The organism is Fictibacillus fluitans (assembly GCF_030418125.1).
In the GTDB taxonomy this organism is placed as follows: Bacteria; Bacillota; Bacilli; order Bacillales; family Fictibacillaceae; genus Fictibacillus_C; species Fictibacillus_C fluitans.
The window spans coordinates 1-57,671 of record NZ_JAUHTR010000008.1 but is presented as its reverse complement, the minus strand read 5'-3'; the positions used below and the strand labels follow the sequence as shown (position 1 = coordinate 57,671).

The 57,671-nt window shown below is 44.7% G+C and carries 53 protein-coding genes (1 of these 53 running past the window's edge); 31 read left to right on the top strand and 22 right to left on the bottom strand.

What is annotated here, in order from left to right:
- Positions 1-336: the 3' portion of a MerR family transcriptional regulator gene (locus QYB97_RS15205; protein ID WP_301166860.1), read on the top strand. 78 nt of this gene lie to the left of the window's left edge; only the last 336 of its 414 coding nucleotides appear in the window; the start codon falls outside the window, past its left edge; it ends in the stop codon at positions 334-336.
- 80 nt (positions 337-416) lie between these two features.
- On the opposite strand, the gene QYB97_RS15200 is transcribed toward QYB97_RS15205, so the two are convergent.
- Complete coding sequence (locus tag QYB97_RS15200) at positions 417-1,187, bottom strand: SDR family NAD(P)-dependent oxidoreductase (protein ID WP_301166859.1); 771 nt, start codon at positions 1,185-1,187, stop codon at positions 417-419.
- A gap of 196 nt (positions 1,188-1,383) precedes the next feature.
- Between QYB97_RS15200 and QYB97_RS15195 the strand changes: the two genes are divergently transcribed.
- Positions 1,384-2,727 carry a glucoamylase family protein gene (locus QYB97_RS15195; protein ID WP_301166858.1) on the top strand — a complete coding sequence of 448 codons (1,344 nt, stop codon included), beginning with the start codon at positions 1,384-1,386 and terminating at the stop codon, positions 2,725-2,727.
- 40 nt (positions 2,728-2,767) lie between these two features.
- On the opposite strand, the gene QYB97_RS15190 is transcribed toward QYB97_RS15195, so the two are convergent.
- From QYB97_RS15190 to QYB97_RS15180, 3 genes are all read right to left on the bottom strand, one after another.
- The gene (locus QYB97_RS15190) at positions 2,768-3,571 is read right to left on the bottom strand and encodes a carbohydrate ABC transporter permease (RefSeq protein ID WP_301167060.1); all 804 of its coding nucleotides are present in this window, start codon (positions 3,569-3,571) and stop codon (positions 2,768-2,770) included.
- Between the two features lie 79 nt (positions 3,572-3,650).
- Positions 3,651-4,535, bottom strand: a complete 885-nt coding sequence (locus QYB97_RS15185) for a carbohydrate ABC transporter permease (protein WP_425589811.1) — start codon at positions 4,533-4,535, stop codon at positions 3,651-3,653.
- A gap of 83 nt (positions 4,536-4,618) precedes the next feature.
- Positions 4,619-5,878, bottom strand: a complete 1,260-nt coding sequence (locus QYB97_RS15180; RefSeq protein WP_301166857.1) for a sugar ABC transporter substrate-binding protein — start codon at positions 5,876-5,878, stop codon at positions 4,619-4,621.
- 396 nt (positions 5,879-6,274) lie between these two features.
- On the opposite strand from QYB97_RS15180, the gene QYB97_RS15175 reads away from it, so the two are divergent.
- From QYB97_RS15175 to QYB97_RS15165, 3 genes are all read left to right on the top strand, one after another.
- The gene (locus QYB97_RS15175) at positions 6,275-8,440 is read left to right on the top strand and encodes a glycoside hydrolase family 3 N-terminal domain-containing protein (protein WP_301166856.1); all 2,166 of its coding nucleotides are present in this window, start codon (positions 6,275-6,277) and stop codon (positions 8,438-8,440) included.
- Positions 8,441-8,464: 24 nt separating this feature from the next.
- On the top strand, positions 8,465-11,815 hold the full coding sequence (locus QYB97_RS15170; protein WP_301166855.1) for a GH36-type glycosyl hydrolase domain-containing protein: 3,351 nt from the start codon (positions 8,465-8,467) through the stop codon (positions 11,813-11,815).
- A gap of 96 nt (positions 11,816-11,911) precedes the next feature.
- Positions 11,912-12,874 carry a LacI family DNA-binding transcriptional regulator gene (locus QYB97_RS15165; protein ID WP_301166854.1) on the top strand — a complete coding sequence of 321 codons (963 nt, stop codon included), beginning with the start codon at positions 11,912-11,914 and terminating at the stop codon, positions 12,872-12,874.
- Between the two features lie 43 nt (positions 12,875-12,917).
- Here the strand turns inward: QYB97_RS15165 and QYB97_RS15160 are convergent, their stop codons facing one another.
- On the bottom strand, positions 12,918-13,565 hold the full coding sequence (locus tag QYB97_RS15160; RefSeq protein ID WP_301166853.1) for a glycosyltransferase: 648 nt from the start codon (positions 13,563-13,565) through the stop codon (positions 12,918-12,920).
- A gap of 319 nt (positions 13,566-13,884) precedes the next feature.
- Between QYB97_RS15160 and QYB97_RS15155 the strand changes: the two genes are divergently transcribed.
- The 5 genes from QYB97_RS15155 to QYB97_RS15135 are packed head-to-tail and all read left to right on the top strand — an operon-like array spanning position 13,885 to position 17,896.
- Positions 13,885-15,135 carry an MFS transporter gene (locus tag QYB97_RS15155; RefSeq protein ID WP_301166852.1) on the top strand — a complete coding sequence of 417 codons (1,251 nt, stop codon included), beginning with the start codon at positions 13,885-13,887 and terminating at the stop codon, positions 15,133-15,135.
- A gap of 59 nt (positions 15,136-15,194) precedes the next feature.
- Positions 15,195-15,428: a hypothetical protein gene (locus QYB97_RS15150; protein ID WP_301166851.1), complete on the top strand. Its 234-nt coding sequence runs from the start codon at positions 15,195-15,197 to the stop codon at positions 15,426-15,428.
- A complete protein-coding gene (locus tag QYB97_RS15145) occupies positions 15,424-16,305 on the top strand; it encodes an aminoglycoside 6-adenylyltransferase (protein ID WP_356948190.1) in 882 nt (293 codons plus the stop codon). Before QYB97_RS15150 ends, QYB97_RS15145 begins: the two co-directional genes overlap by 5 nt.
- Positions 16,306-16,354: 49 nt before the next feature.
- On the top strand, positions 16,355-17,317 hold the full coding sequence (locus QYB97_RS15140; protein ID WP_301166849.1) for an aldo/keto reductase: 963 nt from the start codon (positions 16,355-16,357) through the stop codon (positions 17,315-17,317).
- Positions 17,318-17,335: 18 nt separating this feature from the next.
- The gene (locus QYB97_RS15135; protein ID WP_301166848.1) at positions 17,336-17,896 is read left to right on the top strand and encodes a GNAT family N-acetyltransferase; all 561 of its coding nucleotides are present in this window, start codon (positions 17,336-17,338) and stop codon (positions 17,894-17,896) included.
- 39 nt (positions 17,897-17,935) lie between these two features.
- On the opposite strand, the gene QYB97_RS15130 is transcribed toward QYB97_RS15135, so the two are convergent.
- On the bottom strand, positions 17,936-18,118 hold the full coding sequence (locus QYB97_RS15130; protein WP_301166847.1) for a hypothetical protein: 183 nt from the start codon (positions 18,116-18,118) through the stop codon (positions 17,936-17,938).
- A 175-nt stretch (positions 18,119-18,293) separates the two neighbouring features.
- Between QYB97_RS15130 and QYB97_RS15125 the strand changes: the two genes are divergently transcribed.
- Positions 18,294-18,734: a universal stress protein gene (locus QYB97_RS15125; RefSeq protein ID WP_301166846.1), complete on the top strand. Its 441-nt coding sequence runs from the start codon at positions 18,294-18,296 to the stop codon at positions 18,732-18,734.
- A gap of 169 nt (positions 18,735-18,903) precedes the next feature.
- Here the strand turns inward: QYB97_RS15125 and QYB97_RS15120 are convergent, their stop codons facing one another.
- Positions 18,904-19,833 (bottom strand): hypothetical protein, encoded by a 930-nt coding sequence (locus QYB97_RS15120; RefSeq protein WP_301166845.1) that lies wholly within the window; start codon positions 19,831-19,833, stop codon positions 18,904-18,906.
- Positions 19,834-19,942: 109 nt separating this feature from the next.
- Between QYB97_RS15120 and QYB97_RS15115 the strand changes: the two genes are divergently transcribed.
- Positions 19,943-20,449, top strand: coding sequence for a GNAT family N-acetyltransferase (locus tag QYB97_RS15115; protein ID WP_356948186.1), 507 nt, complete (start codon positions 19,943-19,945; stop codon positions 20,447-20,449).
- Between the two features lie 19 nt (positions 20,450-20,468).
- Here QYB97_RS15115 and QYB97_RS15110 read toward each other — a convergent pair whose 3' ends face one another.
- Positions 20,469-21,380 carry a DMT family transporter gene (locus tag QYB97_RS15110; protein WP_301166844.1) on the bottom strand — a complete coding sequence of 304 codons (912 nt, stop codon included), beginning with the start codon at positions 21,378-21,380 and terminating at the stop codon, positions 20,469-20,471.
- Between the two features lie 141 nt (positions 21,381-21,521).
- On the opposite strand from QYB97_RS15110, the gene QYB97_RS15105 reads away from it, so the two are divergent.
- Both QYB97_RS15105 and QYB97_RS15100 read left to right on the top strand, forming a co-directional pair.
- Positions 21,522-22,079, top strand: coding sequence for a GNAT family N-acetyltransferase (locus QYB97_RS15105; RefSeq protein WP_301166843.1), 558 nt, complete (start codon positions 21,522-21,524; stop codon positions 22,077-22,079).
- Positions 22,080-22,253: 174 nt separating this feature from the next.
- Complete coding sequence (locus tag QYB97_RS15100) at positions 22,254-23,579, top strand: GntP family permease (protein ID WP_301166842.1); 1,326 nt, start codon at positions 22,254-22,256, stop codon at positions 23,577-23,579.
- A 42-nt stretch (positions 23,580-23,621) separates the two neighbouring features.
- Here QYB97_RS15100 and QYB97_RS15095 read toward each other — a convergent pair whose 3' ends face one another.
- From QYB97_RS15095 to QYB97_RS15085, 3 genes are all read right to left on the bottom strand, one after another.
- Positions 23,622-24,857, bottom strand: coding sequence for a helix-turn-helix domain-containing protein (locus QYB97_RS15095; RefSeq protein WP_301166841.1), 1,236 nt, complete (start codon positions 24,855-24,857; stop codon positions 23,622-23,624).
- A gap of 108 nt (positions 24,858-24,965) precedes the next feature.
- Positions 24,966-26,423, bottom strand: a complete 1,458-nt coding sequence (locus QYB97_RS15090) for a glycoside hydrolase family 30 protein (RefSeq protein WP_301166840.1) — start codon at positions 26,421-26,423, stop codon at positions 24,966-24,968.
- Between the two features lie 64 nt (positions 26,424-26,487).
- A complete protein-coding gene (locus QYB97_RS15085) occupies positions 26,488-29,139 on the bottom strand; it encodes a beta-glucosidase H (RefSeq protein WP_301166839.1) in 2,652 nt (883 codons plus the stop codon).
- A gap of 368 nt (positions 29,140-29,507) precedes the next feature.
- On the opposite strand from QYB97_RS15085, the gene QYB97_RS15080 reads away from it, so the two are divergent.
- Together QYB97_RS15080 and QYB97_RS15075 are read left to right on the top strand one after the other, a co-directional pair.
- Complete coding sequence (locus QYB97_RS15080; protein ID WP_301166838.1) at positions 29,508-30,002, top strand: Lrp/AsnC family transcriptional regulator; 495 nt, start codon at positions 29,508-29,510, stop codon at positions 30,000-30,002.
- Positions 29,999-31,180, top strand: coding sequence for an aminotransferase (locus QYB97_RS15075; protein WP_301166837.1), 1,182 nt, complete (start codon positions 29,999-30,001; stop codon positions 31,178-31,180). The genes QYB97_RS15080 and QYB97_RS15075 overlap by 4 nt, the downstream gene beginning before the upstream one ends.
- Positions 31,181-31,224: 44 nt before the next feature.
- Here QYB97_RS15075 and QYB97_RS15070 read toward each other — a convergent pair whose 3' ends face one another.
- The 4 genes from QYB97_RS15070 to QYB97_RS15055 form a co-directional block, all read right to left on the bottom strand.
- Positions 31,225-32,091, bottom strand: a complete 867-nt coding sequence (locus QYB97_RS15070) for an NAD(P)-dependent oxidoreductase (RefSeq protein ID WP_301166836.1) — start codon at positions 32,089-32,091, stop codon at positions 31,225-31,227.
- Between the two features lie 102 nt (positions 32,092-32,193).
- Positions 32,194-32,877: a DUF2642 domain-containing protein gene (locus tag QYB97_RS15065; protein WP_301166835.1), complete on the bottom strand. Its 684-nt coding sequence runs from the start codon at positions 32,875-32,877 to the stop codon at positions 32,194-32,196.
- Between the two features lie 16 nt (positions 32,878-32,893).
- The gene (locus QYB97_RS15060; RefSeq protein ID WP_425589810.1) at positions 32,894-34,234 is read right to left on the bottom strand and encodes an arsenic transporter; all 1,341 of its coding nucleotides are present in this window, start codon (positions 34,232-34,234) and stop codon (positions 32,894-32,896) included.
- A 293-nt stretch (positions 34,235-34,527) separates the two neighbouring features.
- On the bottom strand, positions 34,528-35,499 hold the full coding sequence (locus tag QYB97_RS15055; protein WP_301166834.1) for an NAD(P)H-dependent flavin oxidoreductase: 972 nt from the start codon (positions 35,497-35,499) through the stop codon (positions 34,528-34,530).
- A gap of 171 nt (positions 35,500-35,670) precedes the next feature.
- Here QYB97_RS15055 and QYB97_RS15050 point away from each other — a divergent pair, with 171 nt between their 5' ends.
- The 5 genes from QYB97_RS15050 to QYB97_RS15030 all read left to right on the top strand — a co-directional run bounded on the left by QYB97_RS15050 (position 35,671) and on the right by QYB97_RS15030 (position 40,078).
- Positions 35,671-36,594, top strand: coding sequence for a TIGR01777 family oxidoreductase (locus QYB97_RS15050; protein WP_301166833.1), 924 nt, complete (start codon positions 35,671-35,673; stop codon positions 36,592-36,594).
- 94 nt (positions 36,595-36,688) lie between these two features.
- Positions 36,689-37,594, top strand: coding sequence for an ABC transporter ATP-binding protein (locus tag QYB97_RS15045; protein WP_301166832.1), 906 nt, complete (start codon positions 36,689-36,691; stop codon positions 37,592-37,594).
- Positions 37,594-38,331 carry an ABC transporter permease gene (locus QYB97_RS15040; protein ID WP_301167056.1) on the top strand — a complete coding sequence of 246 codons (738 nt, stop codon included), beginning with the start codon at positions 37,594-37,596 and terminating at the stop codon, positions 38,329-38,331. Before QYB97_RS15045 ends, QYB97_RS15040 begins: the two co-directional genes overlap by 1 nt.
- A 14-nt stretch (positions 38,332-38,345) precedes the next feature.
- A complete protein-coding gene (locus QYB97_RS15035; RefSeq protein WP_301167055.1) occupies positions 38,346-39,476 on the top strand; it encodes a sensor histidine kinase in 1,131 nt (376 codons plus the stop codon).
- Complete coding sequence (locus QYB97_RS15030; RefSeq protein WP_301166831.1) at positions 39,473-40,078, top strand: response regulator transcription factor; 606 nt, start codon at positions 39,473-39,475, stop codon at positions 40,076-40,078. Before QYB97_RS15035 ends, QYB97_RS15030 begins: the two co-directional genes overlap by 4 nt.
- Before the next feature lie 39 nt (positions 40,079-40,117).
- Here the strand turns inward: QYB97_RS15030 and QYB97_RS15025 are convergent, their stop codons facing one another.
- Both QYB97_RS15025 and QYB97_RS15020 read right to left on the bottom strand, forming a co-directional pair.
- Positions 40,118-40,474, bottom strand: a complete 357-nt coding sequence (locus QYB97_RS15025) for a hypothetical protein (protein WP_301166830.1) — start codon at positions 40,472-40,474, stop codon at positions 40,118-40,120.
- Between the two features lie 95 nt (positions 40,475-40,569).
- Positions 40,570-43,020 carry a DUF6359 domain-containing protein gene (locus QYB97_RS15020; protein ID WP_301166829.1) on the bottom strand — a complete coding sequence of 817 codons (2,451 nt, stop codon included), beginning with the start codon at positions 43,018-43,020 and terminating at the stop codon, positions 40,570-40,572.
- A gap of 315 nt (positions 43,021-43,335) precedes the next feature.
- On the opposite strand from QYB97_RS15020, the gene desB reads away from it, so the two are divergent.
- Positions 43,336-44,385 carry a Delta(10) desaturase DesB gene (gene desB, locus QYB97_RS15015; RefSeq protein WP_301167054.1) on the top strand — a complete coding sequence of 350 codons (1,050 nt, stop codon included), beginning with the start codon at positions 43,336-43,338 and terminating at the stop codon, positions 44,383-44,385.
- Between the two features lie 133 nt (positions 44,386-44,518).
- Here desB and QYB97_RS15010 read toward each other — a convergent pair whose 3' ends face one another.
- On the bottom strand, positions 44,519-45,058 hold the full coding sequence (locus tag QYB97_RS15010; protein ID WP_301166828.1) for a CcdC protein domain-containing protein: 540 nt from the start codon (positions 45,056-45,058) through the stop codon (positions 44,519-44,521).
- A gap of 240 nt (positions 45,059-45,298) precedes the next feature.
- Here QYB97_RS15010 and QYB97_RS15005 point away from each other — a divergent pair, with 240 nt between their 5' ends.
- The 3 genes from QYB97_RS15005 (at position 45,299) to QYB97_RS14995 (ending at position 48,100) form a co-directional block, all read left to right on the top strand.
- The gene (locus tag QYB97_RS15005; RefSeq protein WP_301166827.1) at positions 45,299-45,925 is read left to right on the top strand and encodes a C40 family peptidase; all 627 of its coding nucleotides are present in this window, start codon (positions 45,299-45,301) and stop codon (positions 45,923-45,925) included.
- A gap of 249 nt (positions 45,926-46,174) precedes the next feature.
- Entirely contained in the window at positions 46,175-46,849 is a 675-nt protein-coding gene (locus QYB97_RS15000) for a response regulator transcription factor (RefSeq protein WP_301166826.1), read from the top strand.
- 12 nt (positions 46,850-46,861) lie between these two features.
- A complete protein-coding gene (locus QYB97_RS14995) occupies positions 46,862-48,100 on the top strand; it encodes a sensor histidine kinase (protein WP_301166825.1) in 1,239 nt (412 codons plus the stop codon).
- Between the two features lie 28 nt (positions 48,101-48,128).
- Here QYB97_RS14995 and QYB97_RS14990 read toward each other — a convergent pair whose 3' ends face one another.
- A complete protein-coding gene (locus tag QYB97_RS14990) occupies positions 48,129-49,364 on the bottom strand; it encodes an aminopeptidase (protein ID WP_301166824.1) in 1,236 nt (411 codons plus the stop codon).
- Between the two features lie 106 nt (positions 49,365-49,470).
- Between QYB97_RS14990 and QYB97_RS14985 the strand changes: the two genes are divergently transcribed.
- Positions 49,471-49,878 (top strand): VOC family protein, encoded by a 408-nt coding sequence (locus QYB97_RS14985; protein WP_301166823.1) that lies wholly within the window; start codon positions 49,471-49,473, stop codon positions 49,876-49,878.
- On the opposite strand, the gene QYB97_RS14980 is transcribed toward QYB97_RS14985, so the two are convergent.
- The 3 genes from QYB97_RS14980 to QYB97_RS14970 all read right to left on the bottom strand — a co-directional run bounded on the left by QYB97_RS14980 (position 49,863) and on the right by QYB97_RS14970 (position 53,193).
- On the bottom strand, positions 49,863-51,203 hold the full coding sequence (locus QYB97_RS14980; protein WP_301166822.1) for an FAD-binding oxidoreductase: 1,341 nt from the start codon (positions 51,201-51,203) through the stop codon (positions 49,863-49,865). The two genes, QYB97_RS14985 and QYB97_RS14980, sit on opposite strands and share 16 nt — an antisense overlap.
- 392 nt (positions 51,204-51,595) lie before the next feature.
- The gene (locus QYB97_RS14975; protein WP_301166821.1) at positions 51,596-52,705 is read right to left on the bottom strand and encodes an AI-2E family transporter; all 1,110 of its coding nucleotides are present in this window, start codon (positions 52,703-52,705) and stop codon (positions 51,596-51,598) included.
- A 41-nt stretch (positions 52,706-52,746) separates the two neighbouring features.
- A complete protein-coding gene (locus tag QYB97_RS14970; protein WP_301166820.1) occupies positions 52,747-53,193 on the bottom strand; it encodes a DUF4385 domain-containing protein in 447 nt (148 codons plus the stop codon).
- A gap of 187 nt (positions 53,194-53,380) precedes the next feature.
- Between QYB97_RS14970 and QYB97_RS14965 the strand changes: the two genes are divergently transcribed.
- From QYB97_RS14965 to QYB97_RS14945, 5 genes are all read left to right on the top strand, one after another.
- The gene (locus QYB97_RS14965) at positions 53,381-53,569 is read left to right on the top strand and encodes a hypothetical protein (protein WP_301166819.1); all 189 of its coding nucleotides are present in this window, start codon (positions 53,381-53,383) and stop codon (positions 53,567-53,569) included.
- Positions 53,570-53,596: 27 nt separating this feature from the next.
- Positions 53,597-54,535, top strand: coding sequence for a nucleoside hydrolase (locus tag QYB97_RS14960; protein ID WP_301166818.1), 939 nt, complete (start codon positions 53,597-53,599; stop codon positions 54,533-54,535).
- Positions 54,532-54,972, top strand: a complete 441-nt coding sequence (locus tag QYB97_RS14955; protein ID WP_301166817.1) for a GNAT family N-acetyltransferase — start codon at positions 54,532-54,534, stop codon at positions 54,970-54,972. Before QYB97_RS14960 ends, QYB97_RS14955 begins: the two co-directional genes overlap by 4 nt.
- A 188-nt stretch (positions 54,973-55,160) precedes the next feature.
- A complete protein-coding gene (locus QYB97_RS14950; RefSeq protein WP_301166816.1) occupies positions 55,161-56,549 on the top strand; it encodes an L-cystine transporter in 1,389 nt (462 codons plus the stop codon).
- A 138-nt stretch (positions 56,550-56,687) separates the two neighbouring features.
- Entirely contained in the window at positions 56,688-57,650 is a 963-nt protein-coding gene (locus tag QYB97_RS14945) for an aromatic ring-hydroxylating oxygenase subunit alpha (RefSeq protein WP_301166815.1), read from the top strand.
- The last annotated feature ends 21 nt before the right edge of the window (positions 57,651-57,671 follow it).

Genomic DNA, 57,671 nt, shown 5'->3' with positions numbered 1-57,671 from the left:
GGCTTATTCCGCACGCCTGAACGGAGCCATGGGAAAATACGGTTGTATACCGAGGATGATGTTGAATATATCAAGCGGGTAATGGACGCAAAAGAAATTCTCGGTTTTTCCCTTCAGGAACTTCAGCAGTTTTTATCCTTAAAGGAGCGCGTCGTCTCTCATAAAGCCCATTATCAGAAGGCGGAAGTGCAGGAGGATAAAGAAGAGGATTTGGCTGAAATGGCTGCAGGTCTTACAGAGCAAGCCTCCATGCTGGAAGAGAAAATGAAAAAAATGCTTGCTTTTCACCAGGAATTGACGGAGCTTATACAGAAGGTTGACCGTCTTTCCTCATAAGATGACAAAAGTTAATGCGAACAACCCGCATCATACATGAGCCGGGTTGTTCTTTTTATTTATCTGCTTCGCCAAAGGACTTATGTTGCTGACATCCCTCCGTCAATGGAATATTGGCTTCCGCTTATAAATTTGGAGCGGTCCGATCCCAGAAATAAAACGAGCTCGGCGATTTCCTCGGGTTCGCCGTACCGCTTCATGGGGATACCCTGTGCGAACCCTTCACGGGCGGCTTCTGCCTGACCAGGAGCTGCGTTGGCTTCGATGGAGCGCATCATGCGTGTATTGATCGGGGAAGGGTGAATGGAGTTAACCCTTATGCCGGCCTCGGCTACTTCAAGAGCTGCAGTTTTAGTCAGGCCGATGACCGCATGCTTTGAGGTTACATATGGCGACATACCGGGTGAACCGGAAAGCCCTGCAACCGATGAGGTATTGATGATACTTCCTGATTGTTGTGCTTCCATGACAGGAATCACATATTTTAATCCAAGGAATACCCCCCTTACATTGACCTGCTGCACCTTATCGAAATCTTCTGCAGAGGTATCTTTGATCATGCTGAATGGACCCTCAATACCGGCATTGTTAAAAAATACATCGATACGGCTATATCTTTCTTTGGCAGCGGTTACATAATTCTTCACATCATCTTCCTTGCTGACATCAGCTGTCACTGTCAGACAGGAATCTTCTTGAAGATGCAGATCAGACACCGTTTTCTTCAGCCCGTCAGCATCAAAGTCTACAAGTACAAGCTTTGCCCCTTCAGCTGCAAACCGGCTGGCTGCTGCACGGCCAATTCCCCCGGCTGCTCCCGTAATGAGAACTACTTTGTCTTTCATATCCATTTTAATAACCTCCTTTAAATGTAAACAATGTTTGCTTTCCCTTCCCTCAGTAACTGAAACCTTCTGCTTAAGTCAAAAGACCTGTTTTTAGCTTTAAAGCCATTAGATACCCAGAATGAATTTACGGTAAAAATTTTATTTGATAAAATAGAGGTGAAACGTTTCGATAAAATAAAAAAATGCAAAAGGAGACTTTATGAAGAAAATAGCCTTTACCGCTCTTGCCGTACTTTTTGCCCTGTTTTCTGCTCTGCCTGCTGGAGCAGTTCATGCCTCGGAACAAAAAAATCCATCTTTTCAAAAAGAATTGAAAACGGTTGCAAAAGATACCTACAGCTTTTTTGAAGAGTATACTGATGCCAAAACAGGACTGACAAGCGACATTGTCCGGTTGCCAGATGGAGAAGCAGAAGAAGCGAAGCATACGTCACCAACGAACATTTCAATGTATATGCTGAGTACCATCTCTGCTGAAAAAATGCACATGATCTCAAGGAAGGAAGCGGTTCTTCGACTCCAGACCACCCTCCTTACCCTGAAAGGGCTGAAAAAATGGAACGGCCTTTTCTATAATTGGTACAACACGGATGGAACATTAAAAACAGGCTGGGGCCAATTCATTTCACAAGTGGACAACAGCTGGCTGACCGCCGGGCTGATCACAACCGGGCAGGCGTATAAAGAGCTTTATCCGCAAACAAGCAAGCTTGTGAAAAACATGGATTACTCAACGCTCTACGATCCTGAGGTTGGTCAGTTCAGGGGTGGGTACGACGTAGTGAGCGGAAAGCTGACAGACCACCATTACGGAATGTTTTACACAGAACCGAGACTGGGTAGCTATATCGCGATCGGCAAGGGGGACGTGCCAAAAGACCATTGGTGGAAAATGTACCGCACGCTCCCAAAAGAATGGGACTGGCAATCACAGATTCCTGAAGGTCCGACTGTGAACTATGACGGGGTTCCAGTATTTGAAGGACATTATGAATACAAGGGAGTAAAGTATGTACCAAGCTGGGGCGGCAGCATGTTTGAAGGCTTGATGCCCGGATTGGTACTAAATGAAAAGAAATACAGCAAAAATGCACTGGGACTGAACAACGCACGCCATGTACAGCTGCAAATCGCATTTTCCAAAGAAAAGGGATATCCGGCTTGGGGCTTCTCGCCGTCGGCGACTCCGGATGGCTATAGTGAATTTGCGGCAACACCTCTGGGGACATCAGGATATAAGGATGATGGCACAGTGACGGCGCACGCGTCCTTCTTAGCACTGGATTATGCACCGGATGCAGTGGCTAAAAATATTCATGAGCTCCGGAAATTGAACGCTTATGGCAAGCATGGGTTTTATGATTCCGTGAATGTAAAAAGCGGGGAAGTGGCCAAAGCGTACCTGGCGCTTGACCAGGGGATGATCATGGTTTCGATTGCCAACCACGTCAAGCACGATGTGATCCGCAATTATTTCCATAGCGACCCAATCGCGAGGAAGCCGGTTGAACTGCTTAAGAAAGAAGTATTTTCCATAAAGTAATAAAAAAAGCGCAACCCCGCAGGGTTTGCGCTTTTATTAATTATTTCATTCCAGAGATGGTATAGCCTTCGATAATGTGCTTTTGGAACAACATGAAAATGATAACAATAGGAACGACCATAAACGTTGAACCTGCCATCTGAAGAGCGAAATTCCCTCCATACTGTCCTTTTAGCAAGGAGAGCCCCACAGACAGGGTATAGAGGCTTTCGTCATTAGCGATGATCAATGGCCATAAAAAACTGTTCCACCCTGCGATGAATGTAAGGATGCCCTGAACGGCCAAAATCGGTTTGGAAATCGGCAAGATGATCTGTAGAAACAGTCTGAACTCACTTGCCCCGTCCAGTCGGGCTGCTTCAAGCAGCTCATCAGGGATAGTAGACATGAATTGGCGGAACAAGAAGATGCTGAACGCTCCAACCAATCCGGGAAGGACAATCCCTGCCATGGTGTTGGTCAGGTGAAGCTGGTTTAAAATCAAATAAACAGGAATCATCGTTACTTGTCCGGGAATCATCATCGTGGCCAGAACAAGATAAAATAGTTTTTCTCTGCCTTTAAATTGATATTTCGCAAAGGCATAGCCGGCCATAGCATTTAAAAACAAACCGATAAAGGAGCAAAGCACCACAACAATGGTGTTTCGCAGATAAACGGTAAAATTCATGTTTTCAAACAGGTTAACGAAGTTTTCCAGCGTAAATTCCTTTGGCAGGAAGGTCGGAGGAATCTGCATGACTTCCATTTCCGGTTTAAATGCCGAAAGAATCATCCAGATAAAAGGGATCGAAATAATAAATCCGCCGAGGGCCAGAATAATACCGGTAACCCATTGCTGCATCCTATTGGCTCTGCGTGCTTTTGCCGATGAGTTCGTTTGCGCTTTTGCTTTTACAGAATTTAGCTTCATGGTTTCCATATTAATAGTCCACCTCTTTTTTCTGCAATCGGAACTGAAGCAGCGTTATGATAATAATGGCGATAAACAGGACGAACGATCCTGCAGCCGCATATCCGAAATTGCTGAGCTGAAAGCCGTTTCGATAGATGAATAAAGCGACTGATGTGGTGCTGTCCAGCGGTCCGCCCTTGGTCATAACAAGGGGTTCCTCGAAGAATTGAAGCCAGCCGATCATCGTTGTGATCGATACGAAAAAGATGGCATAGCGCAGGAGCGGAAGCGTAATTTTGGTCAGTTGCTTCCAGTTTGTTGCCCCATCAAGCTGTGCGGCTTCATAATAGGTTTTCGGAATCCCTTGCAGGGCTGCCAAAAAGATAATCATGTTCACTCCGATGCCTCTCCAGACGGCAAGTGCGATCAGCGAAACCTTGGACATGGTCGGATCGGTAAGCCATGGAACAGAAGGCAGGTGGAGAAAATTAAGCACATAATTAAACAGTCCAAGCTGCGGATTGTACAGATAGCTCCATACAACAGCAACGGCCACCACGTTTGTTATGGAAGGCATATAGAAGATCACACGAAACGCCCTGAAGATCCTTGCCTTTCCGAAATTAATCAATAGTGCTACCGCCAATGAACAAATGATGACCAGCGGTACACCGATGATAACGTAAAACAGGGTGTTAAACAGGGATTTCATAAAAATAGGGTCTTTAAAAACTTCAAGGTAATTTTCAAGGCCGACAAAGCGAATGGTTGACCAGTCTCCCAGGCTCTCCAGACTGATATCGGTAAAACTGATAACAAGAGCAACCACAATAGGGAACAATGAAAATAAACCTAAAAGAAGCAGGGCCGGTGCAATGAAAAAATAAGGTGTTTTGGTATTCAGAGCTTTCATTATGAGCTCCTTTCTTTACAAGGTTTCTGTGATAGTAAAGGGATAACTAGCAGAAGCTTCTGCTAGTTATCTGGTTTGAGGCTTTATTTATTTAATAGTTCCTCTGACTTCTTGTTAAAGACATCCATTTCCTTTTTAGCGGTTGTCTTGCCGCGGTAGATCTTTTCAAAAGAGCTCAGGTAAGCTTGTGCGATTGGCTCCCATTGCTTGATGACAGGCATTGGCTTGGAATCCTTCATCTGTTCGCCAAACGTCGTGTAAAATTTGTTTTCTTTCAATGACTTGTCTTCCCATGCTTTTTTCGCTGAAGGCAGGGAGTTGGTCATCTTCATCCACTTAAGCTGGGTTTCAGGCTTGCTCATGAATGAAAGGAATTTCAATGATGCATCTTTTTGCTTCGTATACTTAAAGACGGAGAGGTTTGATCCTCCAAGTGATGAAAGGTTATTTTCCTTTTTAGGAAGAACGGCAGTAGCCCATTTTCCTTTAAGGTCCGGTGCCTGGTCGTTAATCAGTTTAACCATCCATGGCCCGCTGATAAACATTGGCAGCATTCCTTCGCCACGGAAGCCCTGGACGATATCAATGCCAGAATCTTTTGGTGCGGAACCATTTTTGAAGAAGCTGTTTAAATAGTCCACGGCTTCAACAAATTTTGGATCGTTAAAATGCGGTTTACCCTGACTGTCTAATAATTCTGCTCCGTTTTGGCGGGCAAACATAAAGCCCAGGCTTTGTTCCTTTGTATCCAGGCTGATGCCATACTTGTTATCTCCGCGATCTGCCAGTTTTTTAGCAGCAGCGCTGAGTTCTTCCCACGTTTTTGGAGCCTCGCTGTAACCTGCTTTCTTTAACAAGTCAGTACGGTAAAAAAGAACACGTGTATCGATATACCAGGGAACACCGACCGTTTGATCTTTGTATTTGGTTGTTTCAACAGAACCTTCATAGTAATTTGAAGGGTCAAGTTCAGGATATTTTTTCATATACGGCTTCAAGTCCAAAAGTGCCTTGGCTGAGCCAAACTCTGGAATCCAAGTAGTTCCCATTTGAACGACATCCGGTCCTTTTTTGGCTGCAACTGCAGTCAAAAGTTTATCATGGGCAGTTTCCCACGGAATCGCCTGTACCTTTACATCGATTTTCGGATTTTCCTTTTCAAAAGCTTCGGCGATCTTTGGCAGGGACTTGGCTTCTTCACCCATTCCCCATACATTAATGACGGTCTTATCGCTGTTGGACGAACCTGACGAACAGCCTGTCAATGCTCCGGTCAGAAGCAGGGTGCCGGCCAACGAACCAACGATCATCTTTTTGTTCAGTTTTGGTAACCAGTTTTTCATTTCTTTACTCCCCCTATATAGTTGTTGTTTTACTTGAACTCTTAAAAGCCTTTTTGAAAAAGTTTACAATATAGTGAAACGTTTCTATACATGGTAAAAAAATATAGATCGTTTTTTAAGCTGAATTATTGAAACGTTTCGACAGGGCTATTATAATCCAATGTGTAATCGTTTACAACAGGAAATTTTATATTTTGTTTTGAAAAAATAAAAATTCAAATTATTTAGTTTAAGCTATTCCTTATGGAGCAAGGGATTGAGCGATATCAACAGGTGAAACGTTTCAATTGAGATATTGACGCACATTCGGTACTACCGCTATAATCCTCTATGAATGAACATCGAAACGTTTCTATGACAAATATTTTAATAGATAAGGGATAGGGAGGAACAAGGATGGCAGATCAGGCGTTGCATTCCATATTGGAACAAATGACATTAGATGAGAAGATCGCACAGTTTATGCAGCTGGCTACTCCTTTTTTTGAAGGAGCAGAAGAAGAGGGTGAAATTACCGGCCCTATGGCAGAAATGGGGATTACAGAAGAAATTGTAAGAAACAGCGGGTCGGTTCTTGGCGCATCTGGTGCAAAAGAGGTCAGGAACATACAGGAAGCACATCTGAGGAACAACCGGCTCGGAATACCTCTCCTGATCATGGCAGACATCGTACACGGGTTTAAGACCATCTTCCCTGTCCCGCTTGCCATTGGGTGTTCCTGGGACATGGAGCTGGCGGAAAAAAGTTCAGAAATCGCCGCCCGGGAGGCTTCAATTTCCGGTGTACATGTTACCTTTGCACCGATGGTTGATCTTGTCCGTGACCCAAGATGGGGCAGAGTGATGGAATCAACGGGAGAAGACCCTTTTTTAAACAGTGAATTTGCAAGGGCGTTTGTAAAAGGTTTTCAAGGAAAGAATCTTGCAGAAGACACAGACCGTGTCGCAGCGTGTGTGAAGCATTTCGCCGCTTATGGAGCTGCAGAAGGCGGTCGTGACTACAATACAGTGGATATGTCTGAACGGCAGCTTCGCGAAATGTACCTTCCTGCATATAAAGCGGCTCTGGATGAAGGCTGTGAGATGGTTATGACCGCGTTTAATACAGTGGACGGAATTCCGGCATCGGGGAATAAAAAGCTGGTGCGGGATCTTTTACGGGATGAATGGGGCTTTGACGGCATCCTCATCTCCGACTGGGGAGCGGTCAAAGAATTAATTCCTCATGGTGTCGCGGACGGCGAAAAGGAAGCTGCAGAGAAGGCGATGAAGGCCGGAGTTGACATTGAAATGATGACAACCTGTTATGTGCAGCATCTGAAGGAACTGGTGGAGGGCGGATCGGTTTCAGAAGAGCTTATCGATGAAGCTGTCCTTCGAATCTTAACATTGAAAAAGAAGCTCGGCCTTTTTGAACACCCGCATCGCGGAGCAGATGAAAAGCGGGAACAAGAAGTGATCATGAGTGAGGAGCACCGGGATGCGGCAAGAGAGCTTGCGGTCAAGTCATGCGTTTTATTAAAGAATGATAAGGTTCTTCCTCTTCAAGCGGGTAAAAAGATCGCTTTAATCGGTCCGTTTGCACAAAACGGAGACATTCTCGGTCCGTGGGCCTGGAAAGGATCAAGAGAAAAAGCGGTACAGCTTTATGAAGGAATCGCAAAGAGAGCTGGCTTAGAGTCCCTGTCTTCAGCCAAAGGGTGTGATGTGGCAGGAGGCACTGAGGAAGAGCTGAAGGAAGCTCTTGCACTGGCAGAGGAAGCGGAAGTTGTGATCCTCGCCCTCGGTGAGAGTTCGGAGATGAGCGGTGAGGCCGGAAGCAGAAGTGATATCAGATTACCAGAAGTCCAAAGAGAGCTTCTTGCGGCAATCAGCAAGCTGGGTAAGCCAACAGTAGTTGTACTGTTTAACGGACGCCCGCTGGATCTGACGGAAGTATCTCATCGGGCAGATGCGGTCCTGGAAGCCTGGTTCCCGGGAACTGAGGGGGGACATGCCATAGCCGATCTGCTATACGGATTTGAGAACCCGTCAGGAAGACTGACGATGTCTTTCCCGCACAATGTCGGACAGGTGCCGGTGTATTACAACTGTTTTAATACCGGCAGGCCGCAGGGGGCACCAGATGCACAGGAACGCTACGTTTCCCAGTACCTCGACATTCCGAATGAAGCACTCTATCCATTTGGATACGGGCTCAGTTACTCATCATTTACGTATGAAGAACCTGTTCTGTCGAATAAAACACTTAAAGCAGGAGAGACCATTGACGTAACAGTCCGGATCACCAATACAAGTGAGCGTGAAGGTGAGGAAACCGTACAGCTTTATGTAAGAGATCTGTCAGGTGAGGTGGTTCGGCCGCTGAAGGAACTGAAAGATTTCGTAAAGCTTACATTTAAACCTGGTGAAACGAAGGAAGTTAATTTTACGCTGAGAGAAGAGCAGCTTAGATATCATCACTCCGATTTGCAGTTTGCGAGCGATCCCGGCGAATTTATCGTATTTGTCGGTCCGAACAGTGCGGAAGTGAAAGAACAGTCTTTTACGCTAGTCAAATAACTATAGAAGATTTGAGGGGAATTCATGACCACCAAAACAAAGTCTACTTTTAACATTCAGGCAGGAAACACCACTTTTACCTTTTTGAACAGCGGAGACTTGTTCGAAGCAGTGAATGAAGGGATTATGATTAACCAATGGCAGTCAAACCCGATTGACGGAGGATTGAACAACCTTTATTTACGGATCTATAAACCGGAGGGGATAACCGCCTTTCCTCTGCTTGGCAGCCAGTCAAAAAGCAGGGTAAAACAATCGGGCTCCCAGGTGGTTTGGGACGGGACAGCTGACGGCATTGCCTATACCGTTACCTTTTCTCTGACGGAGAAGGGGATTTGGTTTTGGGAAGTTGAGACCGCAGGTGAGGCGGCAGAGATTGACGTCATTTATGCGCAGGATATCGGACTCGCCGATAGAGGAGCTGTGCGGACCAACGAAGCTTATGTTTCACAATATGTGGATCACAGTGTATATGAGGATCAGGAAAAAGGGTTTGTTGTATGCTCCCGGCAAAATCAGCCCGCTTCATCAGGATTTCCTTATCTGCAGCAGGGTTCTTTAACAAAAGCAGCCGGCTATTCAACAGACGGCTTTCAATTCTTCGGTCTTTCCTATAAGGAGACCAATAAGCCTGAGGCGTTGAAAAAAGAAAGGCTCGCAAATGAAAACTATCAATATGAATTTGCCTATACAGCACTCCAATCGGAACGAGTATCTCTTTCAGGAAAAGAAAGCTTTGTGTTTTACGGGCTGTTTAAAGAGAATCACGAAGAAGCGGTCACACAGCTGGAGTACCTGGAAGAAATTGAAGAAGCCTGGGGGGTTGTCCAATCAATTTCCTCACCGAGCTTCCAAGAGGTTGGAGACGCAAATTGGTCATCAGCGTTTGGCACGTCCTTGAAAACTCTGTCGATGAGTGCTGGGGAAATTGATGAGCTCTTCCCTGAGCGGCAGTTGGAAGAATACGAGGGGGATCAGCTGCTTTCCTTCTTTACGCCAACACATGAACATATCGTGCTTAAAGAAAAGGAAATGCTGGTAGAACGGCCTCATGGCCATATTCTGGTTTCGGGCAACAACGTGGGGATTACAGAAGAGGTAATCACCTCAACCTCCTATATGTTTGGGGTGTTTAATTCTCATATTGTAAAAGGCAACACGTCTTTCAATAAAATGATGACAAACACAAGAAATCCGTTGAATGTGATGAAAACGTCCGGACAGCGGATCTACGTGGAACAAAATGGCAAGTTTCAGCTGCTCGCAATGCCGTCCCTCTTTGAAATTGGGATCAACTATGTGCGATGGTATTACAAAACAGACAATGATACGCTGAAGATTACCAACTATACCACCGTTTCTTCCCCGGAAATTAACTTGGAAGTCGAGTCATTGAGCGGAGAGGCTTACCGCTATTTTGTTACCAATCAGATTTCCATGAACAATAATGAATATGATGTGGATTACAGCATGGAGGCAAATGGAAACATTCTTACGTTTAAGGCGGGAAGCGGAGCGGACAGCGCAAACGTCTATCCAGGCCTGAGATATGACTTGCAAGTTGCAGGTACTGATTTTTCAGTGGAAAATGAACAGGTGTTTGGAGATCACTTTGAGCCGGGATGCAGTTCAATGGTTGTATTGGATCTTCAGAAGTCAGCGAACTGGACCCTTTCTGTTCAGGCGCAGCTTCATGGGGGGGAGCCGGTGTTTAAAACCAGAGATCTAGATAAGGAAATTCAGGCGTTCCGGAAATATTATCAGTCTATCACCAATGGCTTCCACTTGAGCCTCCCGGGGAATGACAGTGAAGAGATCCAAAAGGTGAATTCCATTTCCTGGTGGTATACACACAATATGCTTGTCCATTATTCAGTTCCTCATGGTTTGGAACAATACGGCGGAGCGGCGTGGGGGACACGCGATGTCTGCCAGGGGCCGGCTGAATATTTCCTGGCCACTCAAAACCATGAAGCGGTTCGTGAAATTATTCAAACGGTTTATTCCCATCAGTTTGAGAGCACGGGCAACTGGCCGCAATGGTTTATGTTCGACCGTTATTCCCATATTCAGCAGCACGAAAGCCATGGAGATATAATCGTCTGGCCGCTGAAAGCGCTCAGTGATTATTTAAAGGCTACAAACGATTTTGGATTACTCGATGAGCTGGTTCCGTATACTACAGACAACGGAGAGTTTACTGAAACGCCGGTTCCGCTTTTTGATCATGTAAAGAAGCAAATTGATTATATCAAGGATCATTTTCTTCACGGAACGTTCCTGTCATCATACGGTGACGGCGACTGGGATGATACCCTGCAGCCTGCCAACGCACAGTTGAAACAATACATGGTGAGCAGCTGGACCGTTTCTCTTACCTATCAGGTCCTTAACCAATTCTCTTCCCAGCTTCGCTCGGTCCATGAGGAAGAAGCAGCCTTCTTGGAAAGCATGGCTGAAGGAATTAAACAGGACTTTACTGCACATATTCTTTCTGCCGGCACCATTCCTGGTTTCCTGTACATGGAGGAACCTGGGAAAGTGGAGTGGATGCTGCATCCGACGGATGAAAAGACAGGAATTCAGTATCGTCTTCTTCCAATGACGCGCAGTATGATCAGCGAATTGTTGAGCCCCGAGGAGGCTGCACATCATTATGAGCTGATTGAAGCGAACATGCTTTGCCCGGATGGTGTGAGGCTGATGAATCGTCCGGCCAACTATGCTGGCGGTGTGAGCACGAGGTTCAAACGTGCCGAACAGGCGGCGAATTTCGGCAGGGAAATCGGATTGCAGTACGTACATGCCCACATCCGCTTTGTTGAAGCTATGGCGAAGCTTGGCAAATCGGATCAGACATGGGATGGTCTGGCAACAATTAATCCCATAACCATTCAGCAAGTTGTACCTAATGCTGAAAGACGTCAAAGCAATGCTTACTTCAGCAGCTCGGATGGCAAGTTCAATACCCGTTATGAAGCGCAGGAGCGGTTTAATGAGCTGAAGGATGGATCAGTTCCTGTAAAAGGTGGATGGCGCATCTATTCCAGCGGTCCGGGAATCTTTATGAATCAGCTTATTTCCAATTGCCTCGGAATCAGACTGGAGGATCAGGCACTGATCATTGATCCGGTGCTGCCGGACAAGCTGGATGGTTTAGTCTTTGACTACCATGTGAATGGAATTCCTGTTTCCTTCCGTTATGATTTAAGCGGAAGCCAAAAAAGCGGTATCTTGATTAATGGAAAAGAAGCTGCTGTGGAAGTGCTGTCGAACCGATACCGTACCGGAGGGTTTAAACTCAGACTTGATGAATTGCAGGCGGCCTGTGAATCAGACAATAATGAAACCAACATTATTGATATTAGAAAATAAGGAGAGCCATGCTCTTCATTCATAAGAATGACCATAGGTGCGAGAACCATTGTATAATAGAGATAACGTTTTCATGACAGATTGGAGTGTGCCCGGGTGGTCAGTATTAAAGATATTGCGAAACAAGCTGGCGTGTCCATATCAACGGTCTCGTATGCGTTAAATGGAAGCCAGAAAGTAACACAAGAAACGACATCGAAAATATTAGCAATTGCCAAAGAATTGAATTATATCCCGAATGCAGCGGCACGGACACTGAAGAAACGGGAAACCAAGATTGCCGGAGTCTATTTAACCAATTACAGCGGCGCCTTTTATGGTGAGCTTCAGCAAGGCATGCTCGATCAGCTGGCCCATGACGGCTATGAGCTGATTGTTTGCAGCGGGAAGGAATCCCACCGTTTTCTCCCGGAAGGCATGATTGACGGAGCCATTATTCTGGATGCCCACTTTTCCAACAAAGAATTGCTCAGCTACGCAGACCGTGGACATAAACTAGTCGTTCTTGACCGTGAGCTGCAGCATGAAAATATTACTCAGGTACTGTTGGATAACAAGACAGGAGCGAAGCTTGCTGTTGAACATGCGGTTGAACTTGGCCACCGGAAGCTCTACATCGTCACCGGTCCCAAGGGTTCTTTTGATTCCAACCAGCGTCTTCAGCAGGCGCTGCTTTCGGCTGAGAGAAACGGCATCGAGTGCACAGTAATTCAGGGGGACTTCAACAAAGCTTCCGGAGAACAAGCAGGAAGAGAAATTATGGAAGAGTATTCAGGACCTGTCGCTGTATTTTGCCTGAATGATGAAATGGCGATCGGCATGTACAATGCCTTGTCAGGAACATCTTATAACGTTGGTGAGCATGTCCATATTATAGGGTTTGACAACATTGAGGTTGCGCAGTATACCCATCCGCGCCTTACCACAATTGATTATTCCAAACGTGAATGGGGAGCAGCCGGAGCTGAACAGCTGGTCAAATTGATTAAAAAGGAATCATCCTCACATAAAAAAATTGGCGTTACGCTGACGGATGGAGAATCCCTCAGGCAGGCGTAATGGCAAAAGGAAGGTACGAAAGAGTACCTTCCTTTTTTGATTTTTAGAATTGATTGGGGAACTGTTTGACGATTCCTTCTGTAAAGGTGTCAGCCATTCTGATAATATGATCTTCACCCATGTCATACGCTTTAATATCGCCTGCCCAGTCCTGCTGCTGCCTGGTGACTACCTGATCGGTTACAAATTTAAGGTGGGTATATAAAAGCTCCTTCAACCCGCTTTCTGTCCAGTTTGGATTGGCAGAACTCAAGAAGCGCGCAATGTCATCCGCGTTTTTATACCACTCTGTATTGTACTTTTTTGCGTCAGCCTGATTTCCTGTTTTTACGGCTTCAACCAATTTTCCTGCAATGAGAATGTGGTCCGTCAGAAGGTTGGCCAGTCTGTTTCCTGCCTTTTCACCGTAATAGGGCTTAATTGCATTTCCCAGGTCCTGTTGATTTTGCAGGAGGCGCTTCAACACAAGATCCTGATCTTTCAGTCCGGCAAGAGCGCTGACGATATAGCTTCTGGTCCAGATGGTATGGTCGGACCACAGCTTCCTGAGATCCCCCTGAAGTTTCACATGCTTTGGACTCAGGCATTCCTGTTGAATGCGCTCCGGGGCTTTGGCCTGGGCTGTGATGGGCGAGAGGACTAACAGTACAACAAACAAAGGAACCAACGTGTTTCTAAAAACTTTTTTCATGATTTATTCCTCCTTTAGTGGGTGTGCACATTATATTTTGGGGAATTCCTCCTGTTTTTATGAATGATTATTGAGTTTTTGACTATAATTGGATACTATGTAGATAATTCAATTCGGAAGGGTGAACAAAGGGCGATGAACAACTAATCTTATTCGCTAAAAAATTCGTATCAGTCTTTACGTTAATTTTTTTTCTGGATAGGATTCAGTATGCCCTTTTGTTGTTTGCCCAAAAGAAACACGCGATGAACCCGTGTGTTCTCTGCCTTTTTGCGGCAAAAAGAGCCTCCTGTCCAGAAACGGATCAGGAGGTTTTTTTATGAATGAAAATACAGTACAGTCAAAAGCGGGCATGGGTGCCCTGTTTCAAAACCAGGTGGTGCGAACCATTCTGCTGTCCGTATTTTTTCTTCAGATTGGTATCTGGGTCAGGAACTATTCCATCCTGCTGTATGTGATTGAAAAGACAAATGAAAATCCGGTAGCTGTTTCTTTGATATCCGTTGCGGAATTTGCGCCAATCTTTCTCTTTTCTTTTATAGGAGGAACGTTTGCTGACCGATGGAAGCCGAAGAGGACGATGGTATGGTGCGATTTATTAAGTGCCATCTCCGTTTTTGTCGTTTTATTGACACTGCTGTTCGCCAGCTGGAAGGTCATATTCTTTGCCACACTTGTTTCTTCTATTCTCTCGCAGTTTTCCCAGCCATCCGGCATGAAACTGTTTAAGATTCACGTACCTGCGGAGCTGGTCCAAATGGGCATGTCGATGTACCAGACGATTTTTGCGTTGTTTATGATTCTTGGGCCCATTGTGGGAACGTTTGTTTACCAGCATTTTGGCATTATGACTGCCATAGGGGTGATGGGAGTAGCCTTTTTATTATCCGCTGCCGTCCTTCTGATGCTTCCCGCCGACCGTGTTGAAAAAGAAAGTACGCTGAAAACAACATTAATACAGGAGATGAAAGACGGATTTCGTTATGTGTTGAAAAGCAGGCCGCTGACGTTGCTTGGCGGTTGTTTTGCGGCAGCTGGCCTTGCGATCGGCCTTACACAGCCGCTCGGTGTCTTTATCATTACTGAACGTCTTGGCCTTCCAAAAGAAGAGCTTCAATGGCTGATGGCAGCGTTTGGTATCGGTATGATCCTGGGCGGGGGAATTACAATGGCTTTGTCCAAGAAAATGCTGCCCCAGGTACTGCTGGCGATCGGAATGGCTGCAAGTGCCATTGGTTTCATAGGAATGGGTTTGTCCACTTTTTTCTGGCTTACGCTGTTTGCCCAATTTTTTTCCGGGCTCTTCATGCCGTGTATTCACATTGGAATCAACACGATGATCCTGCAGAACACGGAGGAAGCCTTTATCGGGCGCGTGAACGGAATACTGAATCCCCTTTTTATGGGGGCGATGGTCATTACCATGTCGGCCGCCGGCTGGATGAAAACACATTTATCCATTGTCCTGATCTACCAGTTGAGTGCACTTCTTCTGTTTGTGGGAGTGGGCACGTTGGTTCCGATTATGAAAAAACGTGTCATCCAGCAGGAAATCAAGGGAGAATTATAGAAAAGATGAACGCCTGGCAACTGTCCGGGCGTTTTTTTACGGAAGAAGGGGGTTGGACCATGAAGCAGGATCAGTTATATAAAGTTTGGATCGTGTTGTTTGTTGCGACTATTTTGATTGGCCTGGTTACAGTATGGATCGATACACCCTGGATAAAGAAAGGGCTGTGGGGACTTCTTATCATATTCAGTCTGGCAGCAAGTTTAATGATTATTTCAAAGCCTGAAAACCATGGAAAGAAGCAGGGTAATGTGACTGAGAGGAAAGAAACTCCAAAAAAGAAAAGTAATTAAGGAGCTAAAATTGATGATTGAGAAACTAGAATCCTTTGCGATACAAGAGGAAGCCATAAGGGCGATGATTCTGAACGGCTCCAGGGTGGATGAAAAGGTGGAAGGGGATATATTTCAGGATTACGACGTTGTCTGCTTAACGAGGGATGTTGCATTTTACCGTGAAAACCGGCAATGGATTAAGCGTTTTGGCGAGATCATGATTATGCAGACTCCTGACGGCATGGGGACAAATAGTACTGGCGAAAAAACAGAAAAGTTCACTTTTCTCCTTCAGTTTGCGGATGGCCAGCGGCTGGACATCACCTTTTTTCCTGTGGACAGCATACATAACATACAGCATGAAAGTTTAAGCAAGGTAATCCTTGATAAAGACGGTCTGCTTGGTGAATTACCACCCCCCAGCAATAAGGATTATCTCACCTTGCCTCCTTCAGAAAAAGAATTTAACGATTGCTGCAATGAATTTTGGTGGGTAAGCACCTATATTGCCAAAGGGTTATGGAGAAAAGAGCTGCCGTACGCCAAAGCCATGTTTGACGGTCCGGTGCGGGATATGCTGGTTCTCATGATTCGCTGGCATATTGGCCAAAAGCATAATTTCTCGGTGGATTCAGGGAAATGCGGAAAGTATTTTGAAAAATACCTCGAAGCAGAAGTGTGGAACCAGTTTGTCAAAACGTATCCAGACGGAGACTATGAAACGATATGGCAAGCGCTCTTTGAAATGGGAAGCCTGTTTCGAAAGCTTGCCTGCGAGCTTGCTGTCCAATTTGGCTTTGTCTATAACGAGGAAGAAGACACAAAAGTAACGGCTCATTTAGAGCACGTCCGGAGACTTCCTTCAAACGCCAAAATCATGTATCCAGACAAATAATTTAAACATTCTGAACAAATATGGTAGAACAGGAGTAAGAGGTGATAGCATGCAATATAAAAAACTCGGTAAAACAGGACTGGATGTGTCGTCCATTTGTTTAGGGACCATGGCGTTTGGGCGCTGGATTGATGAGGAAGCATCCCAAACCATTCTCTATCAGGCAATGGAAGAAGGAATTAATTTTATTGATACTGCCAACTATTATGGCAAGGGGCAGGACACTGAGGTACCCTATGGCACGGGCGAATCCGAAGAGATCATTGGACGTGCGCTGAAGGGAAGAAGAGATGAAGTCGTACTGGCTACAAAGGTAGGCATCCGCATGGGTCACGGCATGAATGAATCGGGCCTTTCCAGATCTCATATCATGAAGGAGATTGACAATTCTCTTCAACGGCTGCAAACCGATTATATCGATTTGTATCAGGTTCATTTATTCGATCAAAATGCACCGCTTGAAGAAACCTTAAGAGCACTTGATGATGTGGTCCGGAGCGGGAAGGTGCGATACATCGGCTGCTCCAACTATGCGGCCTGGCAGATTATGAAAGCCCACGGAATCAGTGAAAAAATGAATCTCGAAAAATATGTTTCCGTTCAGCCGCAATATAACCTGCTATCAAGAGAAATTGAACAGGAACTGCTGCCGTTTTGCGAATCTGAAGGTGTAGGAGTTATGGTATACAGCCCGATGGCCAGAGGCATGCTTTCAGGCAAATACAAAAGCAGGGATGATGCTCCTCCTGAAAGCCGCGCAGCCAAGGGAGAACGCCTTATCCAGAATTATTTCACGGAACGGAATTTTGAGCTGGTTGGCAAATATCGTGAGCTCGCGGAAAAGAATGAGGTCAGTCTTTCACAATTTGCTCTGTCCTGGGTTTTGAATCAACCCGCTGTATCATCCGCCATTGTCGGAGCAAGCAAGCCATACCACGTAACGGATGCAGTGAACATCAGTGATTGGAAGTGGTCACCTGAACTGATAAGGGAAGCAGAAAACATAAACTAGTTAAAGAGGAACATAGGAATGAAATTTGACGCATTTCCAGAAATGGAGACAAGACGGCTATATATGCGAAAAATGACGGCGGAAGATGCACCGGAATTTTTGAACATCTATTCCGATCCACTCGTTGTAAAGGATATGGGGGAAGAACCACTCACAAACATAGAGGAAGCAGAAGAAATGATCAGCTTCATGAATGATCTGTTTGATGAAAACGCCGCCTTCCGCTGGGGAATCATTCGCAAGGAAGATGATATGCTCATCGGTTCCTGCGGTTTTAATAGCTGGGAAACGATCCGGGGATCCAGAGGTGAAATTGCCTATGACCTTGGCAAGAAGTACTGGCGGCAGGGGTATATGACTGAGACATTGGAAAAAATGATAGAATTTGGATTTTACACAATGAAGCTGTATCGGTTGGAAGCTTTTACGAATGTCGATGCGCTTCCTTCCATGAAAATCCTTGAAAAGACAGGGTTCAGGCAGGATGGCATCCTTCGCGGCTATGCAACATTTCATGGGCAATTTTGTGATCAGCGGGTTTACTCGTTGCTAAAACCAGATTGGGAGAAAAGAAAATAGAAAGGCGAACGGCCCACTAGTTTAACAGTAGCGGGCCGTTTATATGCCAATATTGTTATTATTTTTGGCCTGATGCAGAGCCCCTTCACGAATCGCATTTCCTTCCTCGGTGATGTGCTGATGGTCATGCTCCATATTGATACTCTTTTTTCCTTTTCGTTCGATCATCACGGCGGCTACCAGGAGAATTGCTACTGGGGTAAAGACGATCAACCAAATCATACAGTGTTTTACTCCTCTACAATGAGTTATTATTCATCTTCTCAACCTATTCGGAGCAGGATTTCAGCATTCCTTCTTTTTTATCTTTTTATGTGAAAAATATCACATACAGGATCAGTAACAAGGTTTATGATCAAGGTGTAACATGAGGAAGATGCATAGAGGAGGATGTCTTATGAAGACTATGTATAAACACATTCTCGTTGGACTGGATGGCTCAAAAGCGTCAGAAAAGGCCTTTAACCATGCGGTCGATGTGACGCTTGAACAGAAAGATGCACAATTAATATTGGCGCATGTAGTGGATACCAGAAACTTTTCTGCTTATGATTGGTATGTCACCATGGCGGAACAGGCGCAGGAATATGGCGATAGTCTGCTGAATGAATTTGAAAACCGAGCGAGGGAGCTGGGAATTTCAAACGTGAAAAAGGTGCTCCAGCTCGGTTCTCCCAAAGTAACGCTGGCCAAGTCCATTGCACCGGAGGTCCATGCGGATTTGATCGTCTGCGGAGCAACCGGCATGAATGTCATTGACCGGGCATTTATAGGAAGCGTCTCCGAGCATACCGCCCGATATGCCAAATGCGATGTTCATATCGTAAGGAATGATTAAAGAAAAAACAAACGGTAACCCTGAATGGGGGTTGCCGTTTTTTATACTGATCCAGTGGAGGAAGCAGTAATTTAGCATTTTTGCATCTTTACAGTCTAAGAAGGATTTTTCTATTCTTTTGTTGTATACAATAAATTGGGAATCGGATCTCAATCGAGATTAACGATTATTATTCAGATTGAGAAATCTTTCTGATTACGGCTTGAAGGTAGATTTCTGCTTCTTCTTTTGTCGTAAATCCTTTTTTGGGCCGAATTTTCAGCAAAGTATCCAGTACTGAGAACTGAAGGAGTTCGGATAGAATCCAATATTTGGATAAATCTAGGTCGGAAGAAGGGTGTTCAATGGCTTCTTTTAGTTCTTCAGTTGAATGAGCATAGTTAATCATTTCTAAAAAGGATATGACGGGTAAAGCCGTTTGAACAACCGTCTCTGGTGGAGGCAGTTGTTCATCTATTGCAGCATCCAATGCAGACTGGACCGCTTCTGCGCTCTGATAAGGTCCTTGCTGCTCACGTTGAGCAAAAATCGACTGAGCCACAGCAGTTCTTTGTAAATCATTGAGGGAGTCACTGCTGTATCTGTTAAGATCAAGCTGAAGTGCGGCACGTTCAATGCTCGTGCGGACGGCTGCCGCATTTGGTGCCGCATTTACTTCATCAAGATTAACCGCCTGGGCTTGCCGATTCAATTCCGCTTGGGCACTTGCAGCATCCGGAAATCCGGCAGCTGGGCGCGCGGCACGAAGCCGGGTGGCAGTTTCTCTTTGCTGCACATCCGAGAGACTGTTATAATTTGTTAAATTCAATCCCAGGGCAGGATCAAGCAGTGCAGCCTGAATTTGTTCTATGGTTTGTGCGGAATTCAGTGCAGCAAGCCCGGGCAAGACCGGCAGTGAGCCAGAGGGCAAGAACTGCAAAAACTGAATAGCGGTAATATCCCTTTTATTGATGATCAGGATGCTTCCATCAGTCCCGGTTCCAACTAGGCAGGACTTTTTTAAGGCGATGAAGGTAAGAACAATTGGCAGGGGTGTTCCCTGCAAGGTGATGGACAGCGGAGTACCTTTTCTTATTGATGATAGACGACAGAATTTCATTTGCCTTTCCCCTTAAATTAATTTCTTATTCCTAGATTATGCCGCTTGGACAACTGATGCTTCCGCAAATGACCCAGTGTACGTAAATGTAATATCAGAAGGAGGAGAAATGATGGAAGTACGATCACTCACTGCCTCAGATGCAGAAGAATATTGGAAATTAAGGCTCGAGGCACTGATGTTTTCACCTGAGGCTTTTGCTTCAAGCTATGAAGATGCTGTGAAAAGGAAGTATCCTATTGAGCAGGTTCAAGAAAATTTCAAGGCGGAAGGCAGCTCCACCTTTGGGGCGTTCGCAGATGGGATTATGATAGGCATGGTTACACTCATTCAGGAGAGATACAAAAAAATGAGCCACAAAGCAAATATTTTTGCCATGTATGTCACTTCGCCCAGCCGGGGACAGGGCGTCGGAAAAGCGTTAATGGAAGCCGCGATTTCAAAGGCAAAGGAAATGGAAGGCATTGAGAAGCTGAATCTTACTGTGGTTTCAAGCAATCAACAGGCAAAAAAACTTTATGAGAGCTTAGGGTTTACCGTTTACGGAACAGAAACAAGAGCAATGAAGGTAGATGGTGTATTTTATGATGAAGATCATATGGAATTGTTTATCTAGAAAAAGGAAGAGGCACCCGTTAGCGGGATGCCTCTTTTCTTTGGATGGAGCTGATCTTTTCTTTGATTCTCTTTTTTTTGGAAGAAAGGTAAACCCCTGCGAAAATGATAAGTAAACCAATGATCAAGTTTGGTGTGACAGGCTCATTGTGAAGAATGTAGCCCCAAACCATGGCACTTGCCGGAATAAGATATGTGACGGTAGCAGCAAACTCGGGACTGCCGTTTTTGTTCAAATAAAAATAAATAAGCTGGCCAAAGCCGGAACCGAGACAGCCGAGACCGAGAATGGCGAAGATGGGCTTTGGTTCAAGCAGCTGGGCAACATTGATCGGTTCTGTCAGCAGAACGCCAACAAGGCCGGTAGCCGCTCCTGTAATCAGTGTAAAAAAAGTTATCGTAGCTACACCTACACCTGACAAATAGCGCTTTGTGAGCTGCCCGGATAAACCGTAGCAAATGGCTGCGAGGACCATGGTGCCGATCCCGACAAATTGGGTGCCGAACAAATGGCCGACCTGAAAGTCCATAAGGACCAATATGCCAAAGAAGCCAATAAGAATGCCGAGCCACTGCTGTTTGTTCAGTCGGTAGGAAAACAGAAAGAATCCAATCAATCCAGTCCAAATGGGAGTGGTTGCATTTAAAATCGATGCGGTATTGGACTGAATAACGGTTTCGCTCAGGGAAATCAGTCCCCATGCGAGGCCGCAGTTGAAGAATCCAGTGATCAAGAGCCATTTAATCGGAAGTTTTTTAGCAGAATGGGTTGTTTTTCTTAATACTACGGGTAATAGAATAATGGCGCCAGCCAAGGTGCGAATAAAGACGACTCCCCATATGCCAGCCGGTTCCAGCAGCCATTTCATAAAGACAAAGGAGAGTCCCCAGATCAGGCTCAAACCGACCAGAGCTCCATACAAACGAATCATGTTTTTCCTTCTCTCTTTTAGGTATTAACCTATATATCCTAATGGAAAAGCTAAAAAAAGGAAAGGACTCATGTCTTTTTTACAAGGTACCTATGACGGTGTACAATGGTAGAATTCGAGTATGTACAGGAGGGCTTCTTCGTGGTACGACCTTTAATCCTTGAAAAAACAACTGACCGTCTCCTTATCAGGCCATATTTTATCCATGATTATTCGAATTGGTTTGCTTCCTATGAAAGCTGCAGTGAAGCGAAGAATGAATTTGACGAAGGAAAGGTGGATATGTCTGATTTTACTCCTTCCTGGTTTGACAAGATGGTTAAAACACAGCAGCGCTCTATGGAACATGATGATGCTTACATATTGGGTGTATTCAAAGAAAGCGACGGCAGTCATATCGGTGTTGTTGACATATCAACACTGCTGCGGGACGGATTTCAATGGGGCAGAATCGGTTATAACGTCCTGAACCCATACTGGCGAAAAGGGTATGGAAAGGAAGCAGTAAAGGGAGCATTAGAATTGGCATTCTTACAGCTTGGTTTCCACCGTATTGAAGCCCATATTCATCCAAACAATGATTCCTCCATCCGATTGGCGGAAGCTGTAGGAATGAAATATGAGTGTGTGAGGAAAGGATTTACATTGCATGATGGAAAATGGACCGATCATCTTATTTATTATAAAAGTGATACATAGAGAAAACTAAGGTTAAGGTAAAAAAATCCATAAAACAAACGGGTAGGCAAACAGTGTCCTTTTTTGTTAAGATAAACAAAGTGAAATTTTAAAGTACTGCTTTTTTCATGGGAAGAAGGTAGTGGGAAGCCCTGTTTTCGAATGAAAGGGGTTTCTAAGAAAGGTGGAAAGAAGTTGGACGCTTATTTGCTTATTATTACCTTAGCAGCCATCGCCCTTGTTATTGTCGGGGTGTCTGTTTTTAAGTGGCATGCTTTTATTAGTTTAACGATCGCCAGTTTATTTCTGGCACTTACAGCAGGTCTGTCACTTGACAAGATTGTAAGCGCGTACGAAACAGGGGTTGGAGGAGTACTTGGCCACCTTGTTGGCATTCTGGCGCTCGGAACGATTCTTGGGAAGATGATGGCTGAATCAGGCGCCGGCATGCAGGTTGCCGATTTTTTTGTCCGTAAGTTCGGTGTGAAAAAATTGCCCTGGGCCATGCTGTTCGCCGGTTTTATTATCGGAATTCCCGTTTTCTTTGAAGTAGGGATTTTGATTGTATTGCCGCTCGTCATCTCCATTCAAAAGACAACAAAACAAAATATCCTTCTGATTGCACTGCCGGTAATCGCCGGGTTATCCATCGTACACGGCCTGGTGCCGCCGCATCCAGGTGCACTTACTGCAATCAGCATTTACAAAGCGAACCTTGGTCACGTTTTGATTTACTCTCTCATTATCGCAATTCCGGCAGCCATCATCGCTGGTCCGCTTTTTGCAAAATGGGTGCACAAACGAGTGGTTCCTCAAGGGGAGCCGGAATTAATTCGCTTCAATACAAACTACAAGCAGCTTCCTAGTACAGGCATTTCGTTTCTAATTATTCTTTTGCCTGTCATCCTTATGGTTCTTGCTGCAGCGGCACCATTCATGTCACTGCCTCAGGGAATTGAGAAATTTTTAGCTTTCATCGGAAGTCCAGTAATTGCCTTGTTGATTTCTGTATTTGCGGCATTCTACTTCCTTGGCATCCGTCAGGGAATGGATAAAAATATGCTGAGGAAGTTTTCGGAAGACAGCTTGCTTCCTGTAGGCTCCATTATTTTAATTATTGGGGCAGGCGGAGGATTTAAACAAGTTCTCATCGACAGCGGTGTAGGCGATACGATTGGGCAAATGTCGGAGAACTTATCATTATCTCCGCTGGTTCTTGCCTTCTTGATTGCGGGATTGATCCGAATTGCAACGGGGTCAGCAACAGTGGCGCTGACTACAGCAGCAGGAATCGTTTCACCAATTATCGAGCACATGTCCGGGGTTAACCTGGAACTGCTTGTTATTGCCACCGGTGCTGGCTCCTTGATGTTCTCCCATGTCAACGATGCCGGTTTCTGGATGGTTAAGGAATATCTTGGGTTAACCGTTAATGAAACATTCAAAACGTGGACTGTACTTGAGACACTGCTTTCTTTTGTCGCCTTTGCCGGCGCGCTGATTCTTAATGCGTTTATCTAAATTTAAAACCGCCTTCAATACTCATTGAAGGCGGTTTTTGTATTAAAAGGATGACTTTTTTTGATTGCGAAACTGGCTGGGTGTTTCGCCAGTTAGTTTCTTAAAGACTTTTGTGAAATAGCTTTGATCATGGAAGTTGAGTAGGGTATAAATTTCTGACACTGAATAATGAGAAAAAGTGAGCAGGTTTTTGGCTTCATCCACCTTTGCTTTCTGGATATAGCTGGTGATGGACATACCTGTTTCTTTTTTAAATAACAATGATAAATAGTTTGGATGCAGCTTGAGCATGTTAGCAAGCTCTGCCACTTTCAATTCGTCGTATATATGAGAAAAAATATAATTCTGGCAGGTGATAACTGGTTTAGAATACGTTTGCCGCTTAAGCTGATCTACACGGTCGGCAAAGCTATAATGAGCCTGATCAACCAGAGTCCAAACTTCATTCACATCCGTCAGCTCTTCTATATTTTGTATATACTTATCACTGAGAGTATAGGCGATTTCAGGATAAAGGCCTCCATCAACCGCATAGCGGGTGGCCAGGGTAATCCCTACAATCGCTAAGTTTTTCTGGCTTCTTATATGGCTGGTTCTGGAAAGAACACCCATTCCCTCTTTTTTGAAATATTTTTTCCTTACTTCAATAAGGTCTTCCTTGCGCCCTTCCTTAATATATTGAAAGACTTTCTTTTCAATAAGAGGACTTGTGTGAAAGGTGTTATTCTGGCGCCTCTTTGACACAGTCATGGCAATCTCGGCACGTGGCAGGGAATTATCCTTCATCAACCGGTTGTTATGAAGAATATCCTTAGTATCGAGTTTTACTTTATAGAGCATATGGTACAGGAGCTTGCTGATATGAATCTTATTCCACTCACTGATTACAGGAATGGACTGGTAATAATCAGACAGCAGCCTTTTATCACCAGCCAATGGCAGGTCATTTATCAAACCGATCAGAGTTTCTTCCTTCAAGGGATGATCGATCGTGGGGCCGGCAATCAGGGTTCCTGCCAGCTTTTTATTTTTACAAACAGGCAATGAGAAAAAGTTTTCATAATAAGGAGTAATTGTATATAAAGGGAGAATACTGGGATTTTCCAGTTCCATAAGTTGCTTTAGCATCGTTTGTTTAGAAGAATATAAAGGATTAATGCCAGTATGTGATGCTGTCTCGAATTGAAGTTCTCCCCCATGATTCACATAGTAAAAGGGAATGTTAAAGGTTTCTGTCAGCAGACTGCAATATTCTTCGATTTGTTTTAAATCATTCATAATAAAAACCTCCAAGGGTTCTTCGATAACCGAAGAGCCTTTGCATCGTAACACGATTTCTTTGTAAATAAAACCTTTTGAGAGGTTTGGGGGAAATTGGATGTTGTTTTACAGTCCGGGCTTCCATGTGAATGTGACTGCTGATTTGCCCATGAGCTTATATTGAAAAGTCTTCGAATCCTGTTTGACTGTAAAAAAACGAGGCTCATGTCCCGTGTTAGCAGCAACCAGCACGATTGAATGATCCGGATTTTTAAAGGCAACAGTTTCTATTTCCTTATCTTCAGTTGACCCGATTCTCACCGCTCCAGGCCTTACAAATTTACTTATATGACCCACCGCGTAGTACTCTGTGTTTTTGGTATATCTTCCGCTGTCCGGATCAATGGTCAGCATGCCACGGCAGTTATCACATCCTCCGTTAAATGGCGCGCTATTTGGATCCAAAGCCAAGTTCCAAAGCAGTACCGTTTTTGCCCAGTTTCGGGGTGCACCGATGATGACATTGGACATATACCAGCTTAAGTTTTCTCCAAAGTCCGTACTCCACTTTCCGCCGCTGCATTCCGTGAAGTAAATATTTTTTTCAGGAAAGGCTTGTTGAACATCTGACATCGCTTGAGGAGTACCGTTGTAGCAATGAAACGCTGTTCCATCTGTATAAGTGCTTGCTTCATGATCTTTCAAAATTTCAGAAGCATAAGAAAGACCGTTCTTCCAATTATGGTCATAAGCAATAATTTTGGTGGAAATTTCATGTTTAGCAAAAGCTGGTCCCAGGTAATCCCTGATAAACATCGCTTGTTCTTCTGCCCCCATGCTCATGCTGGGGTAGGAGGGAGAAGTGAAACCCGGTTCGTTTTGAACCGTTATTGCATTAACGGGTATGCCGGCTTTTTTATAGGCTTTAATATACTTCACAAAATAGTTGGCATAAGCCTGATACACTTTCTTGTCAGTGTAATCCAAATACCAGCCATTTGTTGTAGGAGTATCGTATTTCATCCACGCAGGGGCGGTCCAGGGCGTCCCCAGTATACCTACTTCTTTGTTTTTCTTTTTGATGGCTTTAAGGAGCTTCATGACGTCCTGATCTTTCGCCACAGAAAAGGCACGCAGGTTATAGTCTGTACCGCTATCGATGTCATCGTACGTATAGCTGCTTGGATTTCCATTTTGATCGACAGAGAAATCGGAGGCACCTATTGTATGGCGGACATAACTCATATGAATTCCCTGGCTGGTAAAGACGTCGGTAAGGAGGTTTTCCCGCTGGTCCGCTGTCATCTTCTGATTGATTAAATAGGCCGATGAGCCTGTGGCAGCTGCACCAAAACCATCCATCTCTTGGTATTCCTTTTTTTCATCAACAGCAATGACCGGGTTTGTGCCGTTTTGCCGATTGGAGAAAAACTTATGATGCTGCGGCGTTAGCAGGTGCTTCTGGTCTGGAGTGGTCAGCCAGATCCTGACTTCGGTATCTTCCGTAGAAGAACGGGTGGGGACCAGTAATAGAATAAGGATAAAGAAAAAGAGAGCCATCAGCTTTTTTGTATACAGACGCATAGTAACCACCTTTCCCTGTATTTATAAAGAAAAGCCGGAGCAGCTGCACCGGCTTTTCGCATGATTATTTAATGTTGACACTGCCTTTAAGCTTCATGTCTTGTGAGGAAGATCCTACATAAACAGGCACATTTCCAGAAGGCATGACCCATTTATTTGATTCTTCATCCCAGTAGGATAATGCTTTTGGATCCAAATCTACGGATACGCGTTGTTGTTTGCCTGGTTTGAGTTCAATCTTTGCAAATCCGGCAAGCTGCTTCGCTGGAGTATCCACTTTGTTGGTCGGAAGTTTTCCGGTATACACCTGGACAACTTCTTCTCCTTTTTTATGGCCAGTGTTTCGAAGGTTAAGCTGAACGGTAACCTTTTTGTTATGATGAGACGTATTGGTGTGAAGGTTGCTGTATTTAAAGCTCGTGTACGATAATCCATGTCCAAACGGATAAGCCACTTTGAGCCCGGATTTTTCGTATCCTTTGTAACCTACAAATACATCATCATTGTATTCGGAAGTACCGTTTTGACCAGGGAACTGTTTGCTGTCAGAAATCGGTGTGGATTTTTCATCTACAGGGAAAGTGACTGGCAGTTTACCTGACGGATTAACGTCCCCAAATAGTACATTGGCAACGGCGTTTCCTTGTTCCTGTCCACCGAACCACGCTTGAACAATTGCCGGTACACTGTCTTTCCATTGTGTCATTTTAACGGCACGGCCGCTCATGTTCACAACGATTGTATTTGGATTTACTTTTGAAACCTCACGGATCAGTTTTGATTGATCATTTGGAAGCTCCATATCGGAACGCTCCACGTAGCCTTCACTGTCGTATGTTCTTGTTACAACTACAGCTACTTTAGATTTCTTTGCCAGGTCGATCGCTTTTTGCATTTTGGCATCAATGGCATCAGACGGAGCTTCCCATCCAAAACGGAACATGGCACCGAAATCGCGGATGCTTGGATCAGGCTCACCTGTACTGTATTCCACTTTTACTTCATGCTTTTCACCTTTTGCCAGTTGAATGCTCGCTGTTTTTGTTCCAAGCTCTGTATCGTTATAATCGATCATAAGCTTGTTATCAACATATAATTTCCCTTCACCTTTTCCTGTGAGGGACAGTTTGTATTCACCGGTTTTTGGCGCGCTGATATGTCCTGTCCAGCGGGCAGACATCTTTTTATTCAGATCTCTTGGAACTTGCTCCACCTTAGGGGAAGAAGCATTAAATCCTTCATAGTTATAGAAACCTAAGTTCATGTTGACTTGTCCGTCTGTACGGGTGAGAACAGGCTTTCCTTCAAAATTTGTGTTATTGAAGTATTCTGCAGTTAATCCATTGCTGTTCTCTTCTTGTTGTGGTGTTAAAACAGATGAAGGAACAGCTGCAGGCCCAGGAAGAATACCGCCAGCAGTAATTGGGTCAGTTCCAGGTTCATAAGTTACTTTGGAATTTTTGCCTGCCCGGTTTTTAATACCTTCAAGCGGGCTTACGGTATACGTTGGGCTGACTAACGAACTTCCGCCACCCGCTGCTGATGCGTTATCTGCATCCGGCCCGATTACAGCAATTGATTGCTGTTTCTTATTGCTTAGCGGCAAGGTTTTTTTGTTGTTTTTGAGAAGCACCATGGACTCTTCGGCAATTTCACGTGCTGTTTTTCCGTGAGCTTGTGCTGGGATCTGGTTATTTTGTGCCAGACGGTCAAAGAGACCTTTATCAAACATTTGAGTCAGAATGCGCCGGGCCATATCATCAATTCGTTCTTGGCTGACTTCTCCGTTTTTAACTGCAGTCAGGAGTTTATCTCCCCATTTGGCGTTAGGTTCACCAGGTGTTTCAAGGTCAAGTCCAGCGTTTGCAGATTTAGCTGTACTTGGGTTAGCGCCATAGTCACTCATTACGAACCCTTTAAATCCAAGCTGTTTTTTAAGAATATCATTGAGCAGAGTATCATTTTCGCATGCATAGTCACCATTTACCTTATTGAATGAACACATCACAGATGCAAGATCTGCTTTATCCATCGTTTCTGCAAAAGGACGTGCATATACTTCCTGGATGGCACGTTCGCTTGCAATGGAATCAATCGTGAAACGTTTTGTTTCCTGATTATTTAATAGCCAGTGTTTTGCTGTGGCAAGCACCGGATAACTTTGAATGCCTTGAACGAATGGAACACCCATTTGGGATTGAAGTAGCGGGTCTTCACCCAATGATTCGAAGTTGCGCTCTCCCCATGGAACACGTGCAATATCCAGACCAGGCCCGAGAGATACGTTGTGAGTGGTATTAAACGCTTCGTTTCCAATGAGATCGCCATACGCTTTCGCCGTCGTTTTATCCCAAGTTGAAGCGAGGGCAATTGGTGCAGGAAGTGCGGTTGACTTCTTGTCCTGAACATCTGGATTGGCGATCCTGACGCCTGCTGGTCCATCTGCCATTGTCAGGGCTGGAATATTTAAACGGTCAAGTCCTGAATTATAGAATCCGTAATAATTGTTGAGGTTTCCTGTGATAAAGGATACCTTATCTTCCAACGTCATCGCATGAAGCAGTTCATCTGTCCGCTTTTCTGCCGGCTGGCTGGCATTCATCCATGGCTGAATGGAAGTTTCTTCCGCTGAAACAGATTTCAGCGGGGTCGCAATGATGGATAGACCCATCACGAGTGCTGCCAGACGGATAACTGGCTTTTTGTTTGTTCTCAAATCTAACACGTCCCTTTTCATATTTAGACTAATCGATATACTACGAAAGCGAAGTCGACTTAGTTAGTCTAAAGGACCTATATCAGAATTGATGGTGCTTATTTAATGTTTTTGGTATTTTTATGAGTCTATTTTCTTGATTTTTAACGGTTTTCCCGGTGAAAACGCAGTCAATTCCATAATAATTTTACTAGTGTTGATAATATTTAGGTGAAATAATTTATGGGGGTTAAACAAAGTTTTTTAATTTTGGACGGAAATAAAAAAACAATAGGTAAAAATACATGAAAGTTAAAGAATACCGATGGCGGGAAGCTCAGGATTTGTTATAATGTTCAACATATTATACTGCAAAGAGAGTGATAGAAATGGATTCGAAGGAACGGGAATTGCTGCAGCTCATCGAAAAAAACGGACGCCTTGAAAATTCAACCATTGCAAGATTAATGGGAATTTCAGAGGATGAAACGGAACAAATGATCGAAAAGCTTGAAAAGGAAAAAGTGATTCTTGGATATTCCGCCATTATCAACTGGACGAAGGGTACCGATGAAGGTGCGGTAACGGCCATGATTGATGTTAAAGTTACGCCGAAGCGGGGTGTAGGATTCGATAAGGTAGCGGAGAGGATCTACCGTTTTCCTGAAGTAAAAGCGGTCTATCTCATGTCTGGTGTATATGATCTTTCGGTTTCCATTGAAGGAAAGAACATGGCAGAGGTAGGAAGGTTTGTCTCTGAGAAATTGTCTACTATTGATTCTGTTATTTCGACGACGACTCATTTCATCTTGAAAAAGTACAAGCATGATGGTCTTGTCTTCAGTGAAAATGAAGAAGATAAACGAATTGTGGTGTCCCCATGATTACAGAACAGCGCTCCAAGTATTTGTCTGATTCAGTCCAATCCATACAGCCATCGGGAATTCGCCGCTTTTTCGATTTGGCATCTTCCATGGAAAATGTCATTTCGCTTGGTGTAGGTGAACCGGATTTCGTTACGCCCTGGAATGTAATTGAAGCAAGCTATCATTCGCTGGAGCAGGGGTATACCGCGTATACTGCCAACGCCGGGTTGCTTGAACTGCGAAAAGAAATTTCCCGCTACATGAGGCGGCGATTTGGCGTCACCTACAGTGCGGAAAATGAAATGGTTGTCACAGTAGGGGCTTCGCAGGCGATTGATATTGCACTGCGTGCAGTAGTCAATCCTGGTGAAGAGGTTATTGTTGTGGAACCGAGTTTTGTCTCCTATGCTCCGACCGTAACACTGGCTGGCGGAGTGCCTGTGCAGGTGCAAACATACAGCGAAAATGATTTTAAGCTTCAGCCTGAACACATTGAAGAAGCCGTAACGGAAAAAACCAAGGCTATTTTATTATGCAGCCCAAATAATCCAACCGGCACTGTGCTGTCAAAGACCGATTTGCAAAAGATTGCCGAAGTGGTGGAAAAGCATGATTTGCTCGTTATTTCTGATGAAATTTATGCGGAGCTGACGTATGACGAGCCGTATACGAGTTTTCCTTCTGTAGGGAAAATGAAGGAGCGCACCATCTTAATCTCCGGATTTTCAAAAGCGTTTGCGATGACCGGCTGGCGGCTTGGATTTGCATGCGGACCAAAGGATGTCCTGCAGGCGATGCTTAAGATTCATCAGTATACGATGATGTGCGCCCCAACGATGGCTCAGCATGCTGCACTGGATGCATTGGTCAACGGACAAAAAGATGTAATCAGGATGAAGGAGAGCTACCGTCAGCGCAGAAGCCTTGTAACTCACGCCCTTGAAGAGATGGGCCTCTCATGCCATACGCCGGGCGGCGCCTTTTATGTATTTCCTTCTATTAAAAACACAGGGCTTTCCTCGGAAGAATTTGCGGAGCAGCTGCTAATGAAAGAACAAGTGGCCGTTGTGCCCGGAAGTGTGTTTGGTGAAAGTGGAGAAGGGCATATCCGCTGTTCCTACGCCACTTCCATCGCCAAGCTTGAAGAAGCGATGAAACGGATCAAGCGGTTTATTGAAAACAGGGAAACAGCGTAAACGCCATAAAAAAGCACCGATCCAGAAGAATTCGGTGCTTTTTCCTATTTATGCGGTGTACGCAAAAACTCATAAATGGCTGAGAAGTCTTCTTTTCCCAGTCCGTATTGATTTGCCAAACTATACATCTCTTTCGTTACATTCGCAATGGGAAGGGAGCTTCCGTTCTGATAGGCTTCACCTGCAATGAGATTTAAGTCTTTTTGGATATGCTCCAGAGGAAATTCGGTATCATATTGGTTGGTTAGGAGCTTGTTCTTTTTACCGCCGATAAACGCTCCTGTAGTAGGTCCTCCGATTAGTGTGTTCAGGATAGCTTCTTTATCAAGACCGAGGGACTCTCCGAAATTGAGAGCTTCCGCAAAGACGGCCATGGACTGGGCGAGTGTCAGGTTCACCACAAGCTTCATGGATGTTCCGCTTCCATGCTCTCCCTGATGATGAATGGCTTTACCCATGACATTCAGGTACGGACGGACTTCTTCCAAGACTTCAGCTTGTCCGCCTGCATGGAATACCAATTCCCCATTTTCTGCGGGCTTCAGCGATCCGGCGACAGGAGCATCCAAAAAGCGGATATCCAATCGGCGGGCTTCCTCGGCCATTTGTCTGGAAAAACCGGGATTAACTGTGCTGCAGTCCACCCAGATGGAACCCTTTGGAAGGTGCTGCAAAAATCCCTCATCTCCTAAAGCTGCACTTTCTACAACATTCGGATTTGTAAGCATGGTAAAAAGTACGGTGGATTGCCTTGCCGTTTCAGCGGGGGTTTCTCCCCATACCGCACCATTGGCAAGCAGGTCCTGGGCTTTTTCTTTCGTACGGTTGTAGACGACCAGTTCGTTTCCTGCGGACAGCAGGTTGGCTGCCATCCGGCTTCCCATAATACCTATTCCAATGAATCCAATCATGAAATCCCTCCTTGTATGCTCCTATTTTAACGTGAGCGTCCATGAACCGCTAATAATCAGGCTTCAAAAAAAGAACCGATCCAAGCGAATCGGCTAATAAAGTCATAAGGCGTATATGATTTTGATGTGATGAATGTTCCAATAAACGGTTTCTCCTTCAGCGTTTACAAGGGCCAGTTTTTGTTCGAAAACTTTTTTCAGCAATCCTGTTTTTTGCAGATGGTCTCCTAAATCAAGCACGACCATATGATCTTCGAGTTTTTTGCATTGTTCTTCAAAGCTTCGTGACAAAGGCAGGGAGTGATGGCTTACAGGCAGCTTTGCTGTGCTTAAGGTGTACGGGGTAACAGAATCATTATAGGGAATCAGCCATTTCAGATGGCTGAGGGTGATAAACATGGTTTTATAAACCGGCGAGTAAAACACAAAGTAATCATTCATTACGCTTGTAATATAGCCATGAAGGGTTTTATCACCTGTTACATAAATTTTGATAAAGCGTCCTTTTGCGTTCATGAGGATTTTACGGAAAGATACTTTGTCGGTTTGATGGTCGATGGGAGCCTGGATATCCTCAGGATTTTCTTCTTGTATAAATAAATTTGTCTTTCGAAGATTGTGCACGTGGACAGAAGGAATATAAAGATAGTCCTGGCCGTTGAAGAGTACATAGATATCCGTGCCAATATCCACTAAAACACCAAGGTGAACCTTGCCTCCTGAAACTTCCATCTCAACAGCGGAGTTCAAAAGACTGATATATTCAGTTAAAAATTCGTTCTTCATTCATTTTCCTCCATAACTAAAATAACCAATGAACCCAGTAGTACAGGCAGATTAATGTAAATACGACAGTTGGCGGTATGACGACAATCGTGACTTTAAAGTAATGCTTCCAGCTTAGCTTCACGTTTCCCTTTTTGAGCAAATGCATCCACATCAGCGTGGCCAGCGTTCCGATGGGAAGGAGCAGTGAGCCAATATCGCTGCCGATTACGTTTGCCAGGTAGGCGAGTTTCAAGGTAAGAGGATCCAGATTCATGTTGGTTAGGGTCAGGGTTCCTACCATCAGGGCAGGGTGATTGTTAAACAGGTTGGAAAGAATACTGAGGGTACCACCCATCATGAGGCTCGCATACAGGTGGTGCTCGGAAACAAAAGGCTTTAAAACGCCAACAAGTGCCTCCGTCAACCCGATATTATGGAGTCCATAAATGATTACATACATACTAAAGGCAAAGATGAGAATGTGCCAGGGGGTTTTCTTGAGCATGTCCATTGGATTCACTTTTAAATAGATCCAGCGCCAGGCTAAAAGAATCACTGAACCGAGCACGGCCATGGTTTCAACCGGAAGACCAACATAAGAAGCTGCAAAAAGGCTGAGCCTGACACAAAGCACAAACAGCAATATTTTGTACATAAACGCGTTTTTGTTCTTTATCGGTGATTCCTGAACAGGCATCAGCGGGTGTGAAACGGGTTTTGAAAGATCAAACGTAATCTGCGGAAGGCGGCGGGGCAGCGTTTTTCTAAAATACAGAAACAGCAGAAGCACCAAAAAAACCAAACCAAGGGTTGCCGGGACAAACATCATAGCCGTATGCATATAAAGGTCCATGTGCACAATCTTTAATGCAATCAGGTTTACAATATTGCTGACACCGATGGGGGCACTTGAGGCTGTGGCGATCAAAGCGCCCGAAAGCAGGTAAGGGATCTTCTCGTGGTTTTTTAAGCGGAAACGTTTAAGAAGCAGAATTAAGATCGGAGTGGTAATGAGGATACTTCCATCGTTATTAAAGAAAAGGGTCATAAAAAAACAAAGCAGGTTCACATTCCAGAAAAGCCGGATACCGGAGCCTTTTGACTTTTCCGCAAGCAGTTGTGCCATCCAGGTGAAAAAACCAAAGCTTTCAAGTACGATTGCCATTACAATGGTAGCTATTATGGTAATGGCAGCTCCGCTGATCGTTTCTGCGATTTTCCCGAGATCCTGAAGGGAAACGGAACCACATACCAATACGATGACAGCCCCTACGGTCGCGGGGACAGCCTCGTTCATATCCAACGGCCGCCAAAAGATAAATAGTAGGGTCAGGAGAAAGGAAAGAACAGTGACAGACACCATTATTTCAGTCAAAACTTCACTTCCTTTAAAGCAATCTTAGATGGGAAAACTAGTGAAGTTATATGCGGCAGCATCATCACTAAGGTACATCTATACTTTAAGTATATGTGTCTAGCAAAAGCCTTGTCCTAAGCCATTCACACATTTTGCTAGAAATGCGCGTATGACCTCAATGCAAAAAAAAGAAGCTTGCAGGGCAGCTTCTTTTGGAAGCTTGCAGGGCAGCTTCTCTTTGAAGCTTGCAGGGCAGCTTCTCTTTGAAGCTTGCAGGGCAGCTTCTCTTTGAAGCTTGCAGGGCAGCTTCTTTATTGCATGCTGTTGGCTTTTTCGTTCTTCTTCACAAGACGTTCAAGGCTCCTGTCATAATCTCTTTTCAGCTCTTCGACGATATCCTTAACAGGAGCTACTTTCTTGATAGAATTGACACCCTGGCCGGCCGACCAGATATCCTTCCATGCTTTGGCCTCCGAAGCATCAAGATGTGAAACGTCGACTTGTTCCTTCCGTTTCAATTGTTCAGGATCAAGGCCGGCATTCCGGATACTTGGGGTAAGGTAATTCGCATTCACCCCGCTGAACGCATCCGTGTAGATCAGGTCTTCAAAGGAAGAGTCTATGAGCATGGTTTTGTATTCCGAACTGGCAAAGCTTTCCTCTGAAGCGATAAAGCGGGTACCCATGTATACCAAGTCGGCCCCGAGTGCTTCGGCAGCCAATATATCCTGCCCGTTGTTAATGCAGCCAGCCAAAATGGTGAAACCCTCCCAGAATTCCTTGACCGCGCCTGTGAATGCGATCGGGTTTATTGTTCCTGCATGGCCCCCGGCACCGTTGCAGACCAGGATCAGCCCATCCACTCCTGTTTGTGCGGCTTTTCTTGCATGAACAAGATGGATGACATCTGAGAATACAAGTCCTCCATACTGGTGTACAATTTCGACCACTTCTCCCGGATGGCCAAGTGAAGTAATGACAACGGGAGGCTGATATTTTTTAATCAGCTCCAAGTCCTGTTTATACCGTTTGTTGCTTTTATGTACAATGATGTTAACAGCCCAGGGAGCAGCGTTATCAGCTGACTTGAGTTCTCCGGTAATCCGGACCATCCATTCCTCCAATATTTCACTGGTTCGTGCATTGAGGAGTGGAAAGGAACCGATAATACCTGATCTGCAGGCTTCAATAACAAGATCAGGACTTGATACAAGGAACATTGGTGCAGCGATTACAGGCAAACTTAACTTGTTTACAAACTCTTCAGTAAATTTATCCGGCATAACTATTCCTCCCTTGGCAATAAAAATGAATGAACTCTCATTCATTTTTTACGCGTTGATATTCATTCCCTTCTTTAAAGGTACTTTACGGATTTTAGGCGGTCAAGAGAAAACGCTATATTTCTGTGATAGAATGGGAATATCTACTAATTTAATAGATTGGAGAATAGTATGTCCAAAAAAATTGTGCTCGCTGGAGGATCGGGTTTTCTGGGAGAAAACCTTGCTGAATTCCTCCAGACTCGAAATTATGACATTGTCATTTTATCCAGACAGCCTTATAAGGTTGAAAAGGGAATCCGGTATATCCAGTGGGATGGAAGGAGCATGGATGAGTGGGCATCAGAATTGGATGGCTCCCATGCAGTGGTTAATTTTACGGGAAAAAGTGTCAACTGCATCTATACGAAAAAAAACAGAGAGGAGATTGTATCGTCCCGGATTGATTCAGTCCGTGTGCTGAAGGAAGCCATTCAGAGCTGCACCCGTCCGCCCCAGGCCTTTATCCAGGCGGGTTCGCTTGCCATCTTCGGAGACACGGCTCTTTTGTGTGATGAAGATTCCCCTCATGGAAGCGGGTTTTCGGTGGAAGTATGCCAGCGGTGGGAAGAGGAATTCTTTAAGGAGGAAATACCGGGTACCCGGCAAGTGTTATTCAGGATCGGTTTTGCGCTGGGAAGAAACGGAGGTGCGCTTGAGCCGCTGCAAAAGCTCGCGTCCCTTAATCTGGGCGGTACAGTGGGTTCAGGGAAACAATACATAAGCTGGCTTCACGTGGATGACCTGAACGCGATGTTTCTGTATGCAATCGAATCCGAACGTTTCTCAGGTATCTATAATGCTACCGGTCCACAGCCTGTAACCAATAAAGAGTTTATGAAAACACTGAGGGGTGTAATGGGAAAAGGCTGGGCTCCGCCAGCTCCTTCTCCTTTTGTGCGGCTTGGCGCTTATGCAGTAATGAGAACCGAGCCCAGCCTTGCACTTACAGGACGAAATTGCATACCGGCAAGGCTGGTGGAACAAGGATTTCAGTTTGCGTTCACCAGCCTTGAAGAGGCGCTTCATGATATACTGCAGCCTGTTTTGCAATAAGATGACATTTGTCATTTTATTTTGATGACAGATACGACTTAGCATTGCCTTTCATTCTTCGTACAATAAAACTATCAAGTGGAGGTGGACGAAGATGAATGAGGTCGTTTCGGTTCAACATGTCTCAAAGTCTTTTAAAAATGAAAAAGCGGTTGATGATGTATCGTTCGGTATTCAAGCGGGAGAGATTGTTGCCATCCTTGGTCCCAATGGTGCGGGCAAAACGACAACAATCCTTATGATGCTCGGCCTCATGGAACCGGAAGCGGGCTTTTCCACATTATTTGGCAGCAATCCAAAAAGCAGAAAGGTTCGTGAAAGGATCGGGGCCATGTTTCAGGAAGTAAGTGTAATGGATGGTCTGACCTGCAGGGAAATCCTGGCACTTGTCCGCTCGTACTATCCAAACCCGCTTCCGGTAAGCGAATTGACAGCATTGACCGGGCTTGAAGAGAAGGATTTAAAGAAACGGGCGGAAAAACTGTCAGGCGGACAGAAAAGAAGATTGAATTTTGCTCTCGCACTGGCAGGCGATCCGGATCTTCTGTTCTTTGATGAACCGACAGTAGGAATGGACATTTCTGCACGAAAATCGTTTTGGGATACAATCCGCTTGCTCAAGAATCGGGGCAAGACCATCATTTTTACGACTCACTATCTGCAGGAAGCAGATGACGTGGCTGAGAGAATCATCATGTTTCATAAAGGCAGGATCGTGGCGGACGGAAAACCTGAAGTGCTGAAAAACAAGCTTGCCAGGCAGACTGTCTCCTTTGTTGCAGAAAATAGGATGCCTCTTGAAGAGTGCTGGAAGCTGCCCGACGTTAAGGATGTTTACCGTCTTGGAGAACGGATTTACATTCTCTCGGACGACTCGGACCGCGTACTCGAAGCCCTGTTCCAACACAAATGGGACATCCGGAATATCCAGACTGAGCAAGGAAAGCTTGAGGAAGCGTTTGATCATCTGACCCGCAGCGGCAAAAGGGAGGTGGGATGATGAAGATAATAGCAGCCCAGTGCAAAGCAGAAATGACACGTATGCTCCGTAACAAGTACTTTGTGTTTTGGTCCCTGTTCATGCCTATCCTGTTCTACTATATCTTTACGAGAGTGGTGAATACGGGAACTGCTGATCAAGAGGCATGGCAAGCTCATTACCTGATGTCGATGACCACATTCAGTGTGATGGGATCCTCTATCATGTCGCTTGGCATCCGGCTTGTGCAAGAGCGGACACAAGGGTGGACACTGTATATGAGAATTACACCGCTTTCGCATACTGCCTACTTTTTTGCAAAAATGGCAAGTCAGACGCTGATACATCTCTTTTCTATCATTGTGATTTTTCTTGCGGGAGTTTTAATTAATGATGTCAGCTTATCAGCAGGCGTGTGGACCATGAGTGCTCTCTGGATATTGGCTGCTTCGGCTCCGTTCCTCGCATTGGGTACCCTTGTGGGCACGATGAAGCGGGTCGATACGGCTTCAGGTGTAAGCAATGTGGTTTACATGGTGCTTGCGGTCAGCGGAGGCATGTGGATGCCGGTTGAAGTTTTTCCTGATCTGATGCAGCGTATTGTCAAATGGCTGCCATCCTATAGTTTCGGGAATGGAGCCTGGGAAATCGCAGCAGGAAACCTCCCGGGCATCAGCAGCATTCTCATTTTAATCGGTTATTCAATCTTGTTTATGATGTTCTCCAACTATATTCGAAGGAAACAGGAAGCGGTGTGATATAAATGAAACGGATGGGAAAAAAGGTGAGAATTTTTCCTGAACGATACGGCTTTTTTCCGTATATCTTCTTAGTCTATGTCAGTTTGCCTGCGGTTGCCATTGCGGTGGAATCGGGCATAAAACTTGTCATTGGGTACGGGCTTTTGCTGCTGTTTCTGTTGACCTACCGCCAGCTTTACTGCACGGAAGGGAAAAAAACCTTTACATACTGGCTTGCGGTACAAATGCTGATTATTTTGGTGATGAGCCTGTTTTACAGCCCGAATAATCTGTTTATGGGTTTCTTTCCTGCAAACTTTATTGGCTGGTACAAAAAGAAACGATCGTTTTACCTTGCGCTTGCTGTCTTTGCTGTAGTGCAGTCTGTACCGCTGGTTCTTGGCATCCTCAATCAGGGCCTTACTGATATGGTGTACTTTCTTCCTTTCTTCGTTATTATGCTGATGTCTCCGTTCGGTATCAGGTCTATGAATCAGAGGCAGGAGCTGGAGAAACAGCTGAACGAGGCCAATGAGCAGATCAAGAACCTGGTGAAGAGGGAAGAGCGGATGAGAATCGCCAGGGACCTTCATGATACTCTCGGCCATACACTTTCATTAATCACGCTGAAAAGCCAGCTGGTAGAAAAGCTGGTAATCAAACAGCCGGAAAGGGCGCGGGTGGAAGCAAAAGAAATTGAAAAAACCTCAAGGACGGCATTAAAGCAGGTGAGGGAGCTGGTTTCCGACATGCGAGCTGTGACGGTGGCCGAAGAACTTGTCAAAGTACAATCTATACTTGAAGCTGCCGGGATTGAGTATCATTTTAATGGCGACAGCGGGCTGGAGGAGGTGCCCTATCTATCCCAGAACATCCTAAGCCTATGTATAAAAGAAGGAGTTACTAACGTAGTCAAACATTCTAAGGGGAAAAAGTGTACCATTCACATCAGTCAGAACCCGGGGGAAGTGGTACTGGTAATCAAAGATGATGGAGTGGGTCTTGACGAAAAAAAAAAGGTAGGCAATGGCTTAACGGGTATGGCTGAGAGACTGGAATTGATTGAGGGGAAATTGAACGCTTTTTCCAACAGTGGAACGGAACTCATCATTACCATCCCGGTCGTTGTAAAACAAAAGAAAGACGAGGCTGCACTGTTATGATACGAGTGATGATTGCCGAGGACCAGGGTATGCTGAGAGGGGCACTCGGAGCCCTTTTGGATATGGAAGAAGATATAGAGGTTGTCGGCCAGGCGGAGAACGGCGAAATGGCGCTATCCATGATTACTTCACTGAAACCAGACGTTTGTCTTATGGACATCGAAATGCCTCTGATGAGCGGCTTGGAAGTGGCTGAAGAACTGAAGAGAAAGAAGCTGGAATGCCGCATTATCATCGTAACAACATTCGCACGTCCGGGTTATTTTGAACGTGCGTTGAAGGCTGATGTGCATGGCTATTTATTAAAGGATGGCTCAAGTGAAGAGCTCGCCGCATCCATTAGGAATATCATGAATGGCAAGAGGGATTACGCCTCTGAATTGGTATTCGGAAGTGTGGGTGGAGGAAGCAATCCACTGACCGAACGGGAAAGGGAAGTACTAAGGCTGGTAGCTGAAGGGAAAACGTCCAAAGAAATTTCGCGTGAGCTTTTTTTGTCAGCTGGAACGGTACGAAATTATATTTCTGAAATCCTTGCCAAGCTGCAGGTAAAAAGCAGAATTGAAGCCATCTCACTGGCTGAGGAAAAAGGATGGATGTAAAAAGCAACCCTGTGTAATTTTTAAGGGTTGCTTTTTTCGTTACACCTGGGCAAGCAGGCTCTCAATTTTCATTTTTGTCTCTTCTGGTGAGTCAAGCTCCAGAACGATCTTCTTGTATTCAAAATCATCCAGATCGATAATCAGCACGTTCTTGTGATTGGAAAAGGAAAGAAAGACCCATTCATTTTGATAGAGAAAACGCCCGTGTTTCATGTTTCGGGTAATTCCGGAAGTACCGATCCGGAAAGCAATCGGATTAATTTTAAAGTCACCGACCCGTACGGAGGAAACCGCCGTCAGTGGAACCGTAATTTCTTTTTTCAGTGCCGCAGCAACAGTCAGCCCAGTAAAGGTTATAATCAAACGATCGCTTGCGAATTCAATATGTCGGCTCATTATGAAAAACTCCTTTTTGTAACTAAGACGCATGAGACAGCAAAAACGTTCAGTGAATCCAAAAAAAAAGAGATGCCCGAAGGCACCGCTTTTTATTAATTGGCTTTCTTCAATTTGACCTGAACCACAACAGGGTCATGGTCACTTGCACGGCCGTGCTGCTCCATGAACTGGGAGTTAATGTGAACAATATCTACCTTTGTATTATTCTTAAGGTTATTGGAAACAAGAATGTGATCCAGCACTTGAGCATTTCCCTGATAGGAGTAGGAATAGCGTTCAATGGAAGGAACTTCTTCAATCATGTTGGTTAATTCTTTTCCTTTCACCTTTTCAAGAGTGGTGCTGAATTCGAAGTCGTTAAAGTCACCAGTCAGAACAACATTAGCGTTTGGATCATCCGCTTTAATGCTTTTTACAAAGTTGTTCACAATATCAGCAATCTTATGGCGCTGGATTTCACTGCCTAATACAGGTGGCTGGTTCTTGCCAAACAGTGGCTCGTCGCCGCCCTTTGAGTTAAAGTGGTTGGCAATGACTACAATCTTTTCTCCGTTGAACTCAAATTGTGCCGCAAGAGGTTTTCGGCTGTTGTTAAATGCCGGGTTTGTCGGATCGATTCGTCCCGGGTTTAGAGACAGCTTGCCATCTTTATATTCAACTGCCTGGGTAGCCGTTCCTTTTTCTCCTGGAACAAGGGATACGCGTTCCGGATTATAAATGAACGCTACGCGGATGTTCCCGCCTGGAATTCCGCCATCTTTTCCGTTCACAGGGGCAACATCGGTGAACTTGTACGCGGGGCCGCCATTTTCCTGAATGGCTTTAATCAGACGCTCGGCGCTTTCCTTTGAATCTGTTTCCCCGTTGTTAACAGGACCATTGCTGTCCTGGATTTCGGTAAGTCCGATGATGTCAGGAGAATTTAAATTATGGACGATGGAATCAGCAATTCGCTCTGCCTTCTCATCGCTTGTCCCGTCTGAACCTTCTTTGTTTGCTGAAAAGTTTTCGACGTTAAAGCTTGCAATGGTAAGTTTTTTGTTTTTGCCTTTAAGCTTTGTCACTTCACGTTCTGTTGTTCCTTCGAAAAAGGCAGGAAGATCATTTTTGTTGGCAAGGACTTTGTAGTTACTGAAGCTGTAGCTGACTACTCCGGTAATATTGCCTTTAAAATAATCCCCGGATTTGGCAACAAAGCTGCTGTCATTGATATCGACAAAAATGCGCTCTGGATTAAAGTCATTCTTTGTTATGTTAATGGCTCCAGAAGAATTAAGAGCGGTGTTGCCCTGGTTTTTTACCACAACAGCAAGCTCGCCGTAGCTTTGGGGAGCGATCACCCGTGGGTCTTTCAACTGGATTCGCATACCTTCAAGGCTTTCATAAAAATCGATTCCGTCCTCTTCAGGATCAAACTTGCCAAAGTTATCATTGTCAATTACGAGGGTCGGAATGTGTCTTCCGCCGAAGCCGATCAGAACAGGAGCTGGAAGGTCATGTCCGGTTTCAGTCACGGTTACCGATCCGCCGGTATCTGCATTGATTTCCGTTACAGGAAGGTCGGTTTTCAATTTTTCTGCATAACCGTCAAGCACCCATTCCTTTACCTGGCCGGTAGTTTTGACCACATCACCAGCTGACAATCCGTGTCCCTTTTTATATACAAGGATTCCTTCTGATGTTTTGTCATTTTGGTCTGGCTTTAAATCCTGCATGTAGAAATCATTGCTGTCCACAACATGTGTGACGATTCCTTCTACGTCAGCTACAGATTTATTAGCGAATGGCGACTGCTGGGAGGCTCCCTGAATATCATGAATACGCAAACCGGTGAGGGCAACTGTATAGGTAAAGGCAGCTGTCTCACTGTTTTTTAAGCCGTCCTTGACGGCAATCGCTTTGATCGTCGTGTCTTCTTTAATGACAATGGGCTTGGTGTACTTTGTGCTGTTTAATGCAGGTTCACTTCCATCAACTGTATAATAGATGTCCGCATCCTTCGTAGCTGTTGCCAGTGTAACCTCTGTGCCGTCTGTGACAATACCTTTATCTGGTGTCGCAGTAACAGGTTCTGTCTGAGGTTCTTGTGGAGTGTCGCCCGCAAATGTATAGCTTTTGGCATTCTTATGTCCAGGTACTGAGAAATAGGCAGCCAGGTCACCTGTAATCTGAATTTTTTTGCCAAGGTTTTCAGGGTGATCTTTCAAATTCAGATCATCTCTTACCGCATTTGCTGGAAGCTGCACCGGCAAAATTTTGGTTTTTTCGGTTTCTGTTGGCGAATCAGCGATCGCCAGATTGGTATTAACGGAAAATGGTGCGGAGAATTGGTAAGAGATTGAGGCTCCGCTTCCTCCCTTGACTGTTCCTACGATATAGCCTTCTACGGTCTTATTAGTGCCGCTATTATTGGCAATGGCATCTTTAACCGAGATGACGTCCGCCGCAGTTGCTGTTCTTACAGCAATTGGAGACAGCAAACTGACGATAAATATAAGGACCATTGCCAGGCTGAACCCCTTTTTGTACCCTTTTGTACCCATGCATTTCACCCTTTACTTTAAAATTTTTAAAGCAGAACCATTAAAATCCTACCACCCATTTATTAAGAAATGAGTCGAATAATGTAAATATATCATGTAAAAACGGTTACAAAAGACTTATGTGGAAAAATGAGGAATTAGACCCTGACTATCGGTTTTGCTTAGTATAAACGTCCTTAAAAATTTAAATTAGTTAAGTAAACAATCGGATTTTCTTAGTTGAAAATTCAGTGTTTGTCATAAAACTTAACTTGTAACATAATCTTTAGTCTTATATGCTTAGAAGAACTTGGAGTAAAGAAAGGGGACCTTTACATTAAAGACCTTCATTCGTTCGGGTGGTACGCTGCCCGCATTACACCGCATCTTTCAAAGAATTTGTTTAAACCCGTTCCAGCACGCCTTTGGGGAGGATTTGCTTATCTCCTTGTGGTAGTGGCAGGCTTTATGGGAATTGGTTATTTTGATCTTCATATCGTGTTCAATATACTGATTGCCGGTATTATAGGCGCTTCTTTTGCAGCCATGGGATTTTTAGGTCATGAAATCCTTCACGGAACGGTAGTGAAAACAGCCTGGCTGCGAAACTTTCTTGGCGCTGTCGCCTTTTGGCCATTAAGCACTGGCCCCAGGCTATGGAGAAAATGGCATAACATGAACCATCATGTAAATACCCAGCACGAGGAAAAAGATCCGGATGCCTGGCCAAATCTTGAGAAGCTCGTCCAAAATTCGTTTCTCCGTGTTATTTACCGGATGCCTTTTGGGTTGCGTGCATTCTTTGGCTTTGTCTCCTTAAGCATTCAATTTACCATGCATGGACTAAAAATGTTCTTTGAATATATAAAGGATTTCAACCCGCGAAACCGCCCGGCTGTTTTGTTGCAGACCATTCTGCCATGGTCCTCCTGGATCGGTTTGTTATTCTGGATCGGACCTGTCAAATGGCTTTTTGCGTTTTTTATCCCGTTGCTGATCGCAAATTTCATTGTAATGAGCTATATTTCAACAAATCACAGGCTGAATCCGTTAACCCCGGTTAATGATCCGCTGGCTAACAGCCTGACTGTAACTGTTCCGAAATGGGTGGATGTGCTTCACTTCAATTTCTCTTATCATACAGAGCACCATTTGTTTCCGAGCATGAGCCCGAAGCATTACCCTTTGGTGAAGCAGCATATTAAAAAAATGTGGCCTGAACGGTATCATGAAATGAAAATGAGCAAAGCAATGAAAGCTTTATGGAATACTCCAAGAGTCTATTTCAAAGATAATGAACTGATTGATCCGTATAAGGAAGCACGTTTTGGAACGCTGGGAAATGGTTTGGACAAGGAGAAGAAAACCTACAAAAAATCAGTATAAACCGCATACGCTGAAGTTCAAAAAATCCGCCTTAGGCGGATTTTTTTGCGGCGGTAAAGGAGGCGTGTGTGTGATACGCCGGTAAAGGAGGCGTGTGTGTGATACGCCCGTAAAAGGAAGCGGATTTATTAGTTTAAAGAACTTCAGGATGCAAGGGGGATTCTTCCTTTTGCAGTTCTTTTCCCCTTTTAAGGATATAGGCGTTAAAGACAATATAATAAGTCCCGAGGATGAAGAACACAAAAGCGGTTAATGGATCTCTTGTGAAATGCTGTCCATATTGAATACTCTGTATGGACTGCCAATCCGTATTATTTAATAAAAACAGATACCTGTACAAAAAACGGCCCAAAAAGAGGACAAGCACCGTTGCTTCAATCCATTTATGAGTTCGATAATAGAGTTGATTGTTTTTCCACTGAAATGTACTGTGTCTTGCTGCAAAATGTACAAGCACTATACCAATTAATAAACCGGGCACTGCAAAAAACAAGGTGCGGGGGTGCATGGCAGCGTTGGCCAGGAATCCGATAATGATTAATGAAAAAAGAATCATTCGAAAGATGAGCCTTCGGGGTTTAAAGAACTGAAAGCCAATGGTCTGGCGGGTTCTTCGGTAAATCACAATGATTAAGACCAGCAGGGGAATGGCTATTTGCTGGATATGCATCATATCACCTCTTTACTCTTCTTTCGTTAGTATAACACCTGATATAAAAAGGGGAACGGCGGGTACCTAACTATTCACTTAGTTATGTTTTCAAAATAACAAATCTGGGTATTATTAATAGTTTGGTTAGATTGTTATCTCATTGTAATGTTCCTATCATCCCCATGTCATATTGCCTTGTTAGAATGGACAAGGAATTCAGATATACAGGAGGATGTTATTTTAAAAAAATTAGTTTCAGGAATGATCGCAGCTGGCGTTCTTGCACTCAATCCCGTGGCAGGTCACGCAGCTCTCGGAGATGAGACACTCAAACCAAAAACAACAGATTCAGATGTTCAGGACCTCCAGGCTTTATTGAAGAAAAAAGGGTATTTTACATATCACGAAACAACAAATTATTATGGCTCATACACCACTTCAGCCGTAAAAAAGCTCCAGGAAGATAAGGGGCTGACAAAAGATGGTGTTGCTGGAAACTCGGTGTTTAAAGCTTTAGGTGTGTTCAGCAAGCAGGCAATTGTGGACGAGGCAAAAAAATATACTGGAACACCGTATCAATGGGGCGGTGAAACACCGGACGGATTCGATTGCAGCGGTTACTTAAATTACATTTTCGACCGGGCAGCGAACATTGACCTTCCTCGTACCGTAAAAGACATCCATAAAGAAGGAACGGCGGTAGACTCCCCTAAAGTCGGAGATATTGTATTTTTTGATATTAACGGAAACGGTGAACTTTCCCACGCGGGAGTATATGTGGGGGACGGCAAATTCATGCACGCATCTTCCTCAAAGGGAGTCACTACAACCGATCTTGACAACTCCTATTGGTCTCCTCGCTATGAAGGCGCAAAACGATATCGTTAATTCATAAAAAACCGTCAGTTTATCTCATCAGGGATAAACTGACGGTTTTTTTGTTTGTTCTTTTTAAAATACCTTTTCAAAGCTTAATGCATTGGGTAAGGAAACTTCCTTGACCATATTAAGAAAAAGTTAAGAAACAGCCTTTATACTAAGGTGGAAACCAGAAGTGAAAAGAAAGAGGTTGGAAAAGCTTGGTTGTATCCATTACACTGGACACAAGCATATTTTTCGGAAAAGAGGTCGGCTGTTTTGCTCCGGATTTTAGTTGTTGAAGATAATTTAACGTTACTGGACACGATTATTGAAATTCTGTCGGATGAATTCAAAGTGGATTCTGCCTCAAACGGCGATGACGGGTTATATGAAGCGATGCAAAATATCTATGATGCCATTGTCCTCGACGTCATGCTGCCGGGGATGGATGGATTTGAAATCATCCAGCAAATGCGCAAGGAGAATGTAAATACACCGGTTCTGTTTTTGACCGCAAGAGATGCCCTCGAAGACCGGGTTAAAGGGCTTGACTATGGCGGGGATGATTATCTTGTTAAGCCTTTTGAAGCTTCCGAGTTAAAAGCAAGACTTCGTGCGCTGCTGCGGCGGAGCGGCAGTCTCACTCTTAAACAAACCCTGAAATACCGGGGGATAGAGCTGGCAGGCCCGGAACATGATATATTAATTCAAGGAAATCCGGTGAAATTGACGATTAAGCAGTACGAGCTGATGGAGTATATGATTCAGAACCGCGGTACAATTCTCACGAAAGAGCAAATTTATGACCGGGTATGGGGATTTGACTCTGAAACAACAATTGCGATCGTAGAGGTATTTATGCACCACCTGCGTAAAAAGCTTGAACCGTATCAATACCATAAAGATATCAAGACGATCCGGGGCGTGGGCTACATGCTTAAGGAACAATAAGGAGAAATTTTTATGTTTCAACGAACTCATCGCAGGCTGACGCTCCTGAATTCGATTGTATTTATCATATTGTTAAGCCTGCTTGGTGCGCTTGTTTATTCTTATACACGGGTCAGCTTATATAATGCGGCTGACCATTCCATCAATGAAGAGCTCGAACGCCTCCCGGGTACAGGAGAGGAAAGGGAGCATCATGGAAAAGCGCGGGATAAGGATTTTATGGCAAGAGATCCCCGGGTCACCATCCTGGTCTGGGATGAAAATCATAATCTTCTTGACCTGCCACGGCCGCCTTTTTTTGTGATGGATAATACGGATCAGTACGAACAGGCAAAAATGAACAAGCTGGAGTTCATCCATACAGATGATGCCACCTTCCGATCCAAGTCCATAAAGGAAAACATTCCTTTTGTCGGAGCGGTAACCGTTCAGGCCATACGCAATGTGGAGACGGAGGAGGAGTTGCTGCAAAGACTGCTTATCGTAATAATTGCAGGTTGTCTGTTTGTTGCGGCCTGTGCCATAGGTGGAGGATATTTTCTTGCCGGACGAGCTCTCATTCCCATAAAAAAGGCGTGGGACAAGCAGCAGAAATTCGTCTCTGACGCTTCGCATGAACTGAGGACACCGCTGTCGGTCATTCAGGCAAAAACCGATCTTTTGTTTCGTTCGCCCGCGGCAACCATCGAGGAAAAAAGCCGGGATATCTCTGCAATTTCGAAAGAAAGCCGGCGGCTTACTAAGCTTGTGAGCCAGCTCCTGCTGCTCGCACGCTCAGATTCGAATCAAGTGGAATTGAAAAAACAGACCTTTCAGCTGGATCAACTGCTTGGGGAGATTGTTGATCATTATGAAGAAATTGCTTCCTATCAGGGGAAACATATCACCCTTCAAGCGGTGAGTCCGATTTCCATAACCGCAGACAGGGAGCGAATTCATCAGCTGGTTATTATATTATTGGACAATGCCATGAAACATACCGGTGATGGAGATCAGATCCTGTTATCAGTAAGGGAAGCAGGTTCCTTTGTAGAGCTGAAGGTGAAAGATAACGGCCCCGGAATAGCGGAACATGAAAAAGAAAGGATTTTTGACCGTTTTTATCAAAGTGATCAGGCAAGAAGTGACGAGGAAGGACTGGGCCTCGGTTTAGCTATAGCGAAATGGATTATAGAGAAGCATGAAGGCAGAATAAAAGTGGAAAGTGAACGCGGCAAGGGAACCGCCTTCATCATGACATTTCCAAATTAAAAACGAAGGGCTGAGCCCTTCGTTTTTATTATATAGCCCAGTTTCCGTTAGTAAACAATGGAATTCGGCTGCCGTCCTGATACTCGGCTTCAATTTCAAGGTCGGCAGAGCCGATCATAAAGTCGGTATGGCCATGGCTTTGGTTGACGCCTTTGGCTGTCAGCTCCTCCTTGCTTAACTTGTCAGCGCCAGGAATGTTCATGCTGATTGTCATGCCCAGTGCCAGGTGACAGGAGGCATTTTCATCAAACAAGGTGTTATTGAATACAATCCCAGAGTTTGAAATAGGAGAATCATAAGGAACGAGTGCAACTTCTCCCAGGTATTTCATTCCCTCATCGATGTTAAGGAGCTGCTCCAGTGTATCTTCGCCCTTTTCTGCTTTAACATCAACGACCTTTCCTTCTTTAAAGGTAAGGGTAAAGTTATCAATGATATTACCCATGGCAGATAACGGTTTTTTGCTGGTTACTGTACCGTTTACACCTTCTTTGAGTGGAGCGGTAAATACTTCTTCTGTCGGCATATTGGGTATGTAAAAAGTGTTGAAGGCAGAGTGATGGCCTCCGCCAATCCATACATGCTCAGGATGAAGATCAATGCTTAAATCAGTGCCTTCGGATTTGTAATGAAGGGTTTTAAACTTCTGTTCGTTCAGATAGTTTACTTTTTCAAGCAATGTTTTGCCGTGTTCTTGCCATGCCGCTAAAGGATCTGGCCGATCGACTCGAACGGTTTTAAAGATAGCTTCCCAAAGCGCCTCAATGGCATCGGTTTCATTTTTTTCTGGAAAGACACTTTTGGCCCAGCCAGCTGTAGGCGCACCCGCAATCAGCCATGGCACTTCTCCGGCAAGTCTTGCTTTGGACACTTTCTCAAGGCGTTCACCGGCGTTTTTTTGCACAAACATCAGACGTTCTGCCGGTACGCCTTTAAATCCATTTGGATCGCTGCCTGTGACCATGAGCATGCAGTCATTATTTTCTACTAAACTTTCATGCATGTCGATTTGCCACTGTGGCAGATTATCTTTCAAAACTTCTTCAGAAGCGTTGTTTAAGTGGATACGGTTTGTTTCTGTATCTGTCCACTCCACAAAAACACGCTTGCAGCCATTTTTATAGGCGTGCTCCGTTACCTTCCGGGTGAAAGGTGCCGATTCAATGGGAGAATTGATTAACAATCGCTGGCCTTCCTGAAGGTTAAGTCCTACTTTGACCACGATTTCTGCGTATTGGTCGAGTTTTTCTTCAAACGTTTTCATGAAATATCCCTCCTAATATTTTTATTCTACTACACTCATGCCAGTGGTGGTATTTTAAAGTTTTGGACGGGGGCGGTATACTATGCTATAGAAGGGAGTGGACACAATGAAAATTGATCATACGGGTATTGCGGTCCGCCGGATCGATGAAGCTATCGAGTTTTATACAGAAATGCTTGGAGGGAAACTGCTTCACCGGTACACCAGTGAGAAGCCAGGAGTGGAAACCCACATTGCCGTTATTGAAATGGAAAACCAGATTATTGAACTGCTCGAGCCCACGAGCAAAACATCCCCCATTGAACGTTTCATCCGCCAAAAAGGAAAAGGTGTCCACCATATTGCATACCAAGTGGACAACCTTGAGGAAGCGATGAAAGATTATGAGAAGAAGGGAATCACCTTCTTAAAAGATACGTACCGGATCAATCCATATGGCAGAAGGCTTATTTATATTAACCCGGTTCATACACAGGGAACAATCATTGAGCTTTGTGACTATAACGGCCAATAAGGGCGGATACTCTGGGAGAAACAGAATACATTATACGGATCATAGGCGGTCTTTACTTTGCGAAGCCTCTTATAGTTTGATCCATAGTAGGCACACGGCCATTTTTTTATGGCGCGGTCCGGCCAGTTCACATAGTCACCTTTGGTGTATGGCTTCATTGCGTTTCTTACGCCTTCAACCCAATTAATATTTTCTTGCTTCTGTTCCTTGCACATCCAGGAAGTGTTATATTCCTGGGCAATAATGGCCTTTCGATGGAAAAAAGCGGTCTCTTTAGGGGCGTATTCCATTACAGCTCCGCCTAAGGCCTGCTGCCAGATCGTTGTTTGCTGATTGGGTGCATTTTCAAGAAATTGTTTCATCGTTTCAATGGCTTTATCAGGCAGGGGCTCATAAACAAAGGAGCCCGAACGCTTAAAGGAAACGGGCCGGTTGCCGCCGGGGGAATTAAAAAAGTGTACGGCCTCAATATAGGGGATGGACTGAATCATTACATTTAAAGGTGTACCGGTTTCCAGCAGGGGTTTAATCACCTTTTGCAGTTCCTTTGGAGAACCAAGGAACTCACCTGAGGCAGTGATGGTTCCTGAAGCAAAAAGTTCGATTTGGGAGGTCAGGCGCTTGTCGGTAAAAGGAGCCCATTTTTGCCAGGAATTATAGGAGGCATGGAAATCTTCCCAATTCCAGGTGATCGAGAAAATGGATACGTTAGCCACAGGATATACTCGGAACTTAAAGGCTGTAGCAATTCCGAAGTTTCCGCCACCACCGCCGCGGCATGCCCAAAATAAATCAGGGTTTTTCGTTTGGCTCGCACAAATGACTTTTGCGCCACGTGTCTCGCATGGAATGACAATCTCTATTTCTTCAATACTGTCGCATGTTAAGCCGAAAGCACGGGTTAGCATGCCAATTCCCCCGCCGAGTGCCAGTCCGCTGAGACCTACACTAGAGGAAGTGCCTGCGGGGATGGTTACCCGGTTGTCCCACAGCTGTTGATAAACCATTCCCAGTTCAGCTCCAGCTTGAATATAAGCCATTTGTTTTTGTGGATCATACACAATACCTTTCATTTCGCTGACATCAATGATGAGACCGCGGTTTACCAGAGAAAAATTTTCATAGCTGTGCCGCCCGCTGCGGACGCGGAAAGGGGTTTTGTGTTCTCGCGCCCACTTTAGTGCATTTTTTACATCGCACCGGTTTTGGCAAAAAACGATGATGCATGGGTATTTTTGTATGCTAAGGTTCAAATTTTGCCTGTCTTGACGATAGGATGGACTTCCCGGGATAACGATTCTGCCTGTTAGTCTTGTCCCGCTCAATTTTTCATTCTCCTTGTTCACATGTATTGAATAACTCTAGGACTATATTATGTGAACAAGTGATATATGGTTTGGACAGCCTGCTTTGGTTGACGCATGAAAAAAGAGGCGGTCCAATAAGTGTCTTCGAAGCTCTTGAGAGCGTTACTTTCCGCTCCTGGATGCTCGCTTTTACCGGCGCGAGCGCCTACTTTCGCAGGGCGTGCGCTGAGCCCCACCGGCGCAAGCGCCTGTGTGTCTCACCTGTCACGCTTCCCCTGCAGGAGCCTCGCACCCTCCACTCCAAGTAACTGATCAATGAAGATGGTGACCAATTTCAAGTTGCCAAATTAAAAAAAGGAGCTACCAGAAGTCAATTTCACTGACTTTCTGGACAGCCCCTTGCGATATTATTATTCTACAATTTTTATTCCATTGTGTTCTTTTTCTCTGTTTAGCTGGTAAAGCCGGTACGTATGGCTCACGATAACTTTCAGTAAGGCATAAAACGGAACGCCAAGAATCATTCCCAGGAAGCCTGCCATGTTACCGGCAACCAGAAGGATAAGAATAACGGTCAGCGGATGGACATCGAGTTTTCTTCCCATAATCAAAGGAGAAGTCACATTTCCATCAATCTGCTGTACTACAATAACAACGATGGCTACTTTTAATGCCATGAACGGAGACATAATCAAGCCGATGATAATAGCCGGTATGAAAGCGATAAAGGCGCCAAGAAACGGAATGATATTCGTAATCATGGCAGTAATCGCAAGAATCAGTGAGTAATCAAGTCCGATAATGCTGTAGCCGATGTACATCATGACTCCGACGAGAAATGCAGCGATCGCCTGCCCCTGTATATAAGAGCTGAGCGCTTCGTCCATGTCTTTTAAAATTCGTTTCGCTTCCGAAGCCTGTAAATAGGGGAGTACGTTCTCTACCCGGCTGCCGAGCCCTTCGCTGTCTTTAAGCATGTAAAAGACAATAAACGGTACGGTTACGATGACCGTTGCAATGCTTGTTATGATACCGATTAAACTGGTAATCTTATCCCCCAGATTGCTTGAAAAATCCTTGGCATAATCACTTGCTTTCTGCGTGATGCTGTCAAAGGTGAGGTACTCGTTTCGCTGAAAGCGCGAAAACCATTCATTCTGCCTCAGCCCGTTAACTTTATCGTTGAGTGTGTCCACAATCTGCGGCGTATTTTTAATAAGTCCCTGAAACTGGTTTTGCAGCTGCGGCCCCAGGAGGAATACAAGAAGCGTGCCAAGGCCGATAAATAAAAGATAGATTAACAGGATAGAGAGTGCTTTGGGAACATTGTGCTTTCCAAGATAATAGACGATGGGGCGCAATAAGTAAAAAATAACACCACCGATTAAAAAAGGGAAAAACAAGGTTGTGAATATAATTTCAAGCGGCCGAAAGATAAAGCTTACCTTGGTTGAGAGTAAAATAATGACTAGAAGAATAATAATACCGTATCCAATTCGGAAATATTTTGTGTTTGGCATGTAATCACCTCTGATTTAAATGGTATGTCGTTGAATGGGCTTTATCCATAGCGGTGCTGGTGTTCTTTTTTCAATGTCAGATATTCCTCGTCTTCTCTGGCCATTTTCCACTTTTCCATGAAGATGGCTGCCGATTCTGCTTTCGTTTCATCAATTAGTCTGTCGTTTACCTTGCCTTCCTTATCGTACTTTCTCCCGCCCTTATAATTCGTGTACCTTCTGGCCCGGGTATAGCCCATTTGCAAAAATTTCCTGGCCATATCCATTCCAACAAAATCATTCTCCTTTTTATATTCCAAAAAAAGATCATAGATTTTCTCAGAGGATTCTTTTGCGATGTCCGGAGTTTTGAAACGCCAGTGAGGGAGAATTTCACTTTTGTAAGGCTCAACGAGCAGGACACCCTGTTCTCCCCGGCCAACTTTGTATTTTTCCGGATTCTTGCGGAAATCAATGTGCTTAAAATCAAGATCATAATCAAACCCCATCAGCAGCGCCTCCTACTATCACCATACTTCCCGTTTCTATCCAATCTTAAAACGGCACTTGCTTCCGCCAGCCATGCAGGTGGTTTCACTATTGAAAGTTTATTGAATATTCTTCCTTCACTATTGGCTTTTTTTGTTCGCTGATTTACCATTAGAGGGATAGTTAAGCGCGGAAAGAGGGATATGGATGGGGTATATCATAACAGCTCTTATTGCAGGGGTAGTTATTGCCGGACTGACCATATTTATTGGTCTGCAAAAGGATGAAAAATATGGTTCTTCCACAAAAAGCAACTTAACAAGACTCACTGCCATTTATGTTGTACTGATTGTTTTTTGTCTGATCGGACTGGGGCTCTACATAGGAAATCTTTAATCAATGAAAAAGGAAGGAAGAGCATCGATGAAATTAACCATACTTGATGTTGATACGGGAATTGATGATGCATTGGCCATTGCTTATGCCGTAAATTCGCCAGAGTTAAATCTGCTTGGCATTACCACAGGATTTGGAAATGTTTCGGCAGACGAAGCGACAAGAAATACGCTTCAGGTTCTTCAACTTCTGGGCAGAAGTGAGATACCGGTCGTTATGGGGGCGGATAAGCCTTTTCGAAGAGAAACTACCCGGCACAGGGCCTATGATGTGCATGGAAAGGACGGGCTCGGAAACATAGGGCTTCCTGATCCCATGACAGCTGTCACGGAGATTCATGCGAGCGATTACATAATATCCATGGTGAAAGAGCACCCTCATGAAGTTACACTGGTGACCGTCGGGACTCAAACCAATATGGCATTGGCGATAGAAAAGGACCCTTCAATCATTGGTTTAGTGAAAGAGGTTATTATCATGGGCGGCGCCGTCACTGTCCCGGGAAATGTTACACCTTATGCCGAGGCGAATTTTTATGCAGATGCGGAAGCTGCTGATTTTGTTCTCCGGTCAGGATTGCCGATTACTCTGGTTGGGCTGGACGTAACCATGCAAACCGTTTTGAAGAGAGGAACCCTTCTGGATTGGAGATGCGGGGGAAGTGAAATTGGGACAGCTTTTGCAGACATGTGCTGTTTTTACATGGATTTTTATGAACAAGTAAATCCCCATCTGGGCGGATGTGCACTGCATGACCCCCTCGCTGTTGCTGTAGCTGTTAATCCTTCCTTTATTAAAACAAAAACGATGCAGGTACATGTTTCAATGGATGAACAGTCTCTGGGACAAAGCATCGGAAAGACCTCTGAGAAGGGAATTGAGGTAGGGCTGGAAGTAGATAAGGATGCCTTCACGTCACAGTTTCTTGAGCGGGTTTTGCCTTGTGGAAAGGAGCAGCTAAAATGATCAGCATAAAAACCATTACACCTGAACAAACATACCCGGTAAGACACAAAATCCTTCGGCCGAACCAGACCATTGAAGATTGCCGCTTTCCGGGGGACAATGACCCTGATACCTTTCATCTGGGTGCATTTTTCGCTGATGAGCTGATATCCATTGCTTCATTTTACAAAGAAAAACATCCTGATCTTGATGGTCAAGTGCACTACCGTCTGCGGGGAATGGCAACATTGGAAAACTTCCGTAAAGAAAAAGCGGGGAGCAGTCTGCTTTCCAGGGGAGAAGAAATCCTTAAGCAAAGGAAGTGCGATCTCTGGTGGTGCAATGCGAGAACAGGAGTGGCAGGGTATTATAAAAAAATGGGTTTGCAGGATTACGGAGAGGTTTTTGAGCTGCCGGGTATTGGTCCGCATATCGTTATGTACAAGAAACTTTTATAACCGGGTGGACATAGGGGAAGGCAACACCGCATAGAATGTAACAAATCCATACCGCTAACAATTGCTGATCAGACGTGCTGAAGGCTCGCTTTTTAATGAAGTGGGTCTTTTTTTGTAGAAAAAAGGGAGGGAGGGAAGACCAAGTACTGCGGTAGGGATACTGGCAACTAACAAGGAGGAAAAGAATAATGGCCGTTTTCTTAATTGTTGTTAACATTGCCGTTTTGCTGTTGATCGCAGGCAGTCTTTATTACCTGCAGAAAAAACAGGTTTCTTTTTCCAAGAGGGTGTTTACGGGCTTGGCCGCAGGTATCGTTTGGGGACTTATCCTTCAGTTTATTTATGAGCCTTCTTCTTCCGTACTCAGCCATTCCACTGACTGGTACTCGATTATCGGAGGGGGTTATGTCAAACTTCTTCAAATGGTCGTGATGCCTCTTGTCTTTGTCTCTATCCTTTCAGCATTCACTAAGTTGAAGCTTACAAATAATGTGGGGAAAATCAGCGGTTCGGTCATTGGAATTCTGGTTGGAACTACAGCCATCGCAGCAGCCATCGGCATTGCCACAGCTCTTTCCTTCCATTTGGAAGCCGTACAGATCTCAAACGGCAGTGCGGAAGCAGCACGGGCAGCAGAACTGCAGACTACATTTGAAACAGTAAAAGATAAAACTTTGCCGCAGCAGGTCCTTGATCTTCTGCCCGGCAACCCTTTCCTTGACTTCACAGGCGCGAGACCAACTTCGACCATTGCCGTTGTTATCTTTGCGGCCATACTTGGAGTGGCCTATCTTGGTGTAAAACGAAAGCAGGAGGAGCATGCGGCTCTTTTTGCAAGCTTTATTGATGCCGTTCATTCCATTGTGATGCGGGTAGTAACGCTTATTCTCCGGCTTACGCCTTATGGTGTTCTGGCGTTGATGACCAAAACGGTGGCTTTAAGTGATCTGGATGCCATTGCCAAACTGGGTAAATTTGTGGTTGCTTCGTACGTTGCCCTGGCACTGATGTTCGTTATCCATTTGCTGTTTATCGCTTTTTCGGGGTTGAATCCGCTGACCTACATTCGAAAGGCTATTCCTGTTCTGTCGTTTGCTTTTACATCCAGAACAAGCGCAGGAGCGCTTCCCCTGAACATCAGTACTCAAAAGAGTCTGGGAGTACCGGAGGGCATAGCAAATTTTGCCGGTTCTTTCGGACTCACAATCGGCCAGAACGGATGCGCAGGAATCTATCCGGCGATGCTCGCCGTAATGATTGCTCCATCCGTAGGAGTCAATCCGCTGACGCCATCCTTTATTCTCAGTCTTATCGTCATTGTCGCCATCAGTTCTTTTGGTATAGCCGGTGTTGGAGGAGGAGCAACGTTTGCTGCGCTTCTCGTTCTTTCTTCTATGAATCTTCCGGTCGCTTTGGCAGGGCTGCTGATTTCGGTTGAACCGTTAATTGACATGGGCAGGACCGCGCTGAACGTAAGCGGAGCCATGACGGCAGGGATTTTGACCAGCAAAGCCCGGAAAGAACTCGATACATCGGTTTATCATGCACAGGTTCAAGAGCTCGAAGGGGAGGCCTGATTTATTTCAAAAAACCTGGAGAGCGGTTCTCCGGGTTTTTTGATATCTATTTACATAGATTAGGGTTTTACTAATGTTTTAGTGTGAAAGAGGGTATGTATAATAAAGATTAAGCTTTTGTGAAAGGGCGGTTATAAAGTGGAGGAAAATATTAATCGAAAGTTCCCTTGTACATGGTATGCTATTGGATTTTCCCGTGCCCTGGCAAAGAAACCGCTGAAAAAGAAAATTGTTGGCCGTGATATTGTGCTTTTCAGGAACAAGGAGGGTGCGGCACAGGCTGTGCATGCCTATTGTCCCCACAGAGGGGCAGATCTCTCACTCGGCTGCGTGCGGGATGGAAAGCTCACTTGTGCCTATCACGGATGGGAGTTTAATGGGGAAGGCAACTGCCTTCATATTCCTTCACAGCCGGATAAGCCGGTACCAAAGTTTGCCCATACCGATCATTTTCCGGTAATGGAAAAAGCGGGACTGATTTGGATTTATCCAGACGCGGAAATTGCGCACGAATCACTGCCGCCGCTTCAGCTATTTGAAGAAATTGAAGATCAGGGATTTGTTCTCGCTCCTTATGAATCGTTTTGGCAGGCTCATTTTACCCGGGTGGTGGAAAGTGTTCTTGATGTTGTGCACTTGAGTTTTGTTCATAAGAAGACCATTGGCAAAAATTCAGATCCATTCATTCGCCATCTTCAGATCGAAGGAGAAGATGACTCGTTTTATTTAAAAAATGGATCCGCTTATCTTTATTATGACTTTCCGCAGCACTGGATTTTGCGTCCCTCAGGAACAAATAAATCAAGATTCATCAATTATGTAACGTTTACTCCGGTGGATGAAGAAGAAACCCTGATACTTGGGTATGCAGGGCGAAACTTTGCGAAAAAAGTACCCGGAATGAACAAATTTTTCTCCAACTACAGCCTGAAGGTGCTGAATGAGGACCAGGCGGTTGTTGAAAGCCAGCATCCGCGGCCTATTCCTGAAGCCCTGCAGCAGGAAGCACATGTGTATGCCGATGGTGCCCAAATTAAATTCAGGCAGCGCTGGTTTGAGTTTTTACAAGGGAAAGATGCATCTGTTCATCTTGATGACTAAAAAAGAGCCTGAATCCGCTTA

What these genes read in the sequence shown, in the direction of transcription:
- QYB97_RS15035 (WP_301167055.1), top strand. Translation starts at nt 38,346, where the DNA reads ATGGGAAAAAAGGTGAGAATTTTTCCTGAACGATACGGCTTTTTTCCG.
- QYB97_RS14955 (WP_301166817.1), top strand. Translation starts at nt 54,532, where the DNA reads ATGATCAGCATAAAAACCATTACACCTGAACAAACATACCCGGTAAGA.
- QYB97_RS14950 (WP_301166816.1), top strand. Translation starts at nt 55,161, where the DNA reads ATGGCCGTTTTCTTAATTGTTGTTAACATTGCCGTTTTGCTGTTGATC.
- QYB97_RS14985 (WP_301166823.1), top strand. Translation starts at nt 49,471, where the DNA reads ATGAAAATTGATCATACGGGTATTGCGGTCCGCCGGATCGATGAAGCT.
- QYB97_RS15040 (WP_301167056.1), top strand. Translation starts at nt 37,594, where the DNA reads ATGAAGATAATAGCAGCCCAGTGCAAAGCAGAAATGACACGTATGCTC.
- QYB97_RS15150 (WP_301166851.1), top strand. Translation starts at nt 15,195, where the DNA reads ATGAAGCAGGATCAGTTATATAAAGTTTGGATCGTGTTGTTTGTTGCG.
- QYB97_RS15140 (WP_301166849.1), top strand. Translation starts at nt 16,355, where the DNA reads ATGCAATATAAAAAACTCGGTAAAACAGGACTGGATGTGTCGTCCATT.
- QYB97_RS15090 (WP_301166840.1), bottom strand. Translation starts at nt 26,423, where the DNA reads ATGCGTCTGTATACAAAAAAGCTGATGGCTCTCTTTTTCTTTATCCTT.
- QYB97_RS15155 (WP_301166852.1), top strand. Translation starts at nt 13,885, where the DNA reads ATGAATGAAAATACAGTACAGTCAAAAGCGGGCATGGGTGCCCTGTTT.
- QYB97_RS15055 (WP_301166834.1), bottom strand. Translation starts at nt 35,499, where the DNA reads ATGCCGGATAAATTTACTGAAGAGTTTGTAAACAAGTTAAGTTTGCCT.
- QYB97_RS14970 (WP_301166820.1), bottom strand. Translation starts at nt 53,193, where the DNA reads ATGGGGTTTGATTATGATCTTGATTTTAAGCACATTGATTTCCGCAAG.
- QYB97_RS15185 (WP_425589811.1), bottom strand. Translation starts at nt 4,535, where the DNA reads ATGAAAGCTCTGAATACCAAAACACCTTATTTTTTCATTGCACCGGCC.
- QYB97_RS15170 (WP_301166855.1), top strand. Translation starts at nt 8,465, where the DNA reads ATGACCACCAAAACAAAGTCTACTTTTAACATTCAGGCAGGAAACACC.
- QYB97_RS15050 (WP_301166833.1), top strand. Translation starts at nt 35,671, where the DNA reads ATGTCCAAAAAAATTGTGCTCGCTGGAGGATCGGGTTTTCTGGGAGAA.
- QYB97_RS14975 (WP_301166821.1), bottom strand. Translation starts at nt 52,705, where the DNA reads ATGCCAAACACAAAATATTTCCGAATTGGATACGGTATTATTATTCTT.
- QYB97_RS15010 (WP_301166828.1), bottom strand. Translation starts at nt 45,058, where the DNA reads ATGATGCATATCCAGCAAATAGCCATTCCCCTGCTGGTCTTAATCATT.
- QYB97_RS15200 (WP_301166859.1), bottom strand. Translation starts at nt 1,187, where the DNA reads ATGGATATGAAAGACAAAGTAGTTCTCATTACGGGAGCAGCCGGGGGA.
- QYB97_RS15080 (WP_301166838.1), top strand. Translation starts at nt 29,508, where the DNA reads ATGGATTCGAAGGAACGGGAATTGCTGCAGCTCATCGAAAAAAACGGA.
- QYB97_RS15130 (WP_301166847.1), bottom strand. Translation starts at nt 18,118, where the DNA reads ATGATTTGGTTGATCGTCTTTACCCCAGTAGCAATTCTCCTGGTAGCC.
- QYB97_RS15120 (WP_301166845.1), bottom strand. Translation starts at nt 19,833, where the DNA reads ATGAAATTCTGTCGTCTATCATCAATAAGAAAAGGTACTCCGCTGTCC.
- QYB97_RS15030 (WP_301166831.1), top strand. Translation starts at nt 39,473, where the DNA reads ATGATACGAGTGATGATTGCCGAGGACCAGGGTATGCTGAGAGGGGCA.
- QYB97_RS15045 (WP_301166832.1), top strand. Translation starts at nt 36,689, where the DNA reads ATGAATGAGGTCGTTTCGGTTCAACATGTCTCAAAGTCTTTTAAAAAT.
- QYB97_RS15135 (WP_301166848.1), top strand. Translation starts at nt 17,336, where the DNA reads ATGAAATTTGACGCATTTCCAGAAATGGAGACAAGACGGCTATATATG.
- QYB97_RS15160 (WP_301166853.1), bottom strand. Translation starts at nt 13,565, where the DNA reads ATGAAAAAAGTTTTTAGAAACACGTTGGTTCCTTTGTTTGTTGTACTG.
- QYB97_RS15075 (WP_301166837.1), top strand. Translation starts at nt 29,999, where the DNA reads ATGATTACAGAACAGCGCTCCAAGTATTTGTCTGATTCAGTCCAATCC.
- QYB97_RS15125 (WP_301166846.1), top strand. Translation starts at nt 18,294, where the DNA reads ATGAAGACTATGTATAAACACATTCTCGTTGGACTGGATGGCTCAAAA.
- QYB97_RS15095 (WP_301166841.1), bottom strand. Translation starts at nt 24,857, where the DNA reads ATGAATGATTTAAAACAAATCGAAGAATATTGCAGTCTGCTGACAGAA.
- QYB97_RS15190 (WP_301167060.1), bottom strand. Translation starts at nt 3,571, where the DNA reads ATGCAGCAATGGGTTACCGGTATTATTCTGGCCCTCGGCGGATTTATT.
- QYB97_RS15005 (WP_301166827.1), top strand. Translation starts at nt 45,299, where the DNA reads ATGATCGCAGCTGGCGTTCTTGCACTCAATCCCGTGGCAGGTCACGCA.
- QYB97_RS15180 (WP_301166857.1), bottom strand. Translation starts at nt 5,878, where the DNA reads ATGAAAAACTGGTTACCAAAACTGAACAAAAAGATGATCGTTGGTTCG.
- QYB97_RS15195 (WP_301166858.1), top strand. Translation starts at nt 1,384, where the DNA reads ATGAAGAAAATAGCCTTTACCGCTCTTGCCGTACTTTTTGCCCTGTTT.
- QYB97_RS14965 (WP_301166819.1), top strand. Translation starts at nt 53,381, where the DNA reads ATGGGGTATATCATAACAGCTCTTATTGCAGGGGTAGTTATTGCCGGA.
- QYB97_RS14990 (WP_301166824.1), bottom strand. Translation starts at nt 49,364, where the DNA reads ATGAAAACGTTTGAAGAAAAACTCGACCAATACGCAGAAATCGTGGTC.
- QYB97_RS15115 (WP_356948186.1), top strand. Translation starts at nt 19,943, where the DNA reads ATGATGGAAGTACGATCACTCACTGCCTCAGATGCAGAAGAATATTGG.
- QYB97_RS15020 (WP_301166829.1), bottom strand. Translation starts at nt 43,020, where the DNA reads ATGGGTACAAAAGGGTACAAAAAGGGGTTCAGCCTGGCAATGGTCCTT.
- QYB97_RS15175 (WP_301166856.1), top strand. Translation starts at nt 6,275, where the DNA reads ATGGCAGATCAGGCGTTGCATTCCATATTGGAACAAATGACATTAGAT.
- QYB97_RS14995 (WP_301166825.1), top strand. Translation starts at nt 46,862, where the DNA reads ATGTTTCAACGAACTCATCGCAGGCTGACGCTCCTGAATTCGATTGTA.
- QYB97_RS15025 (WP_301166830.1), bottom strand. Translation starts at nt 40,474, where the DNA reads ATGAGCCGACATATTGAATTCGCAAGCGATCGTTTGATTATAACCTTT.
- QYB97_RS15110 (WP_301166844.1), bottom strand. Translation starts at nt 21,380, where the DNA reads ATGATTCGTTTGTATGGAGCTCTGGTCGGTTTGAGCCTGATCTGGGGA.
- QYB97_RS14960 (WP_301166818.1), top strand. Translation starts at nt 53,597, where the DNA reads ATGAAATTAACCATACTTGATGTTGATACGGGAATTGATGATGCATTG.
- QYB97_RS15070 (WP_301166836.1), bottom strand. Translation starts at nt 32,091, where the DNA reads ATGATTGGATTCATTGGAATAGGTATTATGGGAAGCCGGATGGCAGCC.
- QYB97_RS15065 (WP_301166835.1), bottom strand. Translation starts at nt 32,877, where the DNA reads ATGAAGAACGAATTTTTAACTGAATATATCAGTCTTTTGAACTCCGCT.